The sequence below is a fragment of the uncultured Flavobacterium sp. genome, assembly GCF_937967675.1.
GTDB lineage: Bacteria > Bacteroidota > Bacteroidia > Flavobacteriales > Flavobacteriaceae > Flavobacterium.
In genome coordinates this window covers 1-43,438 of sequence record NZ_CALBSN010000117.1, presented here as the reverse complement: position 1 = coordinate 43,438, position 43,438 = coordinate 1, and the positions used below count along the sequence as shown (strand labels likewise).

Sequence of the window (43,438 nt, the reverse complement as noted above, 5' to 3'; positions counted from 1 at the left end):
GAATTCGTTTAAGTCTTCGATGGTAATGATTTGTACTGCCATAACGTATGTTTTAGATTGTTATGGTGCAAAAATGTAGTTTATGATTCTGTTTGTATCACAACTGTTTCACAAGTTGTGATGAAAAATAGAAAAAATATCAAAAAAGTTATTGCAATTCGTTTAGTTTTTCGATAAAATATGTAGGTGAGATGTCGGTTCTGTTTTTGAAAGCTCTTGTAAAATTTTGTGTTGAGCCGAAGCCTACTTCATCTGCAAGGGCTTTGTTTGTATAATTTCTATACTTATTTTCCGTTTTTAGTAAATCAATAATCTGTTCAATTTTTAAATCATTGATATAATCGATTGTCTTTTTACCTCTGTGTTTTAAGATTATTTTTGAGGCATACTTTGTGTTTGTTTTTAAATAGGAAGCTATTCTACTTAGTGTCATATCCTTTTCCAAGTATTTTTTTGTTTTTTCAAATTTCTCGAGATTTTTTAAAACCATTTCCACAATTTCAGGATTAATTTCTAAATCAACATCTAATGATTTTGAACTATTACTATTGCTATTATTGCTAGAAGTCATTAATTCATCGAATTTTAGTTTGTAATATTTACTTTTTCTTCGATGCTTACTTATTATAACAACGGTACTAATTAATAAAAAAAATGAAGTTGCATATGCTACTTTATTTTTCCATTTCATTGCGTTTTCTATTTCGTTTTTGGCATTAATTAACTTTTTAGCGTCATATTCTTTAAAAATCTTTTGTGAAAGGTTTTTATAATTGTGGTTTAAAAGTTCGTCTACTTCAAGCAGTCTGTTGATATAAAGCAATTGTAATTTAGTATCTTCTTTTTGTTTGTAATATTTGATAAGTAACTCGTAGTTTTCTCTTATATCAGGACGTATATAGTTTTTTTCTAAGAAAGTTTTATCTACTTTTAGTAAGTAGGGTAGTGCATCTTTGTACTTCTTTTGTTGCCAATAACTTTTTGCAATGTAAAATTCGGCAACTGTTTTATTATCAAAGTCGTTTTCTCTATTTAATTTAGGAATTACTTTTTTTAACCCTTCTATACACAAATTGTATTTTTTTTGATGATACAAGTTAATAGCTTGAGTATGTTCAAAATATTTTAACATTTCTTTTATATTCCATTCTTGACTAAGATTTTTTCCTAAATCGATGTAATATTTTGATTTATTAAAATTATTAATTTTTTGATAGCACAATCCTAAAGCATGTAGTGTATTTAGATACGCTCTATCATTTTCTTCAATAAAGAAAACAGCTACTTCGTTAAAAATTTTAATAGCTTCGTCATAAAATCCTAAGTAATACTTAGTTTGTGCTATTGCGTATTTCGTTTTATTAGAAGTATATAAATCTTTTGTTTTTTCTAAATAATCCTCTGCTTTTAAATAATAGTTTAAGGCTTTAACCAATTCTTTATTTTCATAGAAAACTATGCCTTTATTTAAAAAAGCACTTCCGATAATATTGTTTTCATTGGTTTTTAGAGCAACTGTTATTATAGAATCCGAATAATTTTTCTTTTTACTATTAGGCTCATTTATCATTAATTGCCTGTAAGCATTAATTTGCTCTATTAAATTACCTTCTTTTTTTGCTTTTAAAAGCCATGCTTTTTTGAAGTTGATATTTATCTTGTTTTCTCCGACTTTTTCTTTTAAATATTCATAATCACTTTTACACAAATTGTTAATTATACTGTCTGAAAGAGGATTTGCTTGTAAAAAGACACAATTAGTTATTACACAAAAAAAAGCTATTATTTTTTTCATTTTACATTGTTAGTGTTGTTTAATCTTAATTAGTATAGATTAGTAAGATTTGTAGGCTTTTACTAGCAAATTTAATTCAAAAAAATTAACAATAAATAAAACAATCGATTAAAGTGCATAATAAAAATAACTTTTTTGAATTGTTTAATTCGGGAATTTAAGTTGTTTAATTCGTGAATTGCACTTATCATGGTTTGCGGAGGCTGAAATTGTAGGATAGTTTTGTCTCGAATTCAATAGGATTTATAAGCTATACATCCAACCTAGTTCAGCTTACCCGGGCAAGATGAACTGATGAAAACAAGTAATCAGTATTATCAAAAAATTAAACATCATGAAATTATTTTATTTATGCATTCTATCTATTTTCTTATTATTTTCTTGCAGTGAAACTTCTGAAGTTGATATGTTAAATTCAACTCAATCTAATTTATTGAATACTAATAAAATTTCCAGTAACGACCCAGCTATGCCTTTTAACCCAGCTAATTCTTATGATTATGTAGGTCAATTACATTATGAGCTTTATTTAGAATTTTATGCACAGAAAAACGATTCTTTAACACTTTCAAATGTTATTACAAAAGTGGAAACACTAGCCAATCAAAATGGTAGTTTCAAAAGTCATTTTACTGCTCCTTATTCTTTTCAAGGAGTAACTGCAGTCTCAAATCTATTGGCTTGTGAGACTTTATGTATTGACACTTTCTTAGCAAACTCTTCTCTTTCGAATATTGCCAAAAATAAGATGAAAACCTTTCTTATTGATTTTAATTTTCATTTTGACAAGAACATTGAGAGTGGTCCAGTTTTAGACTATATTTTTCTTTTTGAGGATCAAATAATAAATTCTAACGATTTATTAGCATCAGACAAAGCTATCATTTTAAGTACTACTTCAATTGCTCGATTTAGTGCTTATGAGAGTAAACGTAGACCTAAGAGGAACTCAGATCCTGATTGGGACTCTTTAATAACTAATTTATTAGGTAATATTGTTGGTTCTTCAAATGGAATTGAAAATGGATTAACATCTTCATTAGTATGTGGAATTTTGACTAATTAACAATTAAATAAGCAGTCTAAAGAGGTATATCTTTAATTAGAGTATTTTTTTAGACTGCTTTTGTCTACAGTTTATATTATTCATCTAATTGATTTATTTTATTATTTAGATTGACTTGAAGAGAATTTATGAAGTTTGTTTTATCAATTGTTTTTCGATTTCTTATTTCAAGGAAGATTCGATTATGTTGTTTTATTTCGGTGTTGAAAAAATTTTCAACTGCTTTTATACATTCATTTAAACTTATATTTCCATTGTTGATGATTTTTTCGTTATGTAATGCATATACGAGTTCAACTAATGCCACTTTTGTTCCAGTCCATTTCAAAATGTTTTTATCATTTTTTTTGGTAATATTAGCTGTTTGGTTATTTAGTTTGTTTTCAAGAAAAATAATGATTTTTTCGTTTGCTATAAGTTTAGCGATCAAGTAATCGTGTGTGGTAGAAAAGACTGGATCTGATTGGAAGTAATAACTTTCCAATGTGAGTTTTATATCGTATTTTTTTCTTAAGAAATATTTTTTATCAAGGCAGGTGTTTTTTGTTCTGTAATATTTGTAGAACTCTTTATTTTTTGTAAAAAAGTTTTTAAGTTTTTTTATTTCTTTAGAATAGTATTTTCTTATTCTTTTTTCATCACCTATGGGTTTATTTATTTCAATATTGTAAATCTCATTATAGTAAATTAATTTACTTGTAAATTGTGGTTTGATTTCTTTAAAGAAATAGATTTCATCTTGTTTATTATTTAGGTTATAATTTTTAAAAAATGCTTTTAATTTTTCTAATGAAATGACAACATACTCAATAGCCACTTCAAATTTTTTTATTGGATCATCTTCAATAGTTTGGTTTTCTTCTAATTGATTTTCTAATTCAATTAATAGTCTATTTGTGAAGTTTTTCATTTCAGTTTTAGATTTGGTTGTTTGACAAATCTAAAAGAGTAAAAGTGTTAAAAAAAATAGTGTTTATTGCAATTCCCGAATTGAATACTAATATTCCCGAATTGAGTATTTTATTATTTATGTTAAATAGAATGTTTTTACTCAACAAATATTATAATTTAAAATAAAATCTCCTACATCAAACTTAATAATTATACCTTGTATCGCGGTGGAAAGCTATTTAATTTTTTTTTGTTCTTTTAAGGTTTGATAAATGCGATTGATTTTAGATAGGTCTAATTCAACGGTTGACTTGTTAATTAAATAGTTAATTCTTTCTTGTTTATGAGTACCTGTAACATTTGAAAGTCTTTCAACTAAAACAAAGCTTTCTTCAGGAGTTAATATTTTTTTATTTATGTTTCCATAAAAATGTTTAATTGCTTTTGATAACCCCATTACCGCATAATCATAGCGAACAGAAACTATATATAAGTTTAAAATCTCTTGTTTTGTAAATTTTCTATTTAACCAAATTGCAATCCAAATTTCAAATATTTTTCTTATGTATTTGTTTTGATTTGAAGGTATAAATAATGTCCTGGCTAATTGCATAGTTATTGTTGAACCACCACTTTCAATGAGGTGAAATACTTTTTTTAAATATTTAATTTGACTAATTGCACCTCTAAGAAGTGCTTTAATAGAAACTCCTTTATTGGTGTAAAAACATTTATCTTCAATGTCTATAAGTATAGATTTTAAGTTTTCGAAGTTTACATTTAAACGAGACATTTCAAAAACTTCGAGTTTTGCTCTATAAATTGTGTATTCAAAATTTTCGACTAGTTTAAAACGCATAAGACTAGCAATAAATCTTCCAATGTTAAGAAAGCTTGTTTCGTGTGTATCATTTAAGTTTCGTCTAAAAACTAGTAAATAAGTTATTGTGATAATTACATTGCCTGTTAGCCAAGATATTGTAAATAGGGGCGTATCATTTATTGAAATTGAATGTACATTTCTATCCTTAGTAGTTAACCACCAAATAGCATTTACTCCAATGGTTAGAACCCAAAAGGGCATGCTTTGAAACATTAGCCATCCGTTGAAATATTTTATTGTAAAAGGATTTGTAGCGCCTTCAACACGCCAATTAGGAAGCGTTAAATGTATATGACCGTAATCTAAACCCAGCATTGTTCTAAGTGTAACTAATTTTCTTCCGTTGATTGTTATTTGTTTTTGTAAGTCTACAAAATAACGCAACAACAATGCACCAAATAAAAAAATAATAGTTGAAAAGAATAATGCATTTTCTTTTATTATATTAAATGTTTGATTAGTTTCTTTTTCTTGACTAAAGAATAATGGGATTAAAACAGTTATAACAGCTAAAAGTATATTGGTTACTTGTCCATAAACTTTTGTTTGACTGTTTGCTATTTTTTGAGCTTCTTCAAATTCCAATAAGACAACATCCCGATTTTCAGGTTTGAAAGTGTAGCTCGGATAATATTGTTCAGCTTTGGTATCCATGATTTTGATTATAATACTATTAACTATTTAGAGTATTGGTTTTTTCATTGATGTTTTTCCGTTTGAACGTTTACCTGTTTTATGACAAAAATTTTCTGGATAGTTTTCGTTTCTAAAGGATGCCCAACTTCTGTATGATTTATTTGAATATGGCTTGTTTGGATTATATGCAATTTTATCACCAGTTCTTATGCAATATCCAATTGTTTGTATTTCAATCACTTCTCTATATGGTCTTAATTTAGTCATTGATCCTAAATCTAATTCAGAATCAAAATCATTCAAAGTTTTTATTTGATATTGTTTGATACTATCAAATGAAGAAAAAAAGATTGACGTAATGTCATGTAAAATGTCCGATTTCACATAATTTTTTCCTAAAATAGGGCTGAGTATTTTCTTTTCGTATACAGGTCGTTTAATAAAAATTGCTTCACTTTTTTCTGCAAGATTATAGCATGTTTGCCATGCGTCATTATCGGCATTCTTTCTATATTTACTTAAAAGATTAAGTTCAGAGTAAACACCAAATTCTATATTATTTTTAAAAGAATAATCGTATAAGTTTATAGATGTAATTACTCCTTTTTTCTCATTTCCGTAATATTTAGCATGTAAATTAGGAACATAAACAATACTTATATTGAGAAACTTTTTAAAATAGTTAAAATCTTCATTACTTAAACTTTTGTTTTTTTCGTTTTCATTTTTACCAAATACAATTAATATATGTAATTTTGGGTTGTTGATATGATTATTAAATAATCTTTTGAAATAGTCATCAAGTTTTATAAATGGAGACACAATTATAAGGTTTTTTTTTGCCTCCCATATTATTTCATAAACTGCATTTTCAAGGTTTTCACCAGTAATAAATTTGTTCATTTTTTTATAATTTTCAGATAAAAATAAACGATTGTAAATCTTAAAATTTAAAGTGAATTTTAATTTGATTCTTTGTTCTGATCATTTGTTTTAATATTTAAACAAATCTGGAATTAATGCGTTTAATTTTTCCATGAATTTTGAAGATTCTGCATTGTTTTCAAAATCTACAGAATAAGCTGTACCATCTTTAGTTTCAAAAGTAGTATAATCACCTTCATGTTTATTGATCAATTGGTTGACTATTATTTTTTTATTTTGATATGAGTCTGGAATTGTAAATGTATTTGTTGTCATGATTTAATTTATGAGTATTTAAAAATAATCGTAAACACTATTTTTGATTTAAGTTATAATTTGATAAAAATTAAATTATAACTTTATTTTAAAATGAGTTATTAGTTTATGTTTATTAGTATTGTTTTTATTTTGAAGCCTCTTTTGAGCCAAAATTCATTAAACCCCAAATTATGGTTTGTAACATTGTATCATTATTTTTGAAGTTTGCTGATACGAAATCCATAGTTTGTTGCCAGATTTCTTTTGGGGCGTCAGGACCAGGAATGCAAACATATATTACAGCTCCATTTGCAATATCGGTTCTTCTGTATATCATCATTATTGCAACAGGTTTTGATTGTCCTTCTTTTAAAAGAGCCTTAAATTCAGTTGTTCTTTTTTCATAACCGCTAGTAACTGTAGAATTTCCCAAATCCTTAAATGAATACCCTTTTTTCATATCAAGCCCACTTTCTAATTGGACTTTATATCCTTTGGTTATGTAATTATATTCTTCTTGGGTTGTTTGCGCAAAAGAACTAGTGATTGATATTAGAATTGTAAAAACTAAAGTTGTAAAGAAATTTTTGTATGTTTTCATTTTTTTTTGGATTTATATTTCTGTTTATTTTTTAGATAATTTTGAGCTAGTTTGAAGTTATTAATAATAATTGAACTTTGAATGACTTAAATGATGTTAATTGTTTTTATCTTTGTTAGACTATTCTAATTTCACGCAATTAAAAACAACAACAGTTAATATTATTACGGTGTTTTGGGCAAAAATATTACGGTGTTTTATTTGTTTATTTATAAATAGAAATCAAGTTATTTTATAAATTTTGATTTAATTTTAAATATTTACTGTTTTTGAAACATTAGCTTTTGTTATTATTAGCTTTTAATGTTGTGTTGTTTCAACTTCTGACGTTTTCAATATTAATTCAAAGAAATTCTCTTTAATTTCCAAAAAAGAACTTATAAAAAAATAGAAGGCAGCAATAAGAAGAAAAATTTTTTCAGGTTGATCAAATTTCACGAAATAGGTGTCATTATAAAAATAATCTAGAATTAAACCTTTTAAAATAGAAACAGAGCAAATGAATGTTGATGGTTCTGTAATTGCTGAAATTATTTCAGAAAGAGTATTTCTATATTTTTTTGAATCCGACAGTTCGTTAAGGTTTAGTTCATTAAATCTCCATTTATGTAGAAGAGTAACTATGAAAATAATTGTTGATATTGAAAAAAATACAATGCTAGAATCTAGAATTAATTTAATAATTGATAATAATTCTGATTGATTATTTCTTACCACAAAAGATGTAAGAAAAATAAATGTAAAAACGATTAAATAAGTAATATTTATTTTTTTCATAATCACTTACTTTGATTAAAATGTTTAACATCAGTTTCTTCTTTTTTTTCTGATGAATTTCCAATGAGTCCACCAAGTGTGGCTCCAGTTATAAAGCCAACAGGTCCACCTAATAGACCCAAAGTTCCACCGACAAGACCAGCTACGATAGTATTAGAGCCCTCTTTTTCAGCAAAAACTTGATTTATATTATATCTTACACCATTTACAGTAAAATTTCTTCCTCTGACTTGTCTTATTAGTTCTGTTCTTGTTTTCGCTGAACTCCGGATATAGATTTTTTGATTTCCTCTTTTGATAAATAATTTCATTAATTATAGTTTTTCAATTGTTTCATTCATCTTAGCCGTTCAAGGTTTGTCATATACTTTTTGCAATATCTTTTAGTTTGTGTTTCTTTTAGTACTTTATTTAGAGCATAACCGCCACCTAAAATTACTCCTAGACCACCTAAAATCTCCTTAACATATTCAGGGGTAGTTGCTTGAGGATTTTGAATTAGAATGTATGCCGCTAAAGGAATTGAGGCAATGCCAATTCCTTGTGTTAGGATTTCACCACTATACTCTGAATATATGTTGTTATAACGGTCAATAAAATCCTGATGAGTGTAACCTTCTCCAATTCTGTTTTGAACATTGTCCAACTCTTGATTAAAAGAAGTTATTAAATGTCTATTTTTATTTCTAAATTCTATCAGACGTTCAAGCGGAATGTCTGCCAAATTTTTTGGAACAATAATATTAAATAAACCTTTTGCAAATTTTGTTCTTCTTTCAATTGATGGAGTAGTAGCTCTCGAATAATTTGTAAAATTGTCAAACCGATTGTTATCTGTAATAATTGCTGCGGTTTCTTTAAAGGCAATTTCTTTGGCCAAATAGGTCATGAATAAGAAAGCAAGTTCCTCAGGCAACATAATGCCGTCTCTGGTTCTTTGTCCAATATTATTGCTTTCACAATAATATAACCAATTGTCAGAGAATTTCTCACTAAATACATGAAAGTTCCAATTGCTTGGGTTATTCCAGTTTCTTAAAATATTTGTTTTTCTGAATAGAGAACTTCTATCATAGTTATTATTTAATATTTTGTTTACTTCTTCAATTGCCTGAAGTGATGCTCTGTATCCATCTTCATAATCAGGAGCATAAAGTGTGATAAGGTCAGTTTCATTTTCAATTCGTCTGAAATTTTCACTTATTAAATGTCGTCTATTGTAAGGAACAATTGGTTTAAAGTTGTCAAAGTATAATAATGAAAATTTTAACCAAATGTCAGATGGAGGTTCGAAAGTTGGATAATATATTAATGGTTCCATTTATTTTTTAATATTTTGCAAGTTATTGGTAGTTTTTATTTATTTTTTTGTTACATCATTTTTAAAGAAATCGTCAAATATGTGAAGTTTCAACTGAGTTGTAGAAGTCTTAGGTTCAAGGTATTTTTTCATATCGTTGAAAATGTTTTTAGTATCTTTAAGTTCTTCGTCAGTATATATCATAGAAAATATTGCATGCTTTTTAAAGTAATTTTTATGCTTCGTCATTTCTTTCTCAAAATTACTTTTTGCCTTTTCATTTATTTCAGCTTGTGTCATTCCTTTAGTTCCATTCAATTGTCCGTGAGTTGACCAAGGAGATAATTCAAAGCCGATTTTATTTAAGTCGTTAGGTTCGATTATTGTATAATCTAATCGATATTTATGAATTACATCAATACCTTCGTATCTAAATTCAGGAATTAGTAATGGGATATTTTCAGGTCTTTCGTGATTAAGAACAAACTCTCTGTAATGTTCTGCAATTTCCATTTCATATTTTGAACCAGAGTTTCTTACAATAACATTAACGAAAAAGTTTAAGTAATCAGGTATGTCCTTAAAAGTCATTTTATCATTCTTGCTCGGAATTATAAATCCAGTTTCAAGAATATGTCCAATAGACCAGTATTGTTTTTTAAAATGCCTTATTTCGCTTTTGTCATTTTCCCATGAGCCATTAGCGAAACGAGGTGTTATTAATATTCCATAATTGGCGTTATTCTGTCCAATATAAATTTCAGCATCTTCAATTAAAGGGCGTTTTTTAGACAAGGCTTCATAATTTCTCAAATAAACACGTTTCAAGAAAATGAAAAGATAGTCCTTGAAAATTGTATATTTTTGAAGGAGCTTATATGTTTCATACAAATTTGAATTTTCAGCATAAGCACCTCTATCAATTAGGTTTTTCTTATATCCTTCAAGCCATAAACTTATAAAGTGTTCCGGCGAACTAATTACTTCATTTTTTATATCAATAAATTGGTCAAACTTTCCGCCAATTTTTCCGTGTAGAGAGTGGACACTATCAAATCCCGTTGCTTTCAAAACTTCGTCGTGAATTTCTTGGAGTTGGGCTGTCAGCTCATTTATAATTTTATTTCTTGCTGTTGTTTCTGGATTTCTTTTAGCCATAGTGTCAAATTAAATTACTTCCAACTAGTTACTATTATCAAATCTATTTAGATTCACTTTTCTTACAAATTATATTATGTGCTTGTAGATATTAATAATTAAACTCAAAGCTTTCATTGTTTAAATTTTTTGGCAATTAAATAAAATATTAAATGATATTGTTACGGTGTTTTGGGTAAAAATATTACGGTCTTTTTTGTTAAGTAATTGATAGTTATAAATGCCTAATGTCCATCCTTAATATCAAAATAGATATAAATCAACTGTAAAATAAGAATAACTAAACCAATGAACATGATTAAAGCATACGTTTTTGAACTATCCCATTTTTTCATATTTTTCAAAACTTTTATTATTTATTTAAAATCATTAAAACATTGATATTGTTAAAAAATTCAACTTTGTTTTAATAGTTTTCTTTCCAATTATCATGACCATAAAATATTCCTTAGTTTTGTATATTTTAACTCTCATATAAATGTCAGCAAACCATTAATAATTCAACTAATTATTTCTATTATCAATATAACATGTTCATTTAAAAACTAAGCTAAATTAGTTACCTCAATTCTTTATTGGTAAGTATTTTTGGAATTTTACTATGCAAAAACGAAATGATAAAATAATTAGTTGTTTTTATTTTTTTTATGCTAATTTATTTGATTTATATGGGTACGCGAAAGGATTTGCCCACCAGTAGAGGGTTTTATTTTTCGAAAAATAGTTTAAATTAAAGGAAGATGTGCAATAGTAACATGTGTAATCAGCAGTTGTCTTTTTTTAAATCAATCCTTGAGTGTTAAGTTCCGCAATAATTAATCGAACGTCTGCGGTATTTATATAATCAATTAAAGCATATTTTCTCCCGAAGCCATTTAGAGAAGTTCCCAAGAAAAGTCCTTTACCATTATAGTTACTTATCCAAAATCTGTCGTGAAAGTCATCTGTATGTTTTATGTTGATGGTTAATGTTTCTTTTTTACTAAATAGCAGACTTTTAATTGAGTTTGCTGCAACAGAATTATATCTTGGCGAAGTAATAAATGTTATTTCATCTATAATTGATAAATATTTATCTAAAATATCTACTACAAAATTTGGATAAGTTGCATCGTGATTATTTGGAAAAAAATATCTATCAATTATAATGAGTTTATTTGTTTTTATTGTTCTGTCGAGATATTTTTGAATGAGTAATTTGATATCACCAGGACGATGGCTGGTTGTTCCAAGAGCTTCAAGGTATTGAGAAGTATTAAAAGCTTCTGTTATTCCAACATCAAGTAGCCATTCTTTTTCTTTTTCGATGTTAATTTCATTGTTTTCTGGAAAATAATGAAAGAATTCAACATCTTTTATTTCCGACAATTTTTCGACAAGCTTTGTTTCGTCGTCTAAAGGTTTATTAATACTTTTAAGTACATTACTTTTTTCATTTTTGATTTAAAATTGAGTTATAATTTTGATTCTGCGTTACAATTACTATATTATATTATTAAATAAATAAAACTTTTAAAATTTTTTCAAAAAAAATGCCTATGCATCTTTTTGATTATATTGCTTTCATGAAAGGTGAAAGGAATCGCGCAAATTCAAATGAGTACATATTATTTTACTTGGCTTAAATAATCTAAAATTTGTTTAGCGTTTTTGGTCACAAACGAAACTTGATTTTCCGTTACTTTTTCACCGTGAATCGCATAATTACAAATTGAAAGTATTTCTCTTAGTATAACAAAAAAGTTGTTATCAATAATTTCAAATTTGGCTAAGTCTTGAATAATTCGAGTTAATGGCTGATGTCTAGGGTCAAAATTACCACTATCAAATCGTTGTACCCAAATCCGTCTTAATTGTTTTTCAATGTTAAAACGTACTTGGAACATTAATAAATTGCCTTGTGGAACATCAATACGTCTAGCTATTTTGATGTCTGGTGTGATACCGTGTTCTTTTAGTTTGGCACTTAAAATCCTTTCAATTTCGTATTGTAGCTCAGGTAATTTATTGTCAGGTGGTGGAGGTCCAAATGTCTGAACGGTTTGATGTACAGTTTGAGTTTGACTGCTGCGAATTTCGTTTTTTATGTCTCCTAGTTTAATCCTAATATCTTGTTTAAGGTCTTCAATTTCTTTTTTTAGCTTAATGCCAAAAAAATCAATTTCTGAAAAAATGGGTACGAGCATTAGCGCCACAAAAATTAAAAAAATAAAAATATCAAATAGAACAGATTGTCCTGAAATTATTTCGTCAAAACGGTTAAATAGAATTATTCCTGTCAATCCGATTAGTAAAATGCACCATAATATTTTAAACCAGTTTGGAAGTTTCATATTGTTTTTGAGTTTTTTTAGGGTTACTGCTAACTTGTCTATATAATCAAATATATACAGCTTTTAAAATTTATTAATAAAAAAAGTTGCCTAAACATTTAACTCTTAATATCAAAATAGATATAAATAAGCTGTAAAATAAGAATAACTAAACCAATGAACATGATTAAAGCTACGTTCTTGAACTATCCGTTTTTTCATATTTTTCAAAACTTTTATTTTTTATTTTAAATCATTAAAACATCGGTATTGTTAAAAAAAATCAACTTTGTTTTAATAGTTTTCTATCCGCGTATCATAACCTTAAAATATCCCTTACGTTCTTATATTTTAAATCTCATACAAATGTCTGTATACCAGTAATAACTAAACTAATTATTTCCCTTATCAATATAACATGTTCATTTAAAAACAAAGCTAAATTAGTTACCTCAATTCTTTTTTAGTATGTATTTTTGGAATTTTACTATGCAAAAGCGAAATGATAAACAATTCTTTGTTTTTACTTGTTTTATAGTAATAATATTTTCATTCTGCTTTATTCAATTGATTTACAACCAAAGGTTAACAAACTACGTGTAAATAATGCATTTAGAAAAAAACTTTGGTTAATTTAAGTCATGACAATGCCTACATGAATAGTAGGCATTGAGAAAATTAAAAGCCAACAAATTCTGTTGCTTTAACAGCTACAGCTTTTTCAAGTTTTGCACCATTATTGCTACAAATCAATTTTAATTCATTCATAGCTTGACTCGAAGATTTTTTTGGGTGCCACATTGTGGTGTTAGGTAATTTGTAAATCTTTGGGTCATTATCTAATTTAAAATTGTCATAATACCCTAGCGCTTCTAATGCTGTTTTTACTTGCGTGTGAAATTTGTCAATATCATATGATATTAATACGTTTCCAATTGTTGTTCCCATAATATATTTAATTTAAAATTTATCAAAAATAGAATCAAGAGTTTAATTTGCTTTACGGTTTTACCGTAATCATATAAATACTTTATTTATCTTATACCCATTACTAAGCACCCAAAAAAAAGTTGAAGAATCAATATTGAATATCATACTATTTCATTCATAAAAAGTAGGAGAGTAGTATTGAAAAATACAATTCAAAAATCAAATACTCCCGAATTAACAAGTTTTAATTCGGAATAGACAAGTTGATGAACTAAAAAAGATGACCAAGCACCTTTTTTAGTTTTTTTATTGTTATTTTTAGTCTATGGTACTCGAAAGGATTCGTATGCTAAATGTAATTTTTTTGCGAAAAAAACTCAATTTTAAAATAAATCAATGTATAATTTTCTTATATTTGCCTATTATTTGAGAAATATTCTCATTTGTAATTAAATTTAAAATTATGTTATTAGAATTTTCAGTTTGTAATTTTCTTTCATTTAAAGAAATGATAACTTTTAGTTTGGAGGCAGGAAGTATTACTGAACTTAAGGATAATGTTACGAAAGAAGGGAAATATAAAGTTCTTCGTTCGGCTGTAATTTATGGAGCCAATTCAAGCGGTAAAAGTAATTTCATCAAAGCTTTGGACTTTATGGTTACTACAATTAAAAATTCTTCTAAGATTAATTCTACTGATAAGTTAAATGTTAGTCCATTTTTACTTAATGTTGAAACAGAAAATCAGCCTTCTTTTTTTGAAATATTATTTGTTATAAATAATGGTTATGACTGTAAAAGATACAGATATGGTTTTGAAATTGATAATGACAAAGTTCATTCTGAATGGTTATATATTTTGAATGAAAAATCAAAGAAAGAGGATGTTTATTTCGTTAGAAATAATGATGGTATCGGCGTAGCTGATATTTTTGAAGAAGCTAAAGGATTGGAATCAAAGACAAGAGACAACGGATTATTTATATCTCTAGCTGACCAATTCAATAGTAAGACTGCTAATGCAGTGATGATAAAACTTTCAAGAACAAATATACTATCTGGAATTGAACATGAAACTAGCATAAATGCAACAAATGTTTTATATAGTGATGATAAACATAAATCAGGAATTGAGGATTTTATAGAGAAGTTAGATTTAGGTTTTAATAAGTTTCTAGTCGATGATGATACTTCAAAAACATTTAGAAATAGAGTAAAAACTTTGCACAGCAAATTTGATGCGAAGGGGAAAGTTGTTTCTAATGTTGAATTTAAAATGAATGAACAAGAATCTTCTGGAACGAATAAAATTTTTGATTTATCTGGTTATATAGTTTTTACCCTAAAATATGGATTAACATTAGTTGTTGATGAATTAGATGCCAAATTACATCCTATATTAACTCAATCAATTATTACTCTATTTAATAATCCAGAAACTAATACTAAAAATGCTCAATTAATTTTCACAACTCATGATACTAATTTGCTTGGAGCTAATCTATTTAGAAGAGATCAAATTTGGTTTACTGAGAAAAACAATTTTGAAGCTACAGACATGTATTCTTTATTAGAGTTTAAGGATGAGGATGGAAATACTATTAGAAAAGACAGAAGTTTTGAAAAAGACTATATAAGAGGTCGCTATGGTGCTATTCCATACATTTCTAACTTCCAAGAAATATAATATATGGCAAATATTATTAAAATTGACAATGCTGTTTTAAAGCGTCATAAGCGAGTAGAAAAAAAACGAAAAGAAAAAACTAAAGAAATCAGAGTTTATTTTTTAATTGTTTGTGAAGGAGAAAAAACAGAACCAAATTATTTCAAGTCATTTAAAACAAATGTAAAATCTTTTATTTATACTATTGATACATTGGGAGAAGGTTCTAATACAAGAGATTTGGTTAGGAGGACCATTAGAGCGAGAAATAATTCCAGTCAAGAATATGATAGTGTATGGGCTGTATTTGATAGAGATAGCTTTAACCCTAATAATTTTAATGGAGCAATTCAATTGGCAGAAAGCAATAACATTAAAGTTGGATGGTCAAATGAAGCGTTTGAATTGTGGTATTTATTACATTTTCAATATCGAAATACTTCTATGTCGAGAACTGAATATAAAAAAGCAATTGAAAATGCAATAAACGCTAAGATTGTTGCTGAGTCAAAAAGTAAGAATCCAAAAAAATTTGAATACAAAAAGAATAGTTTGGAAATGTATAATATTCTAGCTAAATATGGTAATCAATCACAAGCAATAAAATGGGCAGAACAATTGATGACTAATCATACATGTGAAAATTACGCGATTCATAATCCTTGTACTAGGATTCATATTTTAGTTAAAGAATTAAATGGAGAATCTGAAGAATTATTAGATCAAATTAGAGTTCGGAATACTTAATATTTGGTTACTTCTGATGCGGTTTTACATAACACTTTTCCAATAACTTCATACCATTTCATTTTTCATTATGATTAAGATTGAAGAATAAAATCGTGTTATTTATGGTTTGTAAATAAATTGTTGTTTATGCAATTTACAAATTCAACATTTTAAATTATAACTAAAAAGTAAAATATATGTTTGGAAAATATCCTTATAAATCAATAAGCTTAAAAAACTCTGAAAGTTTAATATTTCTGGCTTCGCAAATTTTATTTAGTGTTTTGACTGGTATTGTATAATCTGATTCATCAATCTTAAGAGCAGTATTTTTTATTTTTCGAACGATACTTTCTTCTAAATTATGATCTAGAGCAAAAGAGCGTTGAGACTTATAAGTTTCAACCCAATTTTTATATATGTAGGAACATATTATATAATTAATCTCTGTCATATTAACAAAGTAACATTAATAAGTAAAAAATAATGCGCACGAAAATGCGCATTATTAAAAAAAAATGTTATATTTGTTTAATCATTACAATTTGTAATGTATTTTTGCGATTCTTCAAATACAACATTGAAGCATTCGCTTAGAATCTCGTTTTCAAAAACTGGTAATTTTTAAAATGCACGAGATGATAAGTCAGATGCTCACGTCTATGGGCGTGGGCTCACTTATTCGTGCATCGGTATACCAGTACCTTGAAAGCGGATTTGTTGAGTTCCATGCCTTTTTTTATACCTAAAAGTCACTACTCAACATCATTCTTAGCACTGCTTTCATTACAAAGTTTCGCAAATAACTCATTTAACATTTTAGTTAGTTTGGAAGGGCACTGCCTGCGCTGTACTTTTTTAAGCAACGGCAGTATCACTTTTCAACTTAGAAACCTTAAAAAATAAATGCCTATGATGTAAAACAAAATAGTATGTCAAATGATTACATGAATTCAAACATGATAATCAATGCCATTCGTGGCTAACAAAAAAGTCCCCCAAACCGTCGGTAAACTAGCTAGAGGACTAAAGCAAATAAAACCAATGTTTCATTTAACCAACACAAAAGTATGAATAAAAATGCATTCTTTAGGTATTGGGCATCACAACTATTGCCCAAACTTATTCTCACATTAGCTGTCTTTTCAACAGCTATACTACAAGCACAAAATACGGTTATCAAAGGAACTGTTTCCGATAACGTGGGTACGCTTTCGGGTGTTACCGTTGTTATCAAAGGAACCACAACCGGAACGTTAACCGATATTGATGGTAACTTTCAAATTACTGCTCAACCCAGTGATGTCTTAGTGTTTTCCTATTTAGGATATCAAACACAAGAAGTACCAATTAACAACAGGACTATAATTAAAATTAATCTACAAGAAGACACAACAACACTTAAAGAAGTGATTGTAAATGCAGGTTATTATAATGTAAAAGACAAGGAGCGTACAGGTAGTATTGCAACTGTAAAAGCTGCAGCTATTGAACAACAACCCGTAACCAATGTTTTGGCTACATTGCAAGGACGAATGGCTGGGGTAAATATTACGCAGGCTACGGGTGTTCCAGGAGGTGGATTTAGTATACAAATTCGTGGACTGAATAGTATTCGAACCGAAGGCAATCAGCCGTTGTATTTGGTTGATGGTATGCCATTTTCAACGGAGAGTTTGGGAAATGCTGCTATATCAGGTTCTATTATGGGAGGAGTTTTAAATCCTTTGAATGCTATTAATCCTTCCGATATTGAAAGCGTTGAAGTATTAAAAGATGCTGATGCTACTGCTATTTATGGTTCTAGAGGAGCTAATGGAGTAGTGCTGATTACCACTAAGAAAGGAAAAAAAGGCAAGACACAATTTACTGTTGACACTTATACTGGGGCTGGTACAATCAGCCGAAGACTGGATTTATTGAATACTCCACAATATTTAGCTATGCGTGAAGAAGCCTTTGCTAATGATGGCATAAGTAGTTATCCGTTTTGGGCGTATGATATTAATGGTACTTGGGATCGTAACCGATACACTGATTGGCAAAAAGAACTGATAGGAGGAACTGCTCTTACGAGAAATATTTCGTTAGGTGTTTCAGGAGGAACAGGAAATACTCAGTTTATGGTAAGAGGGACACACTTTAATGAGACCACGGTATTTCCAGGTGATTTTAGTTATGGTAAAAGTGCCGTTCATTTCAATATTGCCCATCAGTCTGATAACCAAAAGTTTCAAATGAATATGTCGGGTAATTATGTTGCGGATAAAAACAACTTGTTTAGTACCGATTTGACTCGATTGGCAACAACTTTAGCCCCCAACGCACCTGCTTTATATGATGCTGATGGGAATTTGAATTGGGAAAACGGCACTTGGGATAATCCCTTGAGTTTGTTGAATGGAAAATATTTAACAACAACTAAGGGTTTAACCGTTGGAAGTAGTCTTTCTTATGCTATACTTCCCGATTTAGAATTGAAATCATCTTTTGGTTATAGTGATACCCGAGTAGCAGAGTCTAGTACAAGTCCGTCGACTATTTATAATCCCGCTTATGGATTAACTAGTGCTATTTCGTCTACTATGGTTAATCAATCCCAACAAAATTCTTGGAGTGTAGAACCTCAACTGCATTGGCAAAAAACTATTGGTAATGGAAAAGTCAGTATGCTGCTTGGGAGCACATTTCAAGAGCGTAGTGCGACTCAGTTAGCGGTTTATGGTGCAGGATTTTCTAGTAATGCTTTGTTAGACAATTTGTCGGCGGCATCATTTACTCAAATCATGAACGATTCCGAAATCAATTACCGTTATATGGCATTGTTTGGTCGTTTGAATTATAGCTTACAAGGCAAATATTTTTTGAATTTAACAGGGCGTAGAGATGGTTCAAGCCGTTTTGGACCTGGTAACCGTTTTGCTACATTTGGAGCTGTTGGTGCTGCTTGGTTGTTTAGTAAAACCGACTTTTTTGAAAAACAACTTCCGTTTATAAGTTTTGGAAAATTACGAGCTAGTTACGGTACTACGGGCAGTGATCAAATAGGGGATTATCAGTTTTTAAATACCTACACACCCAGTGGTATTGGTTATAATGGTGTAATAGGTTTGGTACCTGACCGTTTGTTTAATCCTGATTTTAGTTGGGAAGTAAATAAAAAATTTGAAGTAGCATTAGAAACTGGATTTTTAAATGACGCTATTTTTATAACTGCAGCTTATTTTAAAAATCGTTCTTCGAATCAGTTAGTTGGGATTCCTTTACCCGGTACAACAGGTTTTAATTCCATGCAAGCTAATTTAGATGCCACTGTCGAAAATAGAGGTTTAGAGTTGACTTTTCGAAGTGTAAATTTTTCAAAGAAAGATTTCAATTGGACTACTTCTGTCAATTTAACATTACCTAAAAATGAATTGATAGCTTTCCCCGATTTAGAGGGTTCGGTATATGCAAATCAATATGTTATTGGTCAGCCTCTAGGAATTTATAAGGTCTATGAATTTGCTGGGGTTAACCCAACTACTGGAATTTATGAATTTAGAGATTTTAATGGTGATGGATTATTGACTGATTTAGAAGATCGTCAAAAGATTGTAGATACCTCACCCGATTATTTTGGAGGATTGCAAAATAATTTGCGTTATAAAAACTGGGAATTGGATTTTCTATTTCAGTTTGTAAAACAGATTGGAGTTAATAGCAATGCAATTTCTGCTTTACCAGGGTCTTCAAGTAATATGCCTAACTCTGTATTGAATCATTGGCAACAAGTAGGCGATACAGGCCCCACACAACTATACACGGCTGGTTTTAATGGTGCGGCTGTAAATGCTTTTTATTCTTATTATACACGAAGTGATGCGGCTTATAGTGATGCTTCTTATGTACGTTTGAAAAATCTATCCTTTTCGTATACATTGCCAAATTCTATTTTGAAAAATTTTAAATGTAAACTTTACTTTCAAGGACAGAATTTATTGACTTTCACACGATTTAACGGAGCAGACCCTGAAAATCAATCTAGAGGTCAGTTACCTACATTACGTGTATTGACTTTAGGGATGCAATTGACTTTTTAATTTTAAAAAAAAACAATTATGAAAATAGTTATTCAAAATAAACTATCCTTTTGGATTTGTTTCCTTTTTATAGGATTTGCTTCGCAAAGTTGTGAAGAATTTGTAGCTGTAGATTTGCCTTCAAATCAATTGACGGGACCTATAGTTTTTGAAGATGAAGCTACTGCTGATGCAGCTTTGATTCACATTTACACCAAGTTGCGAAGTGAGCAGTTAGTTACGGGAACGTCTAATGGATTAAGTTGTTTACTAGGGAATTATGCTGATGAATTGGATTATTATGGAATAGGAGGTTTGCCCGCATTTGAGTTTTATCAGAATAATTTACTTCCATCTAATTCAACAGTAACGCTCACATGGAATGCTACTTATAATTTGATTTATGCAACTAATTCTATTATTGAAGGAGTTTCTAATTCAACAGGAATTAGTTTGAATTCTAAGGAGCGTTTATTAGGAGAGGCCTATTTTATTAGGGCTTATTTGCATTTTTATTTAGTTAATTTATATGGTGAGATACCTTACGTTTTAACAACTGATTATCAAGTAAATAGTGATATAGAAAAACTAGCTGTAATGGATGTTTATGCTGCATTGACTACTGATTTGCAACAGGCTGTGACTTTGTTACCAGAATCCTATTTTGTACCTGAGCGAATTAGACCTAACAGAAGTGTAGCTTACGCTTTGTTATCGCGAATAAAACTTTACAGTGAGAATTGGTCACAAGCAGTTTTGTATGCAGATGAGGTTTTAAATAATACTTCGCTTTACACAATTGAAACCGATTTGAATTCTGTTTTCTTAAAGAATAGTGCAGGGACTTTGTGGCAGTTATTGCCCCAATTTTCAGGTTCCAACACTTTAGAAGCCCAAACATTTATATTTAGTAGTGGTCCGCCACCTTCTTTTGCGTTGACTTCATCATTACTTGCATCGTTTGAAACAGGAGATTTGCGTCGTGCGAATTGGATTGGAACGGTTACCGATGGTGCAGATAGTTGGTATTATGCTAATAAATACAAAGAACAAGGCAATACAGGTTCTTCAGTTGAATACTCAATTTTATTTCGAATAGAGGAGCTTTATTTAATTCGTGCCGAAGCTAAAGCGCAATTGGGTGATTTAGTAGGAGCGCAGGATGATTTGAATGTGATACGAAATAGAGCAGGACTACCTAACACAACAGCTGTTACTCAAGCAACTTTATTGAATGCAATTTTGGAAGAGCGAAATAGAGAATTTTTTACCGAGTTAGGACATCGTTGGTTTGATTTGAAACGTACTGGATTTGCATCTAGTGTTTTGAGTGTTAAACCGGGTTGGGATGCAAAAGATTTACTTTGGCCTTTACCCGCTTCAGAACTACTATTGAATTCCAATTTATTACCACAAAATCCAGGTTATTAATGCAGTTACTACCTTAGATAATTAAGGGGGGCTGTTATGTAAAAGGTAAAAAGGGGTGGGTTAGGGGAATTTTAAAATAATAATTATGCGGTATTTTATATTATTATTTTTTATGTTGATAACGACCGTATTTTCGCAGCATAAAAAACAATTAACAGAAACGGATTATAGTTTGTGGAGTAAGTTTAATCAAACTTTAATGAGTTTAGATGGTCGTTGGGTAAGTTATGGGTTGGAGTATGAAAAAGCCGATACTCTTTTTTTAAAAAATACTACTTTCAAAAAATCGTTTTGTTTTCCAAAGGCAAATTGGCCTACTTTTTCATCAAAAAGTGATTGGTTTTCCTATTATAAAAAGGATAGTTTGTACTTGTTTGATTTAAAACAGGAACGAAAGCTATTTATAGATAAAATGATTGTTGATTATTTGTATTCGGGTGATGGTTCTTATTTGTTAGTTTTTAAAAAAGAAGAAGCGACTATTAATTTGCGGATATTAAACTTGAAAAACCAAAGTTCGGTTTTCATTCATGATATAGTTTCTTATAAAGTAAGTCCCGATGCCAAACGCATTGCTCTAGTTACTAAAGAAGGCTCATCACAAAGCGTTAAAGTTGTTGCATTGAAATCAACCCTTGCTGAGGTAATAGTTGTAAAGGATTCTTCTTACTTATATAGTTTTCTCACTTGGGATGTTTCAGGAACTCGCTTGGCTTTTTTTAAATTTGAACGAAATCTATCTAATGACTTGAAAAAACCTGTTGCGATTTGTTGGAGTACAGGATTCGATAAAAAGGTTAATAAATTTACTTTAGAAGCTTCGGAGACTTTGCTACCTAAAGGTTATGATTTGACCACTATAAATTTGTATTTACCTGAACAAAGTGATGCAGTATTGTTTACTTTACAGCAACCACTGGAAAATTTAGCAGCTGTATCCAATCAGGAGGTTCAAATATGGAAGTCGGGAGATTTGACAATTCCGCCAAAAAGTAATAATGATGCTTATTATCGTTCGTTGAAGTGGTACAAATGGGATATCAAGTCGAATAGGGTATATGAGATTGAAGATTCCATACATCCGAATTCGATATTAACTGGAGACACAAAACATGCTTTGGTATACCATCCTGATGAGTTGGCACCCATTTATAAATGTAGTAATGAGTTGGTGGCACTATATGTAAAAAATATAGCTACTGGAGAGAAAGATTTATTATCTGACCGTCAGACCACATTAGAAAATCAGGTTCTTATTTCACCTACGGGAAAATACATTACTTATTTTAAAGACAAGGCTTGGTGGATTTATGATATTTATAAAAAAACACATTTGTGTTTAACATGTAATTTATCTTACCCTGTTCATCAAATTACCTATGATCGTGCTGGGCAGTTTCCTCCAACATATAGGACATCGTGGACAATGGATGGTTCTAAAGTTATTATACATGACCAATATGATGTTTGGTTGATAGCGCCAAATGGTACTTCCAAAAAGCGTTTGACAAATGGTGCAGTTACAAAAACTATTTATCGCGTTTATGAGCCGTATTCACCTGCTTCACCTAATTACTATTCTTTTGGGTTTTTGTCAACAGTTCATGACCTTAAGCGTCCACTTTTATTACAAACTGTAGACGAAGAAACCTTTGCACAAGGTTTTGTCTTATTGTATCCGAACGGTGTTATTAAAACATTGTTTAAACGAGAGAGTAAATTTCATTTAGTATCAACAACAAAGGATTTTACATCTTTTTTGTTTTTAGAGCAAAATTTCAGTTTACCACCAAGGTTGTTTGTTGTGAATAGTGATGGAAGTGAACAATTAATACATCAATCGAATACACAACAAGAGACATTTGAATGGGGTAAATCAAGATTAGTAACCTATACCAATTCAAAAGAAAAACCATTGAAAGGAGCTTTGTTTTATCCTAAAAATTATGATGCCGAAAAAAAATATCCTTTGTTGGTAGTCATATATGAGAAAAAATCGAAAGAGGTTTTTGATTATTCATACCCGACGGTTTTAAGTGATTGGGGTTTTACTATTTCTAATTACGTAAGTTCGGGCTATTTTGTATTATTACCAGATATAGCTTATGGGTTAAATTCACCTGGTGATGATGCATTGGATTGTGTTAGTGCTGCTGTTAATTCTGTTGTACAACAATATCCTATAGCTTCTGATGCTATAGCATTGCTAGGTCATTCTTTTGGGGGATATGAAACGGCTTACATTATGGGAAAATCGAAACTTTTTAAAACAGCAATTATAGGTGCTCCTCTTATTGATTTGCTCGATCATTATTTGACAATTGATGGTCATGGAAAATCTAATATGTGGCGTTTTGAGCATGATCAAATGCGAATGCCTATACCTTTTTATAGTAATGAATTTGAAAGGAATTCGCCTTTAAAAAATGTGCAGCATATTTCTTCTCCCATTCTAACATGGACGGGTAGTGGTGATTTACAATTGGATTGGAAAAATGGAATGAAATTGCATAATGCATTATGGCGTTTGGATAAAAAGAGTACTTTACTACTATATCCGGATGAAGGTCATGTATTAGCGGATAAAAAGAATCAAGAAGATTTGTCAAATAAAGTCAAGGATTGGCTGGATTATTATTTGAAAGGTAAAAGTAAAGCGAGCTGGATGGAGTAGGTGTTTTACTTGATGTTAGTTAAGGTAAAGGTGTCGCAAAAGCGACACCTTTATTAAATTAATGATTAAGGTATTTTGTAAAGTACCTTAGAACAAGTAAGATCGTTTGGATTTACTTTTCCATACGCTTGTCTTTCTTGTCCTAAGTGGAACATTGTGCACACAGGTCCTATTTCAGTTCTACAAGAAACTGAAACATTACAAGGTGTTGGATAATTAATCCAACCTGTTTCAGGAGCTAAAACTTTGTTGTCTGCTTTTTGCGATGCAAAAGCTCCCACAATTGCCAAAGCAAAAACAGCTATTGGCAAACCGAATTTTAAAAACTTAGTTCTCATAATGTATAAAATTATAGTTGTGATCTACTCTGTTAACAGGTTTTCGATCTTCCCCTGAAACTGGCCAAGTATGTTTTTATTATTTTATTTTGAAGTATTTTGGTTTTAATTTTGTAACAATAAGATGCTTATTGGTTAAACCAATTAGGAGGTTATTATAAATTTTAAATGTTTTTATTTCTTCATTGTTGTAGTGGTAGAAGTAAAAACTGAATTCGTAAGTTCTTTTTTCAATATCATATACATCTATAATACTAGCTTGTTTGGCAATGATTTCGGATTCATACTTTCCAAGTCTGTCAGATTTGATAAATATGTATTTGCCAGATGTTGCAGCGTATATGTTAATTGTATTAGGTTGCTTAGCTAATTTTTTTTCTGTGTTTTTCTTTGTGTAGGCAAATTCAAGATTGGATTGACTTACAGTATCGATTGTTTTAATTGTTTTAGTTTTGTTTAAATGAGAATCTGTGATGATGAATTGATTTCTATAGTAATAAGTGTAAATAATTTTATTAAGTTGCTCATTGTAAAGTAGTAAACCATCTGTATCAAATATGCCGTCTATTCTTTTTTCTAATACATTATTTGTTTCAATTATTTTGTAATTTTTGGATTTACTTAATTGTCCTAATATATGTTCAGCCGATTTTGAATGACTTCCTCTTATTATGAAGTCGATAGGCGTAATAGGTTCTAAAAGAGAAAAATTGCTGGATTTGGTAGTTAATATTTTGGCATTCCAATTTGAAGTAACACCTTTATAAATTATTGGGACTGATCCATCTACCAGATAAAAGTTAGGTGATTTTATTTTTAATTGAATAGATGAGAACTGAAAATCTTTGTTGTCAGAAATAGTTATTTTTACCTCCTTGATACTTTTTAATGTGGTATCAATTTCTAGCAAATGTAAAGGCGCAGTACTATTTCCAAGAATTATTTTTCCTTTGTCAAATCCTGCAATATAGTAGGAATTGTATTTTAGAGGAATTCCTTTTAAATCGTCAACAGGATGATGAGGATATCTTCTTACGAAGCTATTGTTTCTATGCATTTCATTCTCTGATAAAAGATATAATCCCGTAACAGAAAAAGCACTTAAAAGGCTTACACTCATTAATTTAACGAATTGCTTTTTTATTGAAAATTTTAAATGCGTATCGAGAATAATTCCTATTCCACCAATAGCAACGAAAGAAAAATTAAAAATAAGATGTTCGTTCCAATCCATTTCCGAGAGTACACCGCCGCAGGAACATGGAATAAAATCACTATAATTTAAAATTATGATTATGTAGGTGGAAAACATCATCATTAATCCAAAGGCTAGAAATAGTCCAATATATCTAATTCTAGGAACTAATAGTAGAATCGAAATTACTATTTCAATTGTTGGGACTAGGATTCCAATCCATTTTGCATAGGCACTTAACAATGGTGATTGTCCCAATTGGACAATAAATGTTTCGAATTCTAGTATTTTACTAATTGCAGCATACACAAATAAAAAGACATACAAGTAGCTGATGATGATAACTAAGATATTTTTTAATTTGTTCTCCATAATACTTTTTTTGTTGTGTAAAGTTTTGAAAAACAAATAATTGTAAGTAGTTAAATCGGGATTTAGTTTAGTTGAAAAAGTATGGCTTAATAAATGCTAATCTTCTTCATGTAGACTTCTTTGCAATTCACTAGGCACATAATTGTACTTTTTTTTGAATGCTTTGGAAAAATTATTGTAATCATTGAATCCGCTTATAAAAGCAATTTCTTTCAATGGAATGTTCGTTCTTTTAATGAGATAAGTTGCTCTTTTTAATCGTTCATTTGTATAACATTTATAAATACTAATATTGAAATGCTTTCTAAATTCAGCTTTTAGTCTAAAATCGTTTGTTCCAAAAATTTTTGCTAGTTCATTTACAGAAGGTAGAGGTTCTTCAAGATGATTCATTATATAATTATAAACATTTTGAACTATAGTATTACTATCAATTTTTTTTGAGGATGCTAAATTATTATTAGCAATATTATAATTTGTATAATCTTCGATATTTGTAGTGATTCCAGAAATTACAATTTTGTTAGAGTTTAATAAAGATGAAATTGTAAAATAGGAGGGGTAGATTTGATTGTTTTTATCTAATAAGTGTAATTGAAGTGTAATATGAAATATGTTGTTAGTAACAATTTCATTTTCTATTGTTTTCCAATCATTAATAGATTGTTTTGCAATTATTTTTGAAAATTTAAGTTTTGAAAGCTCTTGTTGACTTAACTTTAAAGTGTCTAGTACACTCGATGAAAAGCTCAAAATGTAAAATTCTTTATCTAGAATGAAAGTATGCTGTACTAAGTTTTGATATGTAAATTGAGGAATTACATGACCGATTTTATGAAAGGTATTTTTAATATTACTAGCAATCTCATTAAGCTTATGAGCGATTTGATCAATTTCATCTTCTTCATCTAAATTAGCAATTTGAAATTGAAGATTTCCAGAAGCCATTTCAAATAGCATTTGGTATATTTTTCTAATTCGTTCTTGCTTATTTTGCTCTGACATGATTTATTTTTCTGTAACAAAACTATATAAGCTTTTAAAAGGAATCAAATAGTTTAGTGTTCAATTCTTGAATTGAATACTAAACTTATTAGAATGTTATTGAATGAATTAAGAGCTTTTTAATTTTAATTTGTTCGAAAATTTCTCTTTTAAAATTTTCATGTCTTCACTTACTTTTCTGTCTAAAACTTTAGCGTAATGTTGAGTTGTTCTTAAGTTTTTGTGACCTAGCATTTTGCTCACACTTTCTATTGGAACTCCATTAGTAAGTGTTACCGTAGTAGCGAATGTATGTCTGGCAATATGAAAAGTTAGCTCTTTATCAATTTCACAAATATCTGCCAGTTCTTTGAGATATGCATTCATTTTTTGATTTGATAAAATAGGTATAAGTCGATTTTCGTTAATACATAGTGGATGATTTTCGTATTTATCAATAATCATTTGTGTAACAGGAAGGATTGGAATTTTTGAAGCTGTTTCTGTCTTTTGTCTGTGAGTTGAAATCCATTTTTCGCCATCTATACCAATTACAACATTAGATTTTGTTAAATTGAAGACATCAATATACGCAAGACCAGTGAAACATGAGAAGATAAACATATCGCGAACTAACTCTAATCGTTTTATTTTAAATTCTTTATTAAGCAAAGATTCAATTTCATCTTCTGATAAATAAGTTCTTTCAATTTCTTTTACTTTACCTTTATAATTTAAGAAAGGGTCTTTTTCAATCCAACCATTTACATAACACTGCTTAACTATTTTGCCAAAGTTTCTAATGTATTTTATGGTTGAATTGTTATTGCAGTTTTTAGTGTTTCTCAAGTAGAAATCAAAATCGTTGATGAAAGCAATATCTACTTGTTTTATTGAAATATCATTAAGTTTATATTGATATTTTAAAAACTCTTTGGTGTGATTTAATGCTGTTTCATACTTCTTATAAGTGTTAATTGAGAATTCTTTTCCAACTAGTTCTTTCATTCGTTTGTTATGGTCTTCAAAAATAACGATTAGTTTACGCTGTCTTTCCTCAACTCCTAAGAATTTATTTTTGAAGGTTTGAGCATTAATTTCCTGGTTATTGTTTACCATCCATTTCTCAGTTTCATATGCTTTTGCATTTAAAATATCAAGGTAACTATTAATTAGTCTGGCTTCTTCTGAATTTCCTTTTATTTTACCTGCCGCAGTATTCCATTTGGATTTTTCTACAAACTTTGAGGTACTTAATTCAATACGAGTGCCGTTAATTGTTATTCTTTGATAAATGGGAAGTAAACCATTTTTTGATGCTTTAGAACTTTTCACGTAGAAAAGTATTGACATTTTGTGTTTCATTTTGTGGTGACTTTAATGTTATTCAAAATAATTATTTAATCCTCATTTGTCAAGATGTTCATCTTTTGAACTGCTTGCTATCATTGGTTTTGCGAGAAATTCGGTTACCCTAATTTTACTTTTTTTCGGGTAACCGATTTTACCACCAATGGTTTGAGATTTAATAGAAAATTTGAATAGTAGTCAAAACGAAAAAGCCTGTAAATCATACGATTTACAGGCTTTTAGTCTGTTTTGAATTTGTTTTAGTGGAGTCGCCGAGAATCGAACTCGGGTCCAAACAAGCAATCAAATAGCTTTCTACACGCTTAGTTTCATCTTGGATTTTCGACAAAGAGCAAGGCTAGAAACCGCCACTCTTTGCTTAGCTCTGTCAGTGTCAGAACGGATTTAAAGCATTACCATTCCTAGGTCTACTTTTACGGTTCCCCTATACCAACCGCCATAAACCAAGGCTTTTGAGGAGAATCTAGCTTTCCTACCTGGTAGGAACTAGGCAAATCTTACTATAATTCAGATTAAGCAGCTAAAGCGTAATTATTTTCGCCGTTTATAGGTTTGTACATTTGGATTTACGAGCTAAACATACAATGCTCGACGTGCTTACTAATCAATTCCACTCGCTGTCAAAACCAGTCGACCCCAATTTTTGAGTGTTCAGTCGCAGTTTTCAGTGTGCAGACTTTTATTTCAGTCTCAAAAAGTGAGCCAAAATTACATTCTTTTTTTCAATTAAAAAAACTTTGCATAGTCGCTTCTTTAAAGTTATATTTGTAACATTAAATCAATATTCAGTTAAATATATTGTTTGCTATGAAGTTTGGAATTTTCAAAGAAAGAAAGAACCCACCGGATAGAAGAGTAGTATTCACTCCAGAAGAGTTAATTCGCTTGCAATCAGAACATCCAGAAGCGGAAATAAAAGTTGAAAGTTCGGATATTCGAATTTTTTCGGATGACCATTATCGCAATTTAGGACTAAATGTCACTACTGACATGACCGATTGTGATGTGCTTTTTGGTGTGAAAGAAGTGCCAATTGATGCTTTAATTCCAAATAAAAAATACTTTTTCTTTTCGCATACAATTAAAAAACAACCTTATAATCGTAAATTATTACAAGCAATTTTAGCTAAAAATATCGAATTATACGATCATGAAACAATTGTAGATGCTACTAATCACCGATTAATTGGTTTTGGTCGTTATGCTGGTTTAGTTGGCGCTTATAACGGTTTCAGAGGATTTGGAATCAAATATGATTTATTTACTTTACCAAAAGCGGAAACGTTGAGCGGTAAAGAAGATTTAATTGCGCGTTTAAAACGACAAACACTTCCAAATATTAAAATTGTGCTTACCGGACATGGTAAAGTAGGAATGGGAGCAAAAGAGATTTTAGACGGAATTAAAATCAAGCAAGTTAACGTTGAAGATTTCTTAAACAAAAAATATACTGAGCCTGTTTATACTCAAATCGACGTATTGGATTATAACAAACGTAAAGATGGTCAGGTCTTAGACAATAATGATTTCTATAAAAACCCACAAGATTACGTTTCAGATTTTGAGCGCTTTACAAAAGTAGCCGATATGTTCATCGCTGGACATTTTCACGGTAATGGTTCGCCAGATATCTTAACTGGAGAAATGCTTCGTGCTGCGGATAATAAAATTCAAGTGGTTGCGGATATATCGTGTGATGTTGATGGTCCAGTAGCTTGTACTATTAAAGCATCAACAATTGCAGAGCCTTTCTTTGGATACTTGCCAAGCGAGCACAAAGAAGTTCCTTATACACATCCAGCTTCAATTATGGTCATGTCGGTTGATAATTTGCCTTGTGAATTACCTAAAGACGCTAGTGAAGGTTTTGGAGAAATGTTCATGAAACACGTAATTCCAGCTTTCTTCAATGGTGATAAAGACGGAATTCTGCAAAGAGCAAAAATCACCGAAAACGGTCAACTAACAGAACGTTTTAAATATTTACAAGATTACGTTGACGAAAAACAAGACGTTTTAGTTACCAAATAATTTCAAGCCCGATTTTACATCGGGTTTTTTTATTAGTTAACACGAAAACGATTTCGTAGAAAAAAAAGATTCAGATGTTTTTAAATTAAAGTTGAATAAATGTATATTTAACAAATATTATAAGATTTTTCAAACTTTAATCAACAACCAATACCAAACTAAACTATGCAAGTCAATCAAGTTAAAACGAATTGGGCACAATTCATTCCTTTAGTAACAGTCTTCTTTTTTTGGGGATTTGTAGCTGCGAGTAACGATATTTTAATTCCTGTTTTCAAAGAAGCTTTCGATTTAACACAAGGGCAAAGTCAATTAGTTTCGGTTGCCTTTTATGTAGCTTATACCGTAGGTTCTATTATTTACATGATTATTTCCTATGCAACTAAAGGCGATTTAATCAATAGAATTGGCTATAAAAATTCTTTAGCTTTGGGGTTAATAATTTCGGCTTTAGGAACTTTATTGTTTTATCCAGCAGCGAATTCGGGTTCGTTTGAATTAATGTTAACTGGTTTATTTATAGTTGGTTTAGGGTTTTCACTTCAACAAACAGTTGCAAATCCATTAGCCATTGCTTTAGGACCAATTTCAACTGGTTCTCAACGATTAACATTAGCAGGAGGAATTAATAATTTAGGAACTACTATTGGTCCGTTAATTGTAAGTTTTGCGATTTTTGGTTCCGCTACTTCGAGCAATACAACATTAGATATTGAGAGTGTAAAAATTCCGTATTTAATATTAGGTGCTGCTTTTTTATTAGTTGCAGTTTTTCTGAAATTCTCTTCCTTACCTGATAAACCTGAAGCTGTTGTTGAATCTGATGATTCTATTTCCAATGATAGAGGCCACGCTTTAAAATATCCACAATTAATTTTAGGGATGATTGCCATATTTGTTTATGTAGGAGTTGAAGTATCTACAGCAAGTAATTTGCCAGCATACATGGAAAAAGATTTGGGTTTTTTAACTAAAGATATTGCGCCTTACATTTCATTATATTGGGCAAGTTTGATGATTGGAAGATGGACAGGAGCTGTAGAAGCCTTTACCGATAAAATGGATTTACAGAAGATATTACGTTTTATAGCACCTTATTTAGCATTTGGAGTATTTTTATTGGTAAATGCCATTGCAAAACATGATTTAACTCCTTTTTATGTTTATGCATTAATCATTTTAGTGCTTATAGGTGCTGATATGGCAAGTAAAGGAAATCCAGCGAGAATGCTGTTAATTTTCTCAGGTTTGGGAATACTTGCTTTATTAATTGGAATGGCTACAACTGGAATGACTAGTGTATATGCTTTTACTTCAGTAGGTTTATTCTGTAGTACTTTATGGCCATGTATTTTTACTTTAGCAGTTAGTGGATTAGGAAAGAATACAAGTCAGGGAAGTAGTTTTTTAATTATGATGATTATGGGTGGCGGTATTGTAAGTTGGTTACAAGGAGTAGTTGCTGACGAAACTACCATACATTCGAGTTATATTATTGGAGTACTTTGTTTTGCTTATTTGGCTTTTTATGCTTGGAAAGTAAAAGGAATATTAAAAGCTCAAGAGATTAGTTTTGAAAGTAAAATCTCAGGCGGACATTAATATTTAATACTATAAGTAAAACCTCCGATTGAAAATCTTCAATCGGAGGTTTTTTGTTTATTTATTCCATTCAATCTTTCTTGAGAAATACATCACGGCTGCAAGTATGAAGAACAATCCTATACTTCCTACCAAAAGCGCATAATCTTCTAATTGAATAATTACATAAATAAAAGTATATAATACACTTAACGAAGCGCCAATGAACATCGGAAACTTTTTGTCTTTTAAAATGGAAATCGAGTAGAGCGAAATCATAATGATAACCGAAGCTCCCGCTACTAAATAAGCAAATGAAAACGAACTATGTTCAGTAATCGAAATCAATAAAGTATAAAACATAATTAAAGCAATTCCAATCATCGAATATTGAAAAATATGAATGTTGATTTTGCTGATTGATTGAATCAAAAAGAAAATCAAAAACGTTAATCCAATTACTAAAAATCCATATTTAGAAGCGCGTTCGCTTTGCTGATATTCGTCAACTGGCGTAATAAAATCTACTGCAAAAGCGTATTTGCCTAATTCAGGTAACACCTCAAAATAGTTTTGAGCAAACGGACGATTGAAGTGTAATATTTTCCAATTCGCTTCAAAGCCGTTATCTGTAATTTCTCTAGAAATAGGAGAGAAGTTGCCATTGAAGTTTGGCGAATTCCAATTCGAAGTCATTTTGGCATCTGTAGTTTTTCCAATCGGAACCATTTTTACTTGCTTACTTCCGTTGAACGAAATGGTAAAGTTGAATTTAGCTTCGTTTTGTAAATTTTGGTAATCAAAATAATTGGTTTCTAGGCTTTCAATGCTATCATTCGAAATATTTGCAACCGATTCAAAAGCTAAGCTCTGATTCCCGATTTTCATTTTTACTTCGTCTTTCAGACTTTTTAAATTGGTAGTTCGAATTAAAATTTTAGCGCGATTCCAATAAATGTTTTCAGCAGGAATTCCTTTTGAAGCAAAATTTGGATTCGTATAATTACCATCAAACTGCATTTTGGTCGTAAATACATTCGATTTGTAAATGCTTCTTTCCAAAGGTTTTACCATCGTAACTTCGGTTTTATTATTTAATGTTTCTGGAAAGAAATAAGCGTAATTGTTGGCTCCCGACATTGGGTCTTTGTAAGGCACTTTTAAAATCGGACCATAAAAATAAACCGAATTTCCCCATTTGGCAGTGGTTTCGGTAATGACTTCTTTTTGGCGTTGGCTTCTCTCTACAATTAATTCTTGTACTAAAGCTAGTGGAATGATTAATACTAAAGTTAGAATCCCAACCATGATCATTTTAGCGGTTGTGGTTTGAAAGAACGGTACTTTTGGTTCTTGTTGCATTTGTGTTTCCATGATGTTTGATTTATTGTTGATTAAAAAGGTTGATTTGAAAGAACTGTATATAGTATTACTATAAAATAGAAGAATGATATTGGTACATTTATTAATAAAATCAAGATTTGCTTTATGATATTTAATCTTTCTACAGGTAGAACAAAGCAATCATAAATTAATTTTATTAACATTAGACCATTTGCTACTAATGCAATTACTACGTAGATAATTCCAATTTTAATAAGATTGTCTGATTCTTTGAATGGAAAGTATAGTACAAACAATAAAGAACCAATTCCAAACGATACAATTGCCATTTGGGTGGATAGCGGCAATTTTAAAAAATCTTTTTCCATGTGGTTGTGAGTTTTGTTTTTGTTTTTGATGAGATGTTTTTGATGATTTCCATTCCGATAAAGAATAAAATTCCGATGGTCATGCTGATGTTGATGAGTTTGTTCATGTTATTTGATATTAAAAGTTTGTTGAATGTTTGTAATGGGAATTGTAAGCATATTCAAAAAATCCAATCCGTAGAATTCATGTGCTTGTTTTCCTCTTAAATATTGTTGTTTGAAATACGATAATCGAGTAGGATAGAAGAGTGTTCCTGAAATAATTACCATTAATAAATAAAAGCTTCGTTTTCCGTTTCCGTACAAATAATATTGCATGCCTATTTCTTCCACAACTGAAATTCCGGTATTGGTTAATACGTGAATAATATCGTGGTCTTCTAATTTGGGTTGGATTTCAAAGTTGTATTTCAATAAAAAGCAACCCAAATGAAATCCCAAGCTATCACTAGAAAGTTGTATCAACTGATTGACATTGATATTCCAAGCTTTTCCTTTTTTAAAGAATCTTTGATAGGGTTTCTTACTGATTTCGTACATTTTTTCGATGAATAAATCTCTCATAATTAGTTATTAAAAGTACTTTGAATTTCAAAGTGAATAAATAAAAAAATAGCGTTAACTTTTCTTGATTAATTTTTCAAGGGCTTCAATATGAGCAGTAAAAGCCTCACGACCTTCTTTTGTTGCACTGTATTTTGTATTAGGTTTTTTACCAATAAATTGTTTTTCAATTTGAATATAATTTTCAGCTTCTAAAGCTTTGGTATGTGAAGCTAAATTACCATCGGTTACACCCAAAAGTTCTTTCAACATATTAAAATCGGCACTTTCATTGACCATCAATATCGACATAATCCCCAAACGAATTCGGTGATCAAAGGCTTTGTTGATATTTTGGATGATGTTGAGCATGATTTAGTTTAAAAGTATAGAGTTTAAAGGTTAGTTGATTACTTTCTCTCGTATTTAAAGTACATTAAACTTCCGTATAAAATATGGCAACCTCCAAAACCTAATGCCCAGAACAACAATCCGTATCCTAAGAACCAAGTCGATAATAATCCTAAAGCAATCATCGTAATTCCTAAATAACGAACATCGCCAATCGTATATTTACTAGCATTTACACACGCTAATCCATAGAATATTAAGGTTAGGGGAGCGATTAGACCAAACATGTTTTTTTCGATTAAAAAGATAATGAAAAATCCACCCGTTGCTAATGGAATCATAAAGTTGATAACTAATCTTCTTGAGGCGGTATTCCAAACATTTTCGTTACTTTTTCTAGCTTTACGAATGCTTAATCCGATTCCTGTTACTATAGATAAAACTAAAACAGCTGTTGCAATTACTAACAAACGAATCACTGCATCTTCCGAAATTACTAAATCGCTATAGGCTCCCATTGTTGAAGTATCAAAGTAAATCGTTTTGTAAGCCAACCATGCACCAACTAAAGCATAAACGCCTGCTAAAATTCCAGATAAACCACTTAAGGAAATAAAACGTGAAGATTTGTTCATCAAATTTTTGATTTCGCTTATGTCATTTAGATATTTTTCGTTTTCCATTTTAAAGTACTTTGAAATACAAAGTAAATAATAAATAATTTATTGACCAAATATTTTTGAATTATTTTAATACACGTACTTATAAAGAAATAAAAAAAACCACACATCATTAAGATAGCGTGGCTTAGTTTTATTTACATTATGTTTTAGATTCTAAAGATTCCTCCAATAGATACGATTCTTTGTAAGAACCAAAAGTGTTGTTCTGCTGAATCAGCTGTGCTTCTAGTAGTTCTTATATCATTCATGTCGATATATCCTCCTTTTAATTCAGTTTGGATAAAGAAATGTTTGTAGAATGTAAAGTTAAGTCCAACTTTAGCTGATATACCATATCCTGCAACATGAAATTCATCATAGCGATCTTTTCCCAGTAGTTTTGTATTGGTTTTAGGATAAAGAAGACCTGCTCCAACACCTTCTGTTACGTTAATTTGAAATTTATCAGTATTAGGTAGTTGTAATAATGAAGAAATATCATCAACTCTTGAAATCTCAGTATTTACATAATTTAGACCATCAGTGTGTTCAAAAGTTAAAAAATCTTCATCTAATGTAAGTTGTCCTCCACTAGGATTTTCGTTATAAGAACCAGCATTAGGATAATATCCTGTATAGTTTACTCTTCTGTCGTTATACATTACATATTTCATGTGGTCAACTCCAATAGAGATATTGTAATGGTTGGAAATAAAATACCCAATTCTTAAATTGGTTTGAGGAATGGTCATTCTTGCAGGGTTAAAATAATCGCAGTGCCATCCTTTTGGTTTATCGTGAGCCCCCACATTGTGAATCGTAAAGTCGTAATCAGCTCCTTTAAAACGAATGTCAGATCTTGAATAAGATTCCCTATTACCTCCCCAGAAGATGTAGAATTTCCCTTTGTTATTGCTCGTGTATTTTTCAGGATTTTCTACTGTTTCTTGCGAAAAGGTGTACTGTGAAAAAACACAAAAAGTTAGTACAGCCATTAAAAATGGATGTTTCATTTGAAGTTATAAAAAATTAAAATTGATTAACGGTTTTTCGGATAGCTACTAATTTTGTCATTAAGCCTTCAAAGTAATCCAGGTGTAACATATTAGCGCCATCACTTTTGGCATTTGCGGGATCAAAATGGGTTTCAATAAAAATTCCATCGACACCAACTGCAATTCCTGCTTTAGCAATGGTTTCAATCATATCAGGTCGGCCTCCTGTAACACCAGTTGTTTGATTAGGTTGTTGAAGTGAGTGGGTTACATCTAATACAGTTGAAGCATATTGTTGCATGGTTGGAATTCCCCTAAAATCTACAATCATATCTTGGTAACCAAACATGGTTCCTCTGTCTGTAACCATTACATTTTTGTTGTGACTATCCAATACTTTTTGAACTGCATGTTTCATGCTTTCCGGACTCATGAATTGCCCTTTTTTCAAGTTTACAGTTTTACCCGTGTTTGCAGCTGCTACTACTAAATCTGTTTGACGAACTAAGAAAGCCGGTATTTGTAAAATATCAACATATTCAGCGGCCATTACTGCATCTTCATTAGTATGGATATCGGTAACCGTAGGTACACCAAATTCTTTTGAAACTTTTTGAAGAATTTTTAAGGCTTTTTCATCGCCTATTCCGGTAAAACTATCTACTCTTGATCGGTTGGCCTTTTTAAAAGAACCTTTAAAAACGTATGGAATTTGTAATTTATCAGTAACAGAAACTATTTTTTCTGCAATACGTAAAGCCATTTCTTCACCTTCTATAGCACAAGGTCCAGCTAATAAAAAAAAGTTACCACTTTCAGTGTGTTTTATTTGAGGAATGTTTGTTAAATTCATTTTGTGTTGATTTTGAAGGTGCAAAGATAAAAATAAAAACCTTTTCTTTAGCAGAAGAAAAGGTTACAAATGTTACATATAATAAAAATGTTTTTATTTATCAATTTCTTGTATTTGTTTTATAGTAAAACCTTTAGGGCATAGTATTTTTCCTTTTTCATAGATATTAAAGTACAATATGATAGTTTTAGAACTACCTTCAAAAGACACTTCATAAATACCAATAGTACCTGCACCCATTAAACTGTTTTTAGAAGGAAACGGACAGCAGGTATCAATTTTTTTATATGTAATTTTTTCTCCTTTTGGACCACTTAAGCCATTGAAAAAATAGGCTACATTAATGTCTTCTTGTTTTTCATGAATAAAACCAATGTTTATCGGATAATCTTTATCATAACCGTATTTTGTATCAGTTGCATATTCTGTAATGGCATACGCTTTATTTTTTATGGCTGGACGTATTGCGGTTTTGTCGATATTTTTTAATGTAGATTCAGTACTTACGCAACTGCTAAGTAGTGCTAAGGAGCATAGTGATAGTAAAATTTTCATTATCAAACAGATTTAGTTCTAATTAAGTAAGCAACAATCGCGCCAATTATAACACCTGAAGAAATGCCACCTGATATACTTTGCCAAATATAAGATGTAAGGTTAAAATAATTTTCGGCTTGTTCTTGCGTCATTCTTTGATTTTCTACCGATAATTTAATGAGTTTTTCAAAATACAATGGCGAAATAATTTCATGTGTTATAAATTGTGCTAATGGTGAAAAAACAGCCACAATAAATGAAATTATTATTGCAGAGATAAAACCTTGTCGCCAATTCATATTATTTTGATAATAATTTTTCTTTTTGTCTAAAAGTGCTAATAGATAAATCAAAAATGAAGGGATAAAAAATAGCAAGGTAAAAGCCATTTGCCATTTAATTTTTTCGTTATGAAACCCTAATTGTTTTTCTAAAGTCATCCAAGCTAAGAAAAGGATGTTAGCAATAATTGCCCATTTGAATTCAATTGAAAATTTTTTCATTATAATGGTTTTTATTTAATAGTTCAAATTTAGTATAAATTGCTTTAAAAGTTATAAATCCCAATTTGAATTTCTATTTTTGTGCAAAATTGAATTGCGATGAACTATATTTTTGGAACTTGGCATTGGGCCATTTCAGGTTTTTTGATTGGATTAACCATGTTAATTTTAACTTATTTTGGTAAATCGTTTGGAATGTCTTCTAATTTGCGCACCATGTGTTCTATGGCAGGAGCTGGAAAGTTTAGCGATTTTTTTAAATTGGATTGGCGCGAACAAAAATGGAGCTTAGCTGTTGTTTTAGGTGCTTTTGTGGGTGGATTTATCGCTTTTTACTTTTTATCAGATGGAAGTGGTGTTAATATAAATCCAGAAACTATTGCGCAATTGCAAACACTTGAAATTGATGCTCCAAATGGTAAATTAATGCCTGATGCTATTTTTAGCGTTGCAACATTACAATCTCCAAAAGGATTTGCAATTTTATTGCTTGGAGGTTTACTAATTGGTTTCGGAACGCGATATGCGGGTGGTTGTACATCAGGTCATGCTATATCGGGGTTAAGCAATTTACAATTACCATCATTAGTAGCTGTTATTGGTTTCTTTATTGGAGGATTAGCTATGGCACATTATATTTTACCTCTAATCTTTAAAACGGCTTAATTATGAAATTAGCAAGATTTTTTCTTACCGGAATATTCTTCGGAATTGTTTTAACCAAAGCAGAAGCAGTTTCTTGGTATCGCATTTATGAAATGTTTTATTTTCAATCGTTTCATATGTATGGAATTATTGGAACAGCATTATTTACAGGTATTGTAGGATTACAAATTATAAAGAAATATAAAGTAAAAGATTATAACGGTTTGCCAATTAATATAATTGAAAAAGAACGTGGTTTTTGGCGTTACATTATTGGGGGGACTTTATTTGGATTAGGATGGGCTCTTGTAGGATGTTGTCCTGGACCAATATTTATACTTTTAGGTACAGGAACTTACGCTATTGCTGTAGTTTTAATAGGAGCTCTTTTAGGAACCTATATTTATGGTTTGATAAAAGACAAATTACCTCATTAAAGTTAAGTTAAAGTAAGTGATTTTGTAGTGTGTTGGTTGTATATTTTGTAAATTTGTGTCATTAAAAATAATGAGTTATGCAAACAACAATTCCTATACAAAATTTAAAATGTGGCGGTTGCGCTAATACAATTTCCAAAGGAATTTCATCTATCGAAACGATACAAAATGTTGCTGTAAATGTTGAAGAAAGTTCGGTAACATTTGATTATGGAACGGATGAAAAGTTACAGGAAGTTAAAGAAAAATTAAAATCATTAGGATATCCCGAAGATGGAGAAGCCAATAGTTTAATGGAAAAAGCGAAGTCTTATGTAAGTTGCGCTATTGGAAAAATGAGTTCATAAAAAGTCCCGATTTAATCGGGACTTTTTTTATATCAATTCAGCACTTAAACCTGCATCTAATAGAGCAGAGCATTGTGGTTTTAATTCTTCCAGAGAACCTGTTTTAACCGTACATTTTCCTTTGTAATGAACTAAAATTGCACATTGTTCTGCTTGTAAATCATCATGATTGCATACTCGAACTAAAGTGTCAATTACATGATCAAATGTATTTACATCGTCATTATGTAATACAATTTCATGATTCAAACCAATAGCTTCTTCAACTAAAATTTCTTCTTTGATTTTTTCTATTGTACTCATTTTCTTTTTCTTATCGGTTGCGTAACAAATTTATAATATTAATTATAAAATCCAAAATTCTATTTTTTAAATTTTAAAGCTACCCAATTGTTGCGTTCAAATTGTTTAACATAAGTTAAACCTTTAGAGGTACAACTTTCCGAAATCACAGGAATATCTTCAGTATAGAATCCACTTAAGAATAAAATTCCGTTTTCGTTTAAACAAGCTACATATTGTTGCATATCGTTTAATAAAATATTACGGTTGATGTTAGCAATAATCACATCATATTTTTTACCCACTAATAAAGAAGCATCTCCTTCGTAAACCGATATATGTTTGCAATTATTACGCTCTGCATTTTCAATTGAGTTTAAGTAACACCAATTGTCAATATCAATAGCATCAATAGGTTGTGCGCCTTTCATCTCAGCTAAAATGGCTAAAATGGCAGTTCCACATCCCATATCTAAGGTTTTCTTTCCTACTAAATCCGTTTCTAACAAATGTTGAATCATCATGTGAGTGGTTTCATGATGACCTGTTCCAAAACTCATTTTAGGTTCAATTACGATGTCAAATTCAGCATTTGTTTTTTCATGAAATGGTGCTCTTACGTGACATTTTCCGTCTACATCAATGGGCTCGAAGTTTTTCTCCCATTCTTCATTCCAATTTACTTGCTCAATTTCTTCAAAAGTATATTCGATTTTAAATTCTGGATTATCTAAAATTTGAATATCTTCTAATATATTTGTATCCCATAGATCCTTTTGAACAAAGGCCGAAATTCCAGTTTCAGTTTCGATGAAGCTTTCAAATGCTTTTTCACCTAATTCTGCGATTAAAATTTCACTACCTAATTCTAATGGTTCTATGGTAAAATGATATCCAATGTATATATTCGACATAACGTTAATTTTTTGCAAAGGTAATATTTACTTAACATACTTAACCTTGTTTTGATGTTAAGTTTGCACAAAATAAACAACAACATAACAAATGAAAAAATTAATTACAATTTTACTTTTAGTAACTACTGCATTTTCAAGTGCTCAGGACATAAAAGTATCTACAAAAGACAATGATTTAAAGCTAACCTCGTTACCCTATTATAGTTTTGGTAAAGGTGTAGGTTTAACATCTCCAGATAGTATTTTCCAGTTCAATATTCGTTTTAGAATGCAAGATCGATTGACATATTATAACAATGAAGGTGTTGATCCATTTTATGAAGCTCAAGTGCGTCGTTTACGATTGCGTTTCGATGGATATGTAGGGAGTCCAAAATATTTATATGTGATTCAATTATCATTTGGTGCTGGAGATGTTGGGCCAGTAAGAGCAAATGAAAACTTAAACGTAATTAGGGATGCGGTTGTATATTATCGTCCGAATATGCATTGGCAATATGGTTTTGGAGTTACTAAATTACCTGGAACTAGACAAGCTGTAAATTCATCAGGAGCTATTCAGTTAACCGATAGAAGTATAAACAACTCTCGATTTAATACAGACCGTGATTTTGGTTTCCATTTTGCAAATTTAAATGAATATGAGAATAAGTTTTCTTATAACTTTAAAGGTGCTGTAACTTTAGGAGAAGGAAGAAACTGGACAACAAATAGCACAAATTCAACTTTAAAAGATAATAATGGTTTATCTTACTCTGGAAAAATTGAATTAATGCCTTTAGGTAAGTTTAAGAAAGATGGTCATTATTTTGAAGGAGATTTGTTAAGAGAACAAAAGCCTAAATTTATGATTTCTGGAGTTTACAATTACAATGATAAAGCAAGAGAATCACAAGGTCAGATGGGTGATTTATTATATGAAACTAGTAATTTATCTACTGTTTTATTAGACTTTATAGGAAAATACAATGGTTGGGCTTTTATGTCTACTTATATGATGAGAGATGCTAGTAAAGCTATCACAACATCAGCAACTAATCCATTATTGAGTAGAGCGGTTTTTGTTGGAAACGGTTTTGATAATCAATTAAGCTACTGTTTTCCTTCAAAATACGAAGTTATTGGTCGTTTTTCAAAACAAAAAGTTGACAACGAAGTAAAGGTATTTTATCCAAATACAGAACAATTAAGTTTTGGTGTAAATAAATACATTTGGGAACATGCTTTAAAACTTCAAGCAGAATTTACAACAGAAAAACAAGAATTTTTCGACGGAACTAACAAACAAAATTGGTATGTTCGTTTCCAAGTAGAAATCGGAATTTAATTTCAATAAATACAATTTTAAAAACCACATTTCAATAATTGATTTGTGGTTTTTTGTTTTCTGAATTTCGGAATTCTAATTTCGGAATTCTAATTTCTAAATTCTAATTTTTAAAATGCTTACCTTTGCGCTTTATTTATTTTTATTTATGTTACACATAGGACAGTTCAATACGTTAAAAATTCTTAGAGATACAAAAGTTGGTTTGTTTTTAGGAAGCGAAGACACACAAGAAGATGATGTTTTATTGCCAAATAAATACGTTCCAAAAGAATTTACTATTGGCGATGATTTAACCGTATTTGTGTATTTAGATCACGAAGAACGCCCTGTTGCAACTACGTTAAAACCTTATATTAAGTTGAACGAATTTGCGCATTTGAAAGTAAATTACATCAACAAATTTGGAGCTTTTTTAGATTGGGGATTGGAGAAAGATTTGTTTGTTCCGTTTAAAGAACAAGCACGCCCAATGGAAGAAGGCAAACGTTACTTGGTTTACATGACTATGGATGAAAAAACTAATCGTTTGGTAGCTTCGAGTAAAACCAATCAGTTTTTGAGTAATGAAAATTTAGATTTACAACGCAACGAAGAAGTAGATATTTTAATTTCTCACATTACTGAAGGCGGAATCAATTGCATCATCAATCAAAAACACAAAGGTTTAGCGTATAAAAATGAAGTGTATGATGATGTAAAACCCGGAATGAAAACCAAAGGGTATATCAAAAACATTCGTCCTGATGGTAAAATTGATGTCATGCTACGTAAAGTAGGAGTAGAGGCAATCGAACCTTCTTCGCAAATAATTTTAGACGAATTAAAAGCCAATCGTGGTTTCTTACGATTAACGGATAATTCCCATCCTGAAGATATTAAAACGGTATTGAAAATGAGTAAAAAGAATTTCAAAAAAGCCGTTGGAAATTTATACAAACAAAAACTTATCGAAATCAAAGAAGACGGGATTTATTTGGTTTAGTATGGCAACAAAAAACAAAATATATCTTTTACTTAGTATTGTTGTTTTAGTAATGATTTTCGTTGCTATTTTCCAAAATTTTGAAACCATTCATTTTATCGGTTTTGAAACCGAAATTATCTGGATTCCGATTTGGATTGCAGTAGTAATTTTACCTCTTTTAAATTTGTATGAAATCGCTGTCAATACTCATAATTATAACAAGTATTATTGGTTAGCGCTTGTAATCAATTTAATTTCTATTTTCTTTATTTTGAGATATTTTGAAATAGAGTTGCTTTCCTAAACTTTTCCTAAATTAACCCGTAGTGCATTATAAAAAAAGTTGCTCAAAACACTAAAAATTAGTACATTGTATTGACTATCAATCAAATACAA

Annotated in this window: 44 protein-coding genes and 1 other RNA gene; 14 read left to right on the top strand and 31 right to left on the bottom strand. The window is 30.1% G+C overall.

Translation table 11 applies throughout. From position 1 onward, the window contains the following. Window positions 1–148: 148 nt before the first annotated feature. Window positions 149–1,795: an AraC family transcriptional regulator gene (locus tag Q0075_RS08025; protein ID WP_297869063.1), complete on the bottom strand. Its 1,647-nt coding sequence runs from the start codon at window positions 1,793–1,795 to the stop codon at window positions 149–151. A 334-nt stretch (window positions 1,796–2,129) separates the two neighbouring features. Between Q0075_RS08025 and Q0075_RS08020 the strand changes: the two genes are divergently transcribed. After that, window positions 2,130–2,861, top strand: coding sequence for a hypothetical protein (locus Q0075_RS08020; protein ID WP_297869062.1), 732 nt, complete (start codon window positions 2,130–2,132; stop codon window positions 2,859–2,861). A 76-nt stretch (window positions 2,862–2,937) separates the two neighbouring features. Here the strand turns inward: Q0075_RS08020 and Q0075_RS08015 are convergent, their stop codons facing one another. From Q0075_RS08015 to Q0075_RS07960, 12 genes are all read right to left on the bottom strand, one after another. After that, a complete protein-coding gene (locus tag Q0075_RS08015; RefSeq protein WP_297869061.1) occupies window positions 2,938–3,771 on the bottom strand; it encodes an RteC domain-containing protein in 834 nt (277 codons plus the stop codon). Between the two features lie 216 nt (window positions 3,772–3,987). Then, window positions 3,988–5,289 (bottom strand): biosynthetic peptidoglycan transglycosylase, encoded by a 1,302-nt coding sequence (locus Q0075_RS08010; protein ID WP_297869060.1) that lies wholly within the window; start codon window positions 5,287–5,289, stop codon window positions 3,988–3,990. A 27-nt stretch (window positions 5,290–5,316) separates the two neighbouring features. Further along, window positions 5,317–6,174 (bottom strand): phospholipase D family protein, encoded by an 858-nt coding sequence (locus tag Q0075_RS08005; RefSeq protein ID WP_297869059.1) that lies wholly within the window; start codon window positions 6,172–6,174, stop codon window positions 5,317–5,319. Between the two features lie 90 nt (window positions 6,175–6,264). Next, entirely contained in the window at window positions 6,265–6,471 is a 207-nt protein-coding gene (locus tag Q0075_RS08000) for a hypothetical protein (RefSeq protein ID WP_297869058.1), read from the bottom strand. A 127-nt stretch (window positions 6,472–6,598) separates the two neighbouring features. Then, window positions 6,599–7,054, bottom strand: a complete 456-nt coding sequence (locus Q0075_RS07995) for a hypothetical protein (protein ID WP_297869057.1) — start codon at window positions 7,052–7,054, stop codon at window positions 6,599–6,601. Between the two features lie 300 nt (window positions 7,055–7,354). Beyond that, window positions 7,355–7,831, bottom strand: a complete 477-nt coding sequence (locus tag Q0075_RS07990; RefSeq protein ID WP_297869056.1) for a hypothetical protein — start codon at window positions 7,829–7,831, stop codon at window positions 7,355–7,357. 2 nt (window positions 7,832–7,833) lie between these two features. Continuing rightward, complete coding sequence (locus tag Q0075_RS07985) at window positions 7,834–8,142, bottom strand: hypothetical protein (RefSeq protein ID WP_297869055.1); 309 nt, start codon at window positions 8,140–8,142, stop codon at window positions 7,834–7,836. A gap of 26 nt (window positions 8,143–8,168) precedes the next feature. Further along, a complete protein-coding gene (locus Q0075_RS07980; protein WP_297869054.1) occupies window positions 8,169–9,152 on the bottom strand; it encodes a hypothetical protein in 984 nt (327 codons plus the stop codon). Between the two features lie 39 nt (window positions 9,153–9,191). Continuing rightward, complete coding sequence (locus Q0075_RS07975; protein ID WP_297869053.1) at window positions 9,192–10,289, bottom strand: hypothetical protein; 1,098 nt, start codon at window positions 10,287–10,289, stop codon at window positions 9,192–9,194. Window positions 10,290–11,069: 780 nt separating this feature from the next. Continuing rightward, window positions 11,070–11,657 (bottom strand): hypothetical protein, encoded by a 588-nt coding sequence (locus Q0075_RS07970; protein ID WP_297869052.1) that lies wholly within the window; start codon window positions 11,655–11,657, stop codon window positions 11,070–11,072. Window positions 11,658–11,896: 239 nt separating this feature from the next. After that, window positions 11,897–12,622, bottom strand: a complete 726-nt coding sequence (locus Q0075_RS07965; protein WP_297869051.1) for a hypothetical protein — start codon at window positions 12,620–12,622, stop codon at window positions 11,897–11,899. A gap of 657 nt (window positions 12,623–13,279) precedes the next feature. After that, window positions 13,280–13,549: a hypothetical protein gene (locus Q0075_RS07960; RefSeq protein WP_297869050.1), complete on the bottom strand. Its 270-nt coding sequence runs from the start codon at window positions 13,547–13,549 to the stop codon at window positions 13,280–13,282. 505 nt (window positions 13,550–14,054) lie between these two features. Between Q0075_RS07960 and Q0075_RS07955 the strand changes: the two genes are divergently transcribed. Further along, window positions 14,055–15,218 (top strand): ATP-binding protein, encoded by a 1,164-nt coding sequence (locus tag Q0075_RS07955; RefSeq protein WP_297869049.1) that lies wholly within the window; start codon window positions 14,055–14,057, stop codon window positions 15,216–15,218. Between the two features lie 3 nt (window positions 15,219–15,221). Then, on the top strand, window positions 15,222–15,944 hold the full coding sequence (locus Q0075_RS07950; protein WP_297869048.1) for an RloB family protein: 723 nt from the start codon (window positions 15,222–15,224) through the stop codon (window positions 15,942–15,944). A 196-nt stretch (window positions 15,945–16,140) separates the two neighbouring features. Here Q0075_RS07950 and Q0075_RS07945 read toward each other — a convergent pair whose 3' ends face one another. Further along, window positions 16,141–16,380, bottom strand: a complete 240-nt coding sequence (locus tag Q0075_RS07945) for a transcriptional regulator (RefSeq protein WP_297869047.1) — start codon at window positions 16,378–16,380, stop codon at window positions 16,141–16,143. A gap of 616 nt (window positions 16,381–16,996) precedes the next feature. On the opposite strand from Q0075_RS07945, the gene Q0075_RS07940 reads away from it, so the two are divergent. The 3 genes from Q0075_RS07940 (at window position 16,997) to Q0075_RS07930 (ending at window position 24,092) form a co-directional block, all read left to right on the top strand. Then, a complete protein-coding gene (locus Q0075_RS07940; protein ID WP_297869046.1) occupies window positions 16,997–20,008 on the top strand; it encodes a SusC/RagA family TonB-linked outer membrane protein in 3,012 nt (1,003 codons plus the stop codon). Between the two features lie 18 nt (window positions 20,009–20,026). After that, complete coding sequence (locus tag Q0075_RS07935) at window positions 20,027–21,418, top strand: RagB/SusD family nutrient uptake outer membrane protein (RefSeq protein ID WP_297869045.1); 1,392 nt, start codon at window positions 20,027–20,029, stop codon at window positions 21,416–21,418. An 85-nt stretch (window positions 21,419–21,503) separates the two neighbouring features. Then, on the top strand, window positions 21,504–24,092 hold the full coding sequence (locus Q0075_RS07930; RefSeq protein ID WP_297869044.1) for a prolyl oligopeptidase family serine peptidase: 2,589 nt from the start codon (window positions 21,504–21,506) through the stop codon (window positions 24,090–24,092). A gap of 65 nt (window positions 24,093–24,157) precedes the next feature. On the opposite strand, the gene Q0075_RS07925 is transcribed toward Q0075_RS07930, so the two are convergent. The 5 genes from Q0075_RS07925 to ssrA form a co-directional block, all read right to left on the bottom strand. Beyond that, window positions 24,158–24,430, bottom strand: coding sequence for a DUF6520 family protein (locus Q0075_RS07925; RefSeq protein WP_231843888.1), 273 nt, complete (start codon window positions 24,428–24,430; stop codon window positions 24,158–24,160). A gap of 79 nt (window positions 24,431–24,509) precedes the next feature. After that, window positions 24,510–25,997: a DoxX family protein gene (locus Q0075_RS07920; RefSeq protein WP_297869043.1), complete on the bottom strand. Its 1,488-nt coding sequence runs from the start codon at window positions 25,995–25,997 to the stop codon at window positions 24,510–24,512. Window positions 25,998–26,093: 96 nt separating this feature from the next. Continuing rightward, complete coding sequence (locus tag Q0075_RS07915) at window positions 26,094–27,002, bottom strand: helix-turn-helix domain-containing protein (protein WP_297869042.1); 909 nt, start codon at window positions 27,000–27,002, stop codon at window positions 26,094–26,096. A gap of 108 nt (window positions 27,003–27,110) precedes the next feature. Continuing rightward, window positions 27,111–28,346: a site-specific integrase gene (locus Q0075_RS07910; RefSeq protein WP_297869041.1), complete on the bottom strand. Its 1,236-nt coding sequence runs from the start codon at window positions 28,344–28,346 to the stop codon at window positions 27,111–27,113. A gap of 246 nt (window positions 28,347–28,592) precedes the next feature. Next, window positions 28,593–28,990: a transfer-messenger RNA gene (gene ssrA / locus Q0075_RS07905) on the bottom strand. A gap of 169 nt (window positions 28,991–29,159) precedes the next feature. Between ssrA and Q0075_RS07900 the strand changes: the two genes are divergently transcribed. Together Q0075_RS07900 and Q0075_RS07895 are read left to right on the top strand one after the other, a co-directional pair. Beyond that, a complete protein-coding gene (locus Q0075_RS07900) occupies window positions 29,160–30,383 on the top strand; it encodes an NAD(P)-dependent oxidoreductase (RefSeq protein ID WP_297869040.1) in 1,224 nt (407 codons plus the stop codon). 165 nt (window positions 30,384–30,548) lie between these two features. Further along, a complete protein-coding gene (locus Q0075_RS07895; RefSeq protein ID WP_297869039.1) occupies window positions 30,549–31,985 on the top strand; it encodes an MFS transporter in 1,437 nt (478 codons plus the stop codon). 57 nt (window positions 31,986–32,042) lie between these two features. Here the strand turns inward: Q0075_RS07895 and creD are convergent, their stop codons facing one another. The 10 genes from creD to Q0075_RS07845 all read right to left on the bottom strand — a co-directional run bounded on the left by creD (window position 32,043) and on the right by Q0075_RS07845 (window position 38,120). After that, on the bottom strand, window positions 32,043–33,338 hold the full coding sequence (creD, locus tag Q0075_RS07890; protein WP_297869038.1) for a cell envelope integrity protein CreD: 1,296 nt from the start codon (window positions 33,336–33,338) through the stop codon (window positions 32,043–32,045). 20 nt (window positions 33,339–33,358) lie between these two features. After that, window positions 33,359–33,676 carry a hypothetical protein gene (locus tag Q0075_RS07885; RefSeq protein WP_291107435.1) on the bottom strand — a complete coding sequence of 106 codons (318 nt, stop codon included), beginning with the start codon at window positions 33,674–33,676 and terminating at the stop codon, window positions 33,359–33,361. Beyond that, window positions 33,658–33,783, bottom strand: coding sequence for a hypothetical protein (locus tag Q0075_RS07880; RefSeq protein ID WP_297869037.1), 126 nt, complete (start codon window positions 33,781–33,783; stop codon window positions 33,658–33,660). The genes Q0075_RS07885 and Q0075_RS07880 overlap by 19 nt, the downstream gene beginning before the upstream one ends. A 1-nt stretch (window position 33,784) precedes the next feature. Further along, on the bottom strand, window positions 33,785–34,240 hold the full coding sequence (locus tag Q0075_RS07875) for a hypothetical protein (RefSeq protein ID WP_297869036.1): 456 nt from the start codon (window positions 34,238–34,240) through the stop codon (window positions 33,785–33,787). 54 nt (window positions 34,241–34,294) lie between these two features. Further along, window positions 34,295–34,591, bottom strand: coding sequence for a transcriptional regulator (locus tag Q0075_RS07870; RefSeq protein WP_297869035.1), 297 nt, complete (start codon window positions 34,589–34,591; stop codon window positions 34,295–34,297). Window positions 34,592–34,629: 38 nt separating this feature from the next. Next, entirely contained in the window at window positions 34,630–35,253 is a 624-nt protein-coding gene (locus tag Q0075_RS07865) for a hypothetical protein (RefSeq protein WP_297869034.1), read from the bottom strand. A gap of 146 nt (window positions 35,254–35,399) precedes the next feature. Then, window positions 35,400–36,245: a hypothetical protein gene (locus tag Q0075_RS07860; protein ID WP_297869033.1), complete on the bottom strand. Its 846-nt coding sequence runs from the start codon at window positions 36,243–36,245 to the stop codon at window positions 35,400–35,402. Between the two features lie 16 nt (window positions 36,246–36,261). After that, window positions 36,262–37,080: a 3-deoxy-8-phosphooctulonate synthase gene (kdsA, locus tag Q0075_RS07855; RefSeq protein ID WP_297869032.1), complete on the bottom strand. Its 819-nt coding sequence runs from the start codon at window positions 37,078–37,080 to the stop codon at window positions 36,262–36,264. Window positions 37,081–37,173: 93 nt separating this feature from the next. Beyond that, a complete protein-coding gene (locus Q0075_RS07850) occupies window positions 37,174–37,635 on the bottom strand; it encodes a 2-dehydro-3-deoxyphosphooctonate aldolase (protein ID WP_297869031.1) in 462 nt (153 codons plus the stop codon). Window positions 37,636–37,637: 2 nt separating this feature from the next. Further along, window positions 37,638–38,120 (bottom strand): DUF4199 domain-containing protein, encoded by a 483-nt coding sequence (locus Q0075_RS07845; RefSeq protein ID WP_297869030.1) that lies wholly within the window; start codon window positions 38,118–38,120, stop codon window positions 37,638–37,640. Between the two features lie 99 nt (window positions 38,121–38,219). On the opposite strand from Q0075_RS07845, the gene Q0075_RS07840 reads away from it, so the two are divergent. The 3 genes from Q0075_RS07840 to Q0075_RS07830 all read left to right on the top strand — a co-directional run bounded on the left by Q0075_RS07840 (window position 38,220) and on the right by Q0075_RS07830 (window position 39,549). Continuing rightward, entirely contained in the window at window positions 38,220–38,786 is a 567-nt protein-coding gene (locus Q0075_RS07840; protein WP_291107459.1) for a YeeE/YedE thiosulfate transporter family protein, read from the top strand. Window positions 38,787–38,788: 2 nt separating this feature from the next. Further along, window positions 38,789–39,202, top strand: coding sequence for a DUF6691 family protein (locus Q0075_RS07835; RefSeq protein ID WP_291107462.1), 414 nt, complete (start codon window positions 38,789–38,791; stop codon window positions 39,200–39,202). 77 nt (window positions 39,203–39,279) lie between these two features. Further along, window positions 39,280–39,549 carry a heavy-metal-associated domain-containing protein gene (locus tag Q0075_RS07830; RefSeq protein WP_291107465.1) on the top strand — a complete coding sequence of 90 codons (270 nt, stop codon included), beginning with the start codon at window positions 39,280–39,282 and terminating at the stop codon, window positions 39,547–39,549. 27 nt (window positions 39,550–39,576) lie between these two features. On the opposite strand, the gene Q0075_RS07825 is transcribed toward Q0075_RS07830, so the two are convergent. Next, window positions 39,577–39,852, bottom strand: coding sequence for an ATP-dependent Clp protease adaptor ClpS (locus Q0075_RS07825; protein WP_291107468.1), 276 nt, complete (start codon window positions 39,850–39,852; stop codon window positions 39,577–39,579). A gap of 59 nt (window positions 39,853–39,911) precedes the next feature. After that, window positions 39,912–40,745: a 50S ribosomal protein L11 methyltransferase gene (gene prmA, locus Q0075_RS07820; RefSeq protein ID WP_291107471.1), complete on the bottom strand. Its 834-nt coding sequence runs from the start codon at window positions 40,743–40,745 to the stop codon at window positions 39,912–39,914. Window positions 40,746–40,836: 91 nt separating this feature from the next. On the opposite strand from prmA, the gene Q0075_RS07815 reads away from it, so the two are divergent. The 3 genes from Q0075_RS07815 to Q0075_RS07805 all read left to right on the top strand — a co-directional run bounded on the left by Q0075_RS07815 (window position 40,837) and on the right by Q0075_RS07805 (window position 43,346). After that, window positions 40,837–42,075, top strand: coding sequence for a porin (locus Q0075_RS07815; RefSeq protein WP_297869029.1), 1,239 nt, complete (start codon window positions 40,837–40,839; stop codon window positions 42,073–42,075). Window positions 42,076–42,223: 148 nt separating this feature from the next. After that, window positions 42,224–43,060 carry a S1-like domain-containing RNA-binding protein gene (locus tag Q0075_RS07810; protein ID WP_297869028.1) on the top strand — a complete coding sequence of 279 codons (837 nt, stop codon included), beginning with the start codon at window positions 42,224–42,226 and terminating at the stop codon, window positions 43,058–43,060. Between the two features lies 1 nt (window position 43,061). After that, the gene (locus Q0075_RS07805; RefSeq protein WP_297869027.1) at window positions 43,062–43,346 is read left to right on the top strand and encodes a hypothetical protein; all 285 of its coding nucleotides are present in this window, start codon (window positions 43,062–43,064) and stop codon (window positions 43,344–43,346) included. Window positions 43,347–43,438 lie beyond the last annotated feature (92 nt).

Coding starts and splice junctions, on each gene's coding strand:
- Q0075_RS07860 (WP_297869033.1), bottom strand. CDS start 36,245: ATGAAACATCCATTTTTAATGGCTGTACTAACTTTTTGTGTTTTTTCA.
- Q0075_RS07835 (WP_291107462.1), top strand. CDS start 38,789: ATGAAATTAGCAAGATTTTTTCTTACCGGAATATTCTTCGGAATTGTT.
- Q0075_RS07830 (WP_291107465.1), top strand. CDS start 39,280: ATGCAAACAACAATTCCTATACAAAATTTAAAATGTGGCGGTTGCGCT.
- Q0075_RS07810 (WP_297869028.1), top strand. CDS start 42,224: ATGTTACACATAGGACAGTTCAATACGTTAAAAATTCTTAGAGATACA.
- Q0075_RS07900 (WP_297869040.1), top strand. CDS start 29,160: ATGAAGTTTGGAATTTTCAAAGAAAGAAAGAACCCACCGGATAGAAGA.
- Q0075_RS07850 (WP_297869031.1), bottom strand. CDS start 37,635: ATGAAAATTTTACTATCACTATGCTCCTTAGCACTACTTAGCAGTTGC.
- Q0075_RS07875 (WP_297869036.1), bottom strand. CDS start 34,240: ATGAGAGATTTATTCATCGAAAAAATGTACGAAATCAGTAAGAAACCC.
- Q0075_RS08020 (WP_297869062.1), top strand. CDS start 2,130: ATGAAATTATTTTATTTATGCATTCTATCTATTTTCTTATTATTTTCT.
- Q0075_RS07985 (WP_297869055.1), bottom strand. CDS start 8,142: ATGAAATTATTTATCAAAAGAGGAAATCAAAAAATCTATATCCGGAGT.
- Q0075_RS07825 (WP_291107468.1), bottom strand. CDS start 39,852: ATGAGTACAATAGAAAAAATCAAAGAAGAAATTTTAGTTGAAGAAGCT.
- Q0075_RS07845 (WP_297869030.1), bottom strand. CDS start 38,120: ATGAAAAAATTTTCAATTGAATTCAAATGGGCAATTATTGCTAACATC.
- Q0075_RS08010 (WP_297869060.1), bottom strand. CDS start 5,289: ATGGATACCAAAGCTGAACAATATTATCCGAGCTACACTTTCAAACCT.
- Q0075_RS07915 (WP_297869042.1), bottom strand. CDS start 27,002: ATGTCAGAGCAAAATAAGCAAGAACGAATTAGAAAAATATACCAAATG.
- Q0075_RS07995 (WP_297869057.1), bottom strand. CDS start 7,054: ATGAAAACATACAAAAATTTCTTTACAACTTTAGTTTTTACAATTCTA.
- Q0075_RS08005 (WP_297869059.1), bottom strand. CDS start 6,174: ATGAACAAATTTATTACTGGTGAAAACCTTGAAAATGCAGTTTATGAA.
- Q0075_RS07975 (WP_297869053.1), bottom strand. CDS start 10,289: ATGGCTAAAAGAAATCCAGAAACAACAGCAAGAAATAAAATTATAAAT.
- Q0075_RS07815 (WP_297869029.1), top strand. CDS start 40,837: ATGAAAAAATTAATTACAATTTTACTTTTAGTAACTACTGCATTTTCA.
- Q0075_RS07920 (WP_297869043.1), bottom strand. CDS start 25,997: ATGGAGAACAAATTAAAAAATATCTTAGTTATCATCATCAGCTACTTG.
- Q0075_RS07930 (WP_297869044.1), top strand. CDS start 21,504: ATGCGGTATTTTATATTATTATTTTTTATGTTGATAACGACCGTATTT.
- Q0075_RS07870 (WP_297869035.1), bottom strand. CDS start 34,591: ATGCTCAACATCATCCAAAATATCAACAAAGCCTTTGATCACCGAATT.
- Q0075_RS07885 (WP_291107435.1), bottom strand. CDS start 33,676: ATGGAAAAAGATTTTTTAAAATTGCCGCTATCCACCCAAATGGCAATT.
- Q0075_RS07945 (WP_297869047.1), bottom strand. CDS start 16,380: ATGACAGAGATTAATTATATAATATGTTCCTACATATATAAAAATTGG.
- Q0075_RS07980 (WP_297869054.1), bottom strand. CDS start 9,152: ATGGAACCATTAATATATTATCCAACTTTCGAACCTCCATCTGACATT.
- prmA (WP_291107471.1), bottom strand. CDS start 40,745: ATGTCGAATATATACATTGGATATCATTTTACCATAGAACCATTAGAA.
- Q0075_RS07910 (WP_297869041.1), bottom strand. CDS start 28,346: ATGAAACACAAAATGTCAATACTTTTCTACGTGAAAAGTTCTAAAGCA.
- Q0075_RS07965 (WP_297869051.1), bottom strand. CDS start 12,622: ATGAAACTTCCAAACTGGTTTAAAATATTATGGTGCATTTTACTAATC.
- Q0075_RS08000 (WP_297869058.1), bottom strand. CDS start 6,471: ATGACAACAAATACATTTACAATTCCAGACTCATATCAAAATAAAAAA.
- Q0075_RS07990 (WP_297869056.1), bottom strand. CDS start 7,831: ATGAAAAAAATAAATATTACTTATTTAATCGTTTTTACATTTATTTTT.
- Q0075_RS08015 (WP_297869061.1), bottom strand. CDS start 3,771: ATGAAAAACTTCACAAATAGACTATTAATTGAATTAGAAAATCAATTA.
- Q0075_RS07950 (WP_297869048.1), top strand. CDS start 15,222: ATGGCAAATATTATTAAAATTGACAATGCTGTTTTAAAGCGTCATAAG.
- Q0075_RS07960 (WP_297869050.1), bottom strand. CDS start 13,549: ATGGGAACAACAATTGGAAACGTATTAATATCATATGATATTGACAAA.
- Q0075_RS07840 (WP_291107459.1), top strand. CDS start 38,220: ATGAACTATATTTTTGGAACTTGGCATTGGGCCATTTCAGGTTTTTTG.
- Q0075_RS08025 (WP_297869063.1), bottom strand. CDS start 1,795: ATGAAAAAAATAATAGCTTTTTTTTGTGTAATAACTAATTGTGTCTTT.
- Q0075_RS07895 (WP_297869039.1), top strand. CDS start 30,549: ATGCAAGTCAATCAAGTTAAAACGAATTGGGCACAATTCATTCCTTTA.
- Q0075_RS07805 (WP_297869027.1), top strand. CDS start 43,062: ATGGCAACAAAAAACAAAATATATCTTTTACTTAGTATTGTTGTTTTA.
- Q0075_RS07865 (WP_297869034.1), bottom strand. CDS start 35,253: ATGGAAAACGAAAAATATCTAAATGACATAAGCGAAATCAAAAATTTG.
- Q0075_RS07935 (WP_297869045.1), top strand. CDS start 20,027: ATGAAAATAGTTATTCAAAATAAACTATCCTTTTGGATTTGTTTCCTT.
- Q0075_RS07940 (WP_297869046.1), top strand. CDS start 16,997: ATGAATAAAAATGCATTCTTTAGGTATTGGGCATCACAACTATTGCCC.
- creD (WP_297869038.1), bottom strand. CDS start 33,338: ATGGAAACACAAATGCAACAAGAACCAAAAGTACCGTTCTTTCAAACC.
- Q0075_RS07880 (WP_297869037.1), bottom strand. CDS start 33,783: ATGAACAAACTCATCAACATCAGCATGACCATCGGAATTTTATTCTTT.
- Q0075_RS07925 (WP_231843888.1), bottom strand. CDS start 24,430: ATGAGAACTAAGTTTTTAAAATTCGGTTTGCCAATAGCTGTTTTTGCT.
- kdsA (WP_297869032.1), bottom strand. CDS start 37,080: ATGAATTTAACAAACATTCCTCAAATAAAACACACTGAAAGTGGTAAC.